Here is a 57,671-nt window from a genome sequence, read left to right on the forward strand (position 1 = left end):
GGACCGCCTGTGTCTCCGCCGACAGCACCGTCCGCGCGCTGTACGCGTCGTACGACGGCCCGCTCTACCAGGTCACCCGGGTCTCCGACGGGACCACGAAGGACATCGGCGTGCTCGCGGCCGGGGGCTACGCCGACGCGGCGGCGCAGGACGCCTTCTGCGCCGGCACCGACTGCACCATCACCCGCATCTACGACCAGTCGCCGCGCCACAACGACCTCACCGTCGAGCCGGCCGGGACCCAGGGCGCGGCCGACCACGGTGCCGACGCCGACGCGCTGCCGGTGACCGTCTCCGGCCACCGCGCCTACGGCGTGCTGGTGTCCCCGGGCGTCGGCTACCGCCACACCGACGCCGCCGGCGTCGCCGTGGGCGGCCAGGCCGAGTCGATGTACATGGTGGCCAGCGGCACCCACGTCAACAACGGCTGCTGCTTCGACTACGGCAACGCCGAGCACACCGTCACCGACACCGGCAACGGCCACATGGACGCGGTCTACCTGGGCCAGCGCTGCCACAACCCGCCGTGCACCGGGGCCGGGCCGTGGGTGGCCGGCGACCTGGAGAACGGCCTCTACCAGGGCAGCGGCAACAATCCGGCCGACCTCGGCAACGCCAGCCCGTTCGTGACCGCCCTGCTGAAGAACAACGGCCAGACCGCGTTCGCCCTCAAAGGCGGCAACTCCCAGACAGGGCCGCTGTCGACGTGGTGGAACGGGCCGCTGCCCGCCGGCGGCTACACCCCGATGCAGCTTGAGGGCTCCATCGTGCTCGGCACCGGCGGCGACAACAGCAACGCCGCCGCGGGGTCCTTCTTCGAGGGCGTGATGACCTCCGGCTTCGCCACGGACGCCGCCGACAACGCCGTCCAGGCCAACATCGTCGCGGCCGGCTACGCCGGCAACAGCAGCGGCATCTACGGCGGCACCGTCACCGGACCGGGCAGCACCTGCGTGGACGTCGCCGGCGACGACGTCGGTGCCGACCACACCGCGGTCCAGCTGTGGCAGTGCCAGTCGTACGCCGTGGACCAGCACTGGACCCACAACGCCGACAACTCCCTGGAGACACTGGGGCGGTGCCTGGACATCATGGGCAACGGCACGGCGAACAACACGAAGGTGCAGTTGTGGGACTGCGACGGCGCCGGCGGCCAGAAGTGGGTGCAGCAGGCCGACGGGTCGCTGCTCAACCCGCAGTCCGGCCGCTGCCTGGACTCGCCCAGCGGCGCCACCGCCAACGGCACCCGGCTCCAGATCTGGGACTGCGACGGCGCCGCGGCCCAGCACTTCACCCTGAACCAACCCGAGTACACCTCCAGCCCCGCGGTGCGCCGGCCCGCGCACCATCCGTCCCACCGTCCCTCGCACCGCTCGGCCCACCAGCCGGCGCACCGGCCGGACTCCTCGCGGCCGGGACACGCCGCCCGGCACGAGCCGCGTCCCGCGACCGGACGGGGCCGGCAGGACCAGGGCGCCCGCGCGTAACCGCGCGGGGGCCAGGAGCCGAACGCGCCCGACCCGCGCCTCGCAAGGCCGGGTCGGGCACGCCTCCGCCGAACAGTCCCCCGTCCCCGTCCCCGTCCCCGTCCCCGTCCCGTCCCCCGCGCGTCCCGCGCCCGCGCGCGTCCCCGTCCCCGCGCTCGCGGCGACGCGGCACCGCTCAGCCGACCCGCGCGTGTGAGGACGGGCCCCGGGCGGCCTCGCGCGGTCCGCGGCCGATCCCCCGCGGCGCCGGCAGTTCGCCGGAGCCGCGGGGGATCAGGCGGGTGGGCACCGTGACGGTACGGGCCCGGGAGCGGTCGCCCGCCAGCCGCTCCACCGCCGTGCGACCCGCCGCCTCGCCCATCGCGACCGGGTCCTGGGCGACCACGGTGAGCCCGGGGTCGAGGGCCGCGGCCATCGGCACGTCGTCGAAGGCGACCACCGCCACGTCCCTGCGGCCGGTCCGGGCCAGCTCCGCCACCACGCCCGTCGTCATCACGTTGTTCCCGGACAGCAGCGCGGTGGGCGGATCGGGCAGCGCCAGCAGGCGCGCCACGGCCCGTGCCGCCCCCGCCGGATCGTGCGCGTTGGCGGTCAGCGCCCGGTCGTACGGCAGCCCCGCGGCGGCCAGTGCCTCCCGGTGGCCGGCCAGCCGCTCCCGGCGGGTGTAGAGCCGGGTCGGCAGGTCGCCGACGAAGCCGATCCTGCGGTGGCCGCGCGCGACCAGGTGGGCGACGCCCTCCCGGGTGCCGGACCGGTTGCTGCTGACCACGGTGTCGGCGGCCAGGCCGCTGCCCGGGCGGTCCAGGAAGACCACCGGCAGGCCCGCCGCCCGGTGCGCCTTGAGGTGCGCGTGGTCCGCCCCGACCGACGGCACCACCATGAGCACGCTGACCCGGCGGGCCAGGAACGTGCGGGTCAGCGCCTGCTCCCGTTCCGGGTCCTCGTCGGAGGAGCCCATGAGCAGGGTCAGGCCGCGGTCGTTGACCACGTCCTCGATGCCGCCCGCCACCGCTCCGAAGAACGGGTTGCCGAGGTCGGGCACCACCAGCCCGACCGTGGTGTCCGGGCCGCCGACGCGGATGCTGCGGGCCATCAGGTTGGGTTGGAAGCCGAGCCGGGCCACCGCGGCCAGCACCCGCTTCCTGGTCTCCGGGGAACTCGGCCCGTCCTCGTTGAGCACCCGGGACACGGTCTTGGCACTGACCCCCACTTCGCGGGCCACGTCGGCGAGGGTCGGGCGGCGGCTGGGCGCCATGGACCACCTCTTCTGTGTGTGCGTCCGCGAGGCCCGGAGCGTGCCTCGTGCCGGGAGCCGCGGGCTGTGTCGGATGCCTGGCGGCCGGCTGAGGCCGCCCCCGCCTGCCGGGGCCGCCCGTCGCCGTCCGGCACGACCGTACCCCCGTAGACCGGGCGCGGAGAGTGCCCGCCGGGTCGGCCGCCGGCCTGTCGGGGTCGCGAACCCCGTACGGCACAGGGCCGTTGGAGGCTTCCCGGGCGGGTGATCGTTCCGTCCAAGCTGTTGACGTGTGCACGCACAATGGCCATCATCTCGCTTTGTCGCGTGCTGTCAGCGATGACATGTGTCAACGATGACAGTTCCGTTGGCCGCCTCCGGTCGCCGCCCGGCGGGTGGCTCCGCCGCGTCCGCCCGAGGACCTCCCAGAGAGTGGGTGCACATGCGCCGCATAGCCTGGATGCTGCTCGCCGCCCTGACCGCGAGCCTGGCCGTCTTCCTGCCGGGCACCCCGGCGACCGCCGGAACCGCCTGGGACTACCCGGAGTTCCCCTACCAGCCGACCACCTACAGCGAGCCGTTCCGCGGCCAGTTCCACTTCAGCTCGCAGTCGGGGTGGATGAACGACCCCAACGGACTGGTGTACGCCAACGGGGAGTACCACTTCTTCTACCAGAACAACCCGCACGGCCTCGCCTGGGACACCATGCACTGGGGCCACGCGACCAGCCCCGACCTGGTGCACTGGACGCAGAAGCCGATCGCCATGGAGCCCGGCGTGCAGCCGGGCGACCTCTGGTCCGGGGGCGGCGTGGTGGACACGCACGACACCTCGGGGCTGAAGACCGGTGTGTACGACCCGATCGTGGTCTTCTCCAACACCGACGGTGTCAGCGTCTACTACAGCAACGACAACGGCCAGACCTTCCAGGCATACGACCACGGCGCCAAGCAGATCACCGTCCCCGCCGCCGACAGCCGCGACCCGAAGGTGTTCTGGGACACGGACCGGAAGCGCTGGACGATGGTGGTCTGGTCCGACCAGGACGGCAACGGCGTCAGCTTCTACACCTCGCCGGACCTGCTGCACTGGACGTTCGCCAGCCGCTACCAGGGGTCCTGGCTCTTCGAGTGCCCCGACATGTACCCGCTGCCGCTCGACGGTGACGCGAGGAAGCAGGAGTGGGTGCTCACCTCGGCCTCCGGCGAGTACGTCGTGGGGTCCTTCGACGGTACGACCTTCCACACCGACTGGACTCAGCCGCAGGCGATGAACCTCGGCACCACCTACGCCGGGGGCACGTTCTACGCCCCCGAGACCTTCACCAACACCCCCGACGGCAAGATCGTCCAGATGGCCTGGCAGGGCGGCAACCAGGGCAGCACGTGGACCGGCGACGCCACCTTCCCCGTCGACCTCGGCCTGGTCAGCACCCCCGACGGCCCGCGCGTCACCCGCACCCCGATCCCGGCGCTGTCCTCGCTGGCGTCCGAGACGGAGAGCTGGAAGGACCGGACGATCGGCGCGGGCTCAGGGAACCTCCTGAGCTCCATCAAGGCCGACACCTACGAGATCACCGCGCGGTTCGACGTCTCGCACTCCACCGCCGCGCGGTTCGGCTTCGACCTGCACGCCCGCTCCGACGGATCGGCCGACAGCAGCGTCGTCTACGACACCGCCGCCCAGACCCTGCGCGGCAAGCCGCTCGCCCCCGATCACGGCGAGATCACCCTGCAGATCCTCGTCGACCGGGGGCAGTTGGAGATCTACGCCGACGGCGGGCTCTACTCCCTCTCCGACAACGTCGACTTCGACTCCGCCGCCGACAGCCAGGGCATCCGGCTCTTCGCCACCGGCGGCAACGTGAAGCTGGACAGCGCCACCTTCACCCGCCTCAACACCAGTTGGGGGACCGGCGAGTCCACCCTGGCCAGCGACGTCGCCGGCCCCTGGCACGCGGCCGGCGGCCAGTGGACCGACACCGGCGGCGGCAAGCAGGGCACCGCGACCGGCAACGGCTTCTACCTGAGTGCGGGCAGCGGCGCCGACGCCGTCTACCAGGGCGACATCACCCTGGACACCGCGCAGGCCGGCGGGCTGACCTTCCGGGCGGGCGCCGACGGCACCGGGTACACCGCGAACATCGACGCCGACGGCGTGGTCAAGCTGTGGCGGCCCGGCAAGGACATCGCTGTGTACTCCACCCCCATCAGCAAGGGCCGCGCCTACCACCTCAAGGTCCGGACCGACGGCCCGCGCATCCGGGTGTGGCTGGACAACGGCGCCGACCCGGTGATCGACGCGACCGACAGCGCCTACACCAGCGGCCGCTACGGGGTGAACGTCTTCAACGGCCAGGCCACCGTGCAGAACCTGAACACCGGAACAGCCGGCCTCACCGCCTTCCCGGCCGGCCGGTGGACCCCGCACAGCGGCACCTGGACGGTCACTCCGCAGGGACTGCACGGCAGTTCGTCGCAGGACGGCTTCTACCTCAGCGACCGCACCGGGACCGACTTCACCTACCAGGGCGACCTCTCCGTCACCAACGGCACCGCCACGGGGCTGACCTTCCGGGCCGGCGCGGACGGCGTCGGCTACACCGCGACCATCGACACCAACGGTGTGGTCAAGCTGTGGCGGCCCGGCAAGGACATCGCCGTGCACGACGCGTCCATCGTGGAGGGCCGCACCTACCACCTCAAGGTCCAGGCCGACGGCCCGCGCATCCGGGTGTGGCTGGACAACGGAGCCGACCCGGTGATCGACGCCACCGACGACGCGTACGGCAGCGGCTTCTTCGGGGTCAACGCGTACGCGGGCAACACGGTCGCGCAGAACCTGGCGATCTCCTGACCGCCGCGGCCCCCGCCTGACCTCCCGTCCGTCCCGCCAACCCGATCCCGCCATCCCGGTCCCGCCATCCCGTCCCGCCGCCCCGCCGCCCCGCTGGTCCGTGCCCGCCGGTCCGCCCGTGTCCGACGGCCGCACCGGCGGGACGGGGCGGCTCGGGGCCGGGTGCCGCGCGCGCCGGCGTCCGGTCGGCCGGGCCGCGTCGGCGTCCGTGCCGGTGACACCGGGGACGGCCGCACCGGCCCTCCGTACGGCAGGTGGACGGCACGTGAAATCCCGCCGCCAGCACGGCCGTTCGGTGGACAGCCGGTGAAACGGAGGCGCACCGGCATGGCCAGTGCCGGTCGTCCGGAGGCCGTACACTGTGCGGCCGCAGCCGCGCCGACGGGGTGTGGAGCGGCGGATGCCCGGGGGGGATCGCGATGAGTCTTCCACTGCGCGCGCTGCGCGCTCTTGTCCTACTGGCCGGCTTCTATCTGATGGGGGTCGTGCTGCTGGCCGTGCTCGGCACCGTCGACTGGCTCCTGCTGGCCGGGCTGTTCAGCGGGCGCCACTCCGACCGGTACGGCTACTGCACCGGCATCGTGCTGATCGCGTCGCTGACCCTCGCGGTTCCGGTGGTGAGGGGCATGGCGGTCTCCCTGACCGCTGGTCGGCGCGCCACGACGCCGCCGGGGCTGGTCGTCACCGAGCACGAGCAGCCCGAACTGTGGTTGCTGGTGCGGCAGTCGGCGCTGGACGCCGGCACCGAAGGGCCTCGGCAGCTGGTGCTGACCGGGGAGGTCAACGCCTCGGTGAGCGAACACAGCCGACTGCTGGGCCTGTTGCCCGGCCCGCGGACACTGGGGATCGGCGTCCCGCTGCTGGCCGGGCTCACCGAGCCGCGACTGCGTGCCGTACTGGCCCACGAGTTCGGGCACTTCAGCCACCACGACACCCGGCTGACGGCGGTCACCGTACGCGCGTACACCGTCATGCGCACCACGGTGGAGGCGTTCCGCGCCGGTGCCGCCGACCTCGCGCTGACCAGGCTCGGCCGGATTCAGGCCGTTGTCGGCAACCTGTACGCGGGCTACGGCCGGTACGTCCTGCGGGCCTCGGAGTCCGTGGCACGGCAGCAGGAGTTCGCGGCCGACCGGGTGGCGGCGGAGCGGGTCGGCCGGGACGTCACGGCCGGCGCGCTGCGTCGGCTTCCGCTGCTCGACGCCGCCCACACCTGGTACACGGACACGTGGGCGGGCCTGGGAGCGCCGGTCGGGGCCCTGCCGCCGGCCGGCGAGGTCGTCGGCGGCTTCCGCCGGATGCTCGACGCCCGGGGCGAGCAGGGGCTCGTCGCCCTCGCGGCGGGCGTGCGGCCGCCCAGGCCGCACCCGTACGACTCGCACCCGCCGATTCCCGAGCGGGTCGCGGCGGTCGAGGCGCTCGCGGAGGCCGGTCCGGTCGACAGCCCGGGGGCACCCGCCGCGCTGTCGCTGCTGCGCGGGGAGGCGGCCGTCATGGTGGCACTGGAGCCCCACGTGCTGAGCCAGGGGAGTCCGGGGCTGCCCCGCATGCCCTGGCCCGAGCTGGTGCTGGCGCGGGCGGTGGCCGACGCGGAGACGGAGTCCGCACCGCTGCGCGGGGCCATGGAACGGCTGCGCCGCTCGGCCGCCCGGGACACCCGTCGTGACGCGGCCGGCACCCCGGCAGCGGCAGCGGCCGCCGAGGGGCCCCGGTCGTCCGAGGCCGAACCGACGCCGCCGGAGGCGGTGGGCGACGAACTCCTCGCCGTGCTCGCCGCGATCGACGGCGGACTGCTCTGGACGGCCGTGGCCGACCGGATGCCCCGGCCGCCGCAGGCCAGCCGGCTCACCGGCGCCTCGGCCCGCAACGTCCTCCGCCCCGCGCTCTGGAACGCGTTGGCCGGCCTCATCCTGCTCCGCCTGGTCGACGCCGGCCTGGCCCGGCCCGACACGGACTGGACCGGCACCCCGGGCGTCACCCTGCCCGAAGCCTGGGAGAAGGGGATGGACGAGGCGGTCGACGCGGCGCTGGCGGACGAGCCGGACACGTCGGCGCTGCGCGCGCTGCTCTGACCGCCGCCGCTCACCGGCGGGGGCGGATCGACCAGGGCCGAGGGAGGGCCGAGGGGGAGCCGAGGCAGGTCGAGAGAGGGCTTGGAAGGGACGGGCGACAGGAACGGCGGACCCGCCGGTGGTGCCCGCCGCAGCGGAGCGGCCCGGATTCGGGCGGTGAAACCGGGAACGGCCGGGCGGCGCGGGCGGGTTGCGGGGGTACCGTTCTACTGGTCGGTAACTCCACGACCGCACCCCCTGCGCGCGGGCCGGGAGGACGACTGCCGCACGCGCGCGGGACCGAGCGTCCTCCCCCCTTCCGCAAGGAGCCGCACCCGTGAGACTGACCCGAACCGGCGGGAGCAGTGCCGCCGTCCGCACCGAGGCGGCCGGCGCGCCGCGCGCGCGTGTCCCCGGACGCCTGAGGACCGCAGCCGTGGCAGCGGTGCTCGCCCTCACCGCCCTCGGCGCCGCGCCGTCGACGGCCTCCGCCGCCACCTCCGCCGTGGCGGACCGGCAGACCTACCCCGTGGGAGACCTGGGCACGGCCGTGTCCAACTTCCTCTTCAGCCCCGACCAGGTGGCCGGCGCCAACAACTGGAGCTGCGAGCCCAGTGCCGCCCACCCCACCCCGGTGGTGCTCGTGCACGCCACCTTCGTCGACCTCGGCGCCAACTGGGCCGTGCTGTCACCCATGCTGGCCAACGCCGGGTACTGCGTCTACGCCTTCAACTACGGCATGACGGCGCTGTCGGCGGGCCGGGTCGGCGGGTTGGGCGAGATCTCCCAGTCCGCTCAGGCGCTCAGCGCGTTCGTCGACCAGGTGCGCCAGCGCACCGGGGCCGCGCAGGTGGACCTGGTCGGCCACTCCCAGGGCGGCATGATGCCGAACTACTACCTCAAGCGGCTGGGCGGCGCCGCGAAGGTCCGCCGGTTCGTCGCGCTGGCGCCCAGCAACCACGGCACCACGCTGGACGGCCTGGTCGACCTCGGCAACGAGCTCGACGTGCTCGGGTTCGTCAACGACACGTTCGTCTGGCTCCAGACACCCGGCCTCAAGGAGCAGGAGAACGGGTCGGACTTCCAGCAGTCGCTGTTCGCCGACGGCGACACGGTGGCGGGCCCGCGGTACACCGTCGTCGAGACCGACAAGGACGAGGTCGTCACCCCCTACACCCACGCGTTCCTCAACGGGCCGGACGTGCGCGACGTCCTCATCCAGGACCAGTGCCCGAACGACCCGGTCGGACACGTCGGCATGTTCGAGGACGGCCCCGCACTCCAGGACGTGCTGAACGCCCTGGGCCCGGACGACCCGGGCTTCCAGCCCACCTGCACCGGCTACGGGCTGGCGCTGTGACCGCCCGGCGGTGACCCGGCCCGGCCCCTCGGCCCTCGGGCGCGTCGAGCGCCCGCCGCCCTCCCCGGGCGTCACGGACGGGGAGAGCGGCGGGCCGCCACGGCGGCGCGGGCGGGGGCCGCGGACGCGTGCGGCGGCGCTGCGCGGGCCCGGCCGCGGGCCGTCCCGCCGTACCGCGGGAGGGGACCTGCCGGGCCGCCCCCGGCGGCTCGGCGGCGGGTCGCGGGGGGACCTGCCGGTCGGCGGCCGGATCGGGGTTGGGATGATGGAGGGATGAACGGACTCCTGGCGGGCCGCCGAGCGCCGTACGCCGTCGCCGGCTGCGCGCTGCTCCTCGGTGCCGCGGCCTGCGGCCACTCCTCCTCGCAGCACGCGGCCACCGCGGCCACCGCGACCACGACGGCCTCGGCGGACACGCCCGGGCGCGTGGAGGTGCACGGGCGGGACATCGAGCTGGACGTCACCTCGGCCGTCGCGCACCTGGACGCGGCCGGCAACGGCACGCTGACGATGACGGTGCACAACGGGGAGACCACCCCCGAGCACCTGGACTTCGTGGCGACCCCGAACGCCGGCCGGGGAGTGCTGACCGGCGTGGCGAGCGGCGACAACGGCTCCATGCAGGACGCGGGCATCCTGCTGCCGGCCGGCACCACCGTCGCCTTCGGCGGCTCCGGCCCCACCGTCCGCCTGACCGGGGTCCAGGGTGTCACCGCCGCGCACACCCTGCCGGTGACCCTCCAGTTCGGCGTGGCCGGCCTGGTCCACCTCGACGCCGTCGTCGCCGGCAGCTGACGGGCGGCCCGCACGCCAGCAGGTGGTGCCGCGCGTCCCGGGTGCCGCCGCCCCGGCGCCGCGTACCCGGGCGGGCGCGTCCCGGCCGCCGTACCGCTGCCCGCCGCCCGGGCCGGTCCGCTACCGCGATCCGCTACCGTGAGGCTCTGCGAGCGCCGCGCCGGACCCGCACCGGGCGGGCCCGGCTGCCCGCCGGGCGTGGCGCGGACCCGGGGGAGCGGCATGGCCACACCGACACCGCCGACGCCGTCCAGCCCGCGAGCGCCCCTGCCGCCGGCGCCCGCACCCCACGGTGAGCACGCCGACGCCCCCCGGTACGCCCTGGCCCTGGCCGACGAGGTGCACGGCTGGTACCAGCGGGCGGCGACCCGCTCGAAACGGCTGCTGCGGACGGCCGAGACGCTGCACCTGCTGGTCGCCGCCGCGATCCCGGTGACCGCCGTCGTCCGGCCCGGGGACGCGCGCGGGCCGGCGGTGCTCGGCGGGGTCGTCGTCGTCCTGGCCGGGCTGCGCCCGCTCTTCCACTGGCAGGACGACTACGCCCGCTTCGGCCGGGCCCGCTCGGCGGTGGAGGCCGAACGCCGGATGTACCGGATCGGGGCCGAGCCGTACGACGACCCCGCCACCCGCGACCGGCTGCTGGTCACCGCCGTCACCCGCGTCCAGCAGCAGGAGACGGCGACGTGGGCCCGGCTGGTGGCGGACTCCCGGCAGGAGGCCCGACGGCCCGCTGACGCCCCTGGAGAGGCGCCGCTGCCCCGCAACCTCCCACCGGGGCAGCGAAACTGACGGGGCGCCATGACCGGAGGCCGTCCGACAACCCTCTTCCGCGCCCTGGTCAGGGGACGAGGACCACGCGCTGCCCCGGCGTGGTCGGCAGCGACCAGGCGCGTGAGACGTCCGGCAGCGGGACCGGGACCGGGTCGACCGCCAGGGTTCCGGAGCTGATCTCCGCGGCCAGTGCGGGCAGTTCGGCGACGATGTCCTTGGTGGCGACCGATCCCTGACCGCTGCCCATGAGCGTCACCGCCGCCTTCCGCAGCAGGGCGGAAGGCAGCGTGATCTCCGCTCCGGCCATGGAGCCGATCTCCACCCACGCCAGCGGCGCGGCCCGGTCGGAGCGGGCCGTGAGGAGCGCCGGCAGCGCCAGCTCGGCGACGGCGCCCCACAGGTAGTCCAGGACGACGTCGACGTCCGCCGCCGCCCGGCCGAGGCGCTCGGCCACCTCCTCGGGGGAGCCGTCGAGCCCGACCGTCTCGTCCGCGCCGAGCGCGGGCAGCAGGGCCAGCCGCTCCGGGTTCCGGCCCGCCGCCACGACCCGGCCGGCGCCCAGCCGCCTGGCGATCTGGACGGCGAGCCGCCCGGCGCCGCCGGTGGCGCCCAGCACCAGCACCGACGCGCCGGGCGCAGGCCGGCGCGGCGGCGCAGCGCCACCCACGAGGACATCCCCGGGTTCATCGCCGCCGCGACGGCGACCGGGTCCGTGCCCGGCGGCAGCGCGACGCCGCGGCGCGGGTCGACGACGGCCTGCGCGGCCATCGTGCCCGGGCCGTGGTCCCGGGCCACGAAGTAGACGAGGCCGCCCTCGGCGGTGCGGCCCACGGCGTCGACGCCGGGCACCAGCGGCAGCGTGCCCGCGGACGTGTAGTGCGAGCCGTCGGCCTGCGACCGCACCCGGGGGTGCAGCCCGGCCGCGAGCACGTCCACCAGTACCTCGTGCCCGCCGCGGGGCTCGGGGCGCTCCACGGCGCCGTAGCGGGGCGGGGCGTCGAAGGAGCGGACGACGGCTGCGGGCATGGTGGGCATGGCGGCCTCCGAATATGGTTTGTGCTGCGTACTACCCGAAAGTAGTTTGTGGCACGTACTACGTCAACCACGAGAGGTGGCACCCATGGCCCCGACGGACCCCGCCGGCGACCCGGACCCCGCCGGCGACCCGGACCCCGTCCGCGGCCCGGACGCGGTCGGCGACCCGGGCCGTGCCGGTGACTCCGCCTCCGCCCCCGGCTCGGGGGAGCCCAGGACCACCGCTGACGCGCTGGTCCAGCTCTCCTTCCTGGTCCAGGGCGTGCTGGCCGGGGTGGCGGCCGAGTACGACGTCTCCCTGATCCAGATGCGCCTGCTCGGCATCCTGCGCGACCGCCGCCCCGGCATGCTGGAGCTGGCCCGCCACCTGGGGCTGGACAAGTCGTCCATGACCGGGCTGGTCTCCCGGGCCGAGAAGCGCGGCCTGCTGCGGCGGGAGCGCTCGCCGCACGACGGGCGCGGGGTGCTGGTGGCCCTCACGCCCGAGGGCCGCGACCTCACCGCGCGGGCCTCCGCCGCCCTGGACGCCGAGGCGGCCGCGCTCACCGCCGGCCTCGACCCCGCCGAAGGCGAGATCCTGCGCACACTCGCCGCCAAGGTCCTGGCGGCCGCCCCGGCCGGCGGACTGCTGCCGACGTGAGGACGGCCGGGTCCCGGAACCGGCGGCCGGGCGGTCCCGGGGTGTCGGCAACTCTCAACCCCGTTGCGTGGCAGCATGGTTGGTCCGCAGAGGTGCCGCACGCCCGGCGCGGGCGGAAGGATTGGGCGCTGACCGGAGTACCTCAGGCGGATGTTGTGTGTATGGTGCGCGAATCTATCGGGTAAACATGGAAGTTGCGGGCGGGCGAGCGTCAGAGTTTGATCATTTCAGCAGTCCAGACGGCCCAGAAGGGGCAGAGTCTGGCGTCGACACTCACGCTCTTCACGAGGACCCGGAAAACCCACCATGGACAGCAGCGCCCTCATCCACCCCACCGGCACGGGCAGGGAATTCGACGAATCCCAAGTACCGCTGTACTACAGCCGTAAGACTGCCGACATCATCCACAAGTACGGACCCGGACCGCGCGTCCACTTCCACGTCGGGCTCTTCGAGCCCGCTGCCCGACTGAACACCACCGTCAGCCAGACCGTCATCAAGCGGCGGATCGCGGCCTCGCAGGAGGCGATCATCGACCACGCCGCCCGTACCTGGGGCGCCGCCGACATGCCGCCCGGGCGGCTGCTGGACGTCGGCTGCGGGGTCGGCGGCGGTTCCCTGTACTGGGCCCAGGAGCACGGCGCCCACGTCACCGGCCTCACCGTCGCCCCCGAACACGTCTCCGTCATCGAGGAGTTCGCCCAGCAGGGTGGAGTTTCCCACCTGGTCACCCCGCGGCACGCCGACGTTCACGAGTTCGACGAGCGGCGCGCCTACGATGCCGCGTACGCCAACGAGAGTTCCGGCTACATGGACCGGGAGCGGCTCTTCGAGGTGGTGGGCCGCGCACTGCGGCCGGGCGGCTGGTTCGGCATCCAGGAGCACTTCGTGTGCCGCCCCGAGTGGACCGAGTTCATCGACGGCTACTACAAGACCCGGCTGGGCACCCTCACCGAGTACATCACCGCCGCGCGTGCCGCGGGGTTCGAGCTGGAGCAGGACGAGGACGTCACCGACCGGGTGACGGAGTTCTGGGTGCAGTCGATGGCCTGGAACACCGCCGAGCTGGACCGGGTGGAGCGCGCCGCCGCGGCCGGCGGCGACCCAGCGCAGCCGCCCTCGGCCTGGTCCCGGGACCGGCTGCGGGAGTCGACCATCGCGCACGGCAAGCTCTTCCGGATCTGGCGCGACCACGCGATGGAGACCCGGCTGCTGCTCTTCCGCCTGAAGAGGAGCTGACGCGATGTCCGCCGAACCCCTCACCCGCCCCGCGGCCGGCCCCGACGGCCCCGCCGGTCCGGACGTGTCGCAGACCGCCGCCCGGCCCTCCCGGATCGGGCAGCTTCCCCCCTTCTACAGCCCGTTCAACGAGTACCTCGTCCACCCGCGGGCCGCGGAGGTCGCCGAGCGGGCCGTGGCGTGGACCGACCGGTTCGGGATCTACCCCGACGCCGCCGAGCGCGCCTGGGGCCTGGCCACGCACAGCGCCGACTTCTCCTGCCGGATCATCCCCGGCGGCGACGTCGAGCCGCTGGTGCTGTTCGCGCAGTGGAACTACTGGGCCAACGCCGTCGACGACTGGCAGGACTCCGCCGACACGCCGGTGAGCACCGCCGCCATCACCGACCACAGCGTGCGGCTGGCCCGCGCGCTGGAGGCCCCCGGCTCGGCCATGCTGCCGCCCGGTCCGCTGACCACCGCCCTCGACGACCTGGTGGCACGCACCCGCGCCGCACTCACCCCGTTCCAGCTGCGCCGGTTCACCGAGGGCGCGCGCGACTGGCTGCTCGGCGCCGGCTGGCAGACCGCCAACTCCGAACGCGGGGTGATGCCCTCGCTGGCCGACTTCACCTCCGCCTGCGCCCTCGCCAACGGCACCCGGTTCTCCCTCACCTGGTCCGACGCCGCCCACGGCATCCACCTGCCGCCGGACACGCTGTACTCCGCGCCGGTCCAGGTCCTCACCGACGCCGCCGGGTTCGTCGTCTCGGCCGACAACGACCTCTTCTCGTACGACAAGGACGACGACCAGGAGCCCTGGGAGCAGAACCTCGTCAACGTCGTCGCCGCCGAGTACGGCTGCACCCCGGCGGAGGCGGTGCCGTACGCCGTGGCGCTGCGGGACCGGGTCCAGGCGTTCATGGTGCGGCTGCGGGAGCAGGTCGCCCGCACGGCCGACGAGCCGTTGCGCCGCTACCTCGACACGCTCGGCTACTACGTGTCCGGGAGCATCGAATGGCAGTCACGGGCCCCGCGTTACGCCAGCCCGCGCAACCGCAACCCCTGGCCGGTGGAGGGCTCCCGTATCCCCGTCACCTACCGCGACACCCCGAGCGACCCCGACCCGGGGCCGCCGCCCCTGCCGGTGTTCGCCTGGTGGTGGCACCAGCTGACGAACTGACCTCCGAACCCGGCGGCCTCACGGAGCCGGGGCAGGACGGCGAAGGGGCCGCGCACCCACCGGTGCGCGGCCCCTTCGCCGTCCTGCCCGCCGTATCCGCCGCTCAGCGCGCGCCGAACATCCGGCGCCACCACGGACGGTCCGGGGTCGGCGCGGGGACCCCGGCCACCGGCGCCGACTCGACCCGCGGCGCGGGGACACGGGCCGCCGGCGGCAGCGGGGCCGAAGCGGGCTGCTCCGGCTCGGCCGAGTCCTCCTCCTGCGGCCGCGGCGAGCGCGGGCTGAACGTCACCGGCAGCGCCTCCAGCTGCTGGAACATCAGCGAGCCCTGGCGCACCAGCTCGTCCTCCGGCACCGCCAGCTCCAGGTCCGGCAGCCGGGTCAGCAGCACCTCGATGCCCGTGTCGGCGATGGCCCGGCCGATGTCCTGGCCCGGGCACTCGTGCGGCCCGGCGCTGAAGGCCAGGTGCGCCCGGTTGCCGTGCACCGGCGCCGCGAGGTCCGGGCGGATCTCCGGGTCCGGGTCCACGTTGCCCGCCGCCAGGCCGAGCAGCAGCATGTCGCCGGCCCTGATCTGCTGGCCGCCCAGCACCGTGTCGCCGGTCGCCCAGCGGCCCAGCACCGTGTTGATCGGCGGCCGGTCCCACAGCACCTGCTCCAGCGCGTCCGGCAGCGTCATGTGGCCGCCGGAGAGGTTGGCGCGGAAGCGCTGGTCGGTGAGGACCATCCGCAGCGTGTTGGCGATCAGGTTCGCGGTGGTCTGCACCGCCGCGATCAGGATCACCCGGACGTGGGCGAGCACCTCCTCGTGCGCCAGCCCGGCCTGGTGGGCCAGCAGCCAGGACGTGATGTCCCGGCCGGGCCGCTCGGCCTTCGCCGCCACCAGCTGCTGGAGCGCCGAGGTGACGTACTGGTCGCTCTCCAGCGCCGTCTCGGTGCCGTTGACCATGTCCAGCGCGGCCCGCGCCATCCGCGGCCCGGCCTCCTCCGGCGCGCCGATCAGCTGCGTCATCACCAGCGTCGGGAGCAGGGACGAGAACTCCGCCACCAGGTCGGCGTGGCCGGCGCCCGCGAAGGAGTCGACCAGCTGGTGGGTGAAGCGGGTCACGTAACGGCGGATGCCGCGCCGGTCGAAGCCCTGGAGGGAGTCCATGACGGCCTCGCGCAGCCGTTCGTGGACCGGACCGTCGGTGAAGTTCACCACCGGCCACCAGACGACCATCGGCCCCAGCGGGTGGTCCGGCGGCACCTTGCCCTGCGCCATGTCCCGCCAGGTACGCGGGTCCCGGGCGAACCGGGACGGCGTACGGGCCACCTCCAGGTTCTCCCGGTAGCCCAGCACCAGCCAGGCCGGCAGGTCGCCGTGGACCAGCACCGGCGCCACCGGACCGTGCTCGGCCCGCAGCTTCTCGTACAGCGCCTTGGGATCGGCGTCCGCCTCCGGACCGTACAGCCGGCGGATGCCGCCGGGCCCGGCGGCATCGGGGCCGGCGTGGTGCGCCGGGCAGCCCGGCGGCGGAACGGGGGACGTGCTCACGATGCCTCCGGGGTCGCGGCGAGGGAGTGCAGGTAGTGCATGAGGGCGATCAGGATGTCCCGGCAGTCCTCCCGCCGGCGGGCGTCGAAGAAGTGGATCGGGACGTGCTCCGGCAGGTCCAGCGCCGCCCGCAGCTCCGCCGCCTCGTGCTGCGGCGAACGCGGGAAGGCGTTGACCGCGACGACGAACGGGATGCCCTGCTCCTCCAGCAGGCCCATCGCGTCGAAGCTGACCTCCAGCCGGGAGGTGTCCACCAGGACCACCGCGCCGAGCGCCCCCTCGAACAGGCCGCGCCACAGGAACCAGAACCGCTCCTGGCCGGGGGTGCCGAACAGGTAGAGGATCAGCTCGCTGTTGATGCTGATCCGCCCGAAGTCCAGGGCGACCGTGGTCTGCGTCTTGCCCTCGACCCCCGCGGTGTCGTCGACCCCGATCCCGGCCTGGGTCATCGTCTCCTCGGTCTTCAGCGGCCGGATCTCACTCACCGCGCCGACCAGGGTCGTCTTGCCCACACCGAATCCGCCGACGACCAGCACCTTGACCGCCGTGGCCGCCGTGGCCGGCAGCACGTCCTCGGGCCGCGGCCCCGCGAGCACCGGCTCAGAGCTTCTGAAGTCCATCGATCACTGCCTTAATCAATGCCTGTTCCGGGATTTGGGCGGGGGGTATCGGCGGGCGCACCATCACCTGGTCCTTGGCGAGGAGGTCGCTGACCAGCACGGTGACCACGCTGGCCGGGAGCGTCGTGTACGCCGAGACCTCGGCCACCGACAGGGGCGCCTGGCACAGCCGGAGGATCGCCGCCAGCTCGGGCTGCATCCCCGGGGCGGGCGCGGACCTGGCCACGACCAGCGTGACCAGGTCCAGGGGAGTGGGCGTGGAAGGCCCGCTGCGCCCGCCGGTGATGACGTAGAGCCGCTCCGGGCTGTCCTCCTGCCAACCACGGCTCCCGTCGCTCACGCGGTGGGCTGCTGGTGTCGCGGCGGACTGTTGAGGTGCTCGCCGATCCTCAGCACCAGGTCGCGCATCCGCTGCCCCATCAGGCCGGCGTCGACGCCCTCGTCGGCGAGGACCGCGAGGTAGGCGCCGGCGCCGGCGGCCATCAGGTAGAAGAACCCGCCGTCGAGTTCGATCACCAGCATCCGCATCCGCCCGCTGCCGTGCGGGAGCTCGGCCGCCACCGCGGCGGCCAGGCTCTGCAGCCCGGCGCAGGCGGCGGCGAGCCGGTCGGCGGTGTCGGTCTCGGTGCTGTACTGGGCCATCTTCAGACCGTCCGCGGACAGCACGATCACGTGCCGGGTCTGCGGGACGCTGTCCGCCAGGTCCTTGAGCATCCAGTCCATGTTGGCGTGCTGAATCACTGCTGCTCCCCCTTGCCGGCGTCTCCGGACGAGGTGTCGTGCGCACTGCGGTCGGCCGCCGGGTCGCCGGCACCGCCGGACCCGTGCCGGCCGCCGGCGCTGCTGCCGTTGCCGTTACCCGTTGACGTGTCTGCCGCGCTACCCGCGGGCGTGGCCGCCGTGCCGCCGGCCGTTCCGGTGAACGCCGCCAGCCACTCGCCCGGCTGCGGCGCGGCCGCTGCGGGCGCGGCCTCCTGCCGGGGCTGCCGCGCCGGGGCCGGAGCCTGGGCCGGGATCGGCGCCGTCTGGGCGGCGGCCGACTCGGCCGCGTGCCGCCCGGACTGCTCACGGGGGACGCGGCGGCGGCGCTGCGGCAGACCGCTGGCCAGCCGCTCGGCGGCGGCGGCCGTGGACTCCTCGTCCTCGCCGCCCTCGACGCCCTCGACGATCGGGCCGGTCACCGGGCGGTGCGCCGGGGCGTCCGCGGTGACGATGTCGCGCGGCCCGGAGAACGATCCGATGCCGTGCGCGAGCGCCATCCCGCCGACCGCCGTGGTGCTGGTGATCAGCTTCTGCGGCACCACCAGGACGGCCCGCACCCCGCCGTACGCGGAGGCGCGCAGGCTGACGGAGAAGTCGTTGGCGCGGGCGAGCTTGCCGACCGCGGACAGGCCGAGGCGCGGGGTCTCGCCGAGGTCGGCGACGTCGATGCCCTGCTGGGCCTGGTGGAGCATCTTCTCGGCCCGCTTGCGGGCCTCCTCGCTCATGCTGACCCCGCCGTCCTCGATCTCGATGGCGATGCCCGACTGGACCTCCACCGTGGTCAGGTGGACACGGGTGTGCGGCGGGGAGTAGCTGGTGGCGTTGTCCAGCAGCTCGGCGAGCGCGTGGATGAGCGGTCCGACGGCCGGGCCGACGACGGCGACCTCGGAGACCGAGTGCAGGTCCACCCGCTGGTAGGGGATGATCTGGCCCATCGCGCCGCGCAGCACGCTGTACAGCGGTACCGGCTTGCGCCACTGGTGGCCGGGCCGGGCGCCGCCGAGGACGGCGATGGTGGCCGCCAGACGGCCGATGAGCGCGTTTCCGTGGTCGATGCGCAGCAGGTCGCCGAAGACCTGCGGGGCCTGGCCGTGCCGGTCCTCCATCTCGCGCAGTTCCTGCGCCTGCTGGTGGACGAACGCCTGGATACGGCGGGCGATGTTGACGAACGCCCGCTGCGCCGACTCGCGCAGGTCCTCCTCGGCGCTGACCGCGTCGAGCACCGAGGTCAGCACCGCGCGGTGGGCGGCCTGGAACTCGGCCGTCAGGCCCGGCCCCTCGCCGCCCACGGCGAGGGAGCTGAGGACGTCCTCCTGGAAGTCGCCCTTGCGCATCCGCTCCATGGCCTCGGGCAGCAGCTCGTCGGCCAGCCGGACGGTGGCCGCCTCCTGCTGGATCAAGGCCGCGTCCCGCAGGGCCAGAGCCTCCTCCAGCCGGGCGATGCGGCGTCCTCTGCTCACCGAGATGCCACAGGCGACAACAGCCACCACAGCCGCCACGCCCACCAGGCCGACGGGCGCGCGGGCCGAGGTCGGGACGAGGCAGACCAGGACGAGTGTGGCGACAGCGACGACAACGGCGGGCAGGAGCCACACACGCGAGGTCGCGAAACGTACGATTCCGGGCGGCGATTGCTCGCGGACCATCAGCACCCTCAAGCCATCTGAAGAGACGATCTTATGACGATGGGCGGAGCATAACGGCCCGCAGACGTGGGAGTTGACCACGGGGCTCCTTCAATCACCCGCTCGTGGGAACCGGTTGCGAGCCGCTCGACGCTCCGAGACCTCTTGCGGTACAGGCGCCCCGGCCCCTCCGATGCCTTCCGCGGGGCCGACTAGGCGGTCTGCATATGCTTCTGCCACGGCCCGCACATGCACACCACGATGCTCAACCGCACCGACCGCAATTCGGTCATGGCGGGCAGGACGGGCACACCTGTGCGTCCCGTACGGCCCGGGGCGACCCGGAGCGACCCGGACGCCGGCGTGACCCTGCCGGCCGGCCTCCATGGGGTCCAGGGGGTCGATGTTTGCGCGAACCGTTGCGTTCACCCGGGGGCAGTGCCACACTTCCGGACGCCAATCGACCGATTCACACAGATACCAACAAGCGGAGCCGCGAGTCCTGTTGACGGCACCGGGCCGCGTGCGGCCGGGAGCCGCGCGCTCCCGTGGCCGACGTGGAGGCAAGGCATGGCAGACCCCCGATCCCATCGAAGACTCGCGCACCGGCTGACCGCGACCTGCGCGGCCGCCGCCCTCGCCGTCGGCCTCGGCCTCGGCGCGGGCGCCGCGGCCGGCGCCACGCCGCCTCGGCGCGCCCCGGAGGCGGCGACCCAGCAGGCCGCCGGCTCCGAGCCCACGCAGGCCCCCGCCCAGGACGCCATCCCCACCGGCAGCCCGCACAAGGTGACCTACGACGGCTACTCGTACATGGTCGACGGCAAGCGCCTCTACGTCTGGTCGGGGGAGTTCCACTACTTCCGGCTGCCGAGCCAGGACCTGTGGTACGACACCCTGCAGAAGATGAAGGCGGCCGGCTTCAACGCCGTCTCCCTGTACTTCGACTGGGGCTACCACTCGCCCGCGCCCGGCGTCTACGACTTCACCGGCGTCCGCGACGTCGACAAGCTGCTGGACATGGCCGACCAGCTCGGCATCTACGTCATAGCCCGCCCCGGCCCCTACATCAACGCCGAGGTGGACGGCGGCGGCTTCCCCGACTGGCTGGACACCACCGCGGGCAGCACCCGCACCAGCGACCCCGAGTACCTGAAGTACAGCGACCAGTGGCAGACCCAGATCGACCGGATCATCGCCCGCCACCAACTGACCAACGGTACCGGCTCGGTGCTCGACTACCAGGTCGAGAACGAGTACTACAACGGGACCGCCGCGGGCCGCACCTACATGAAGCACCTTGAGGACAAGGCGACCGCCGACGGCATCACCGTACCGCTGGTCGGCAACAACAACGGTACCTTCAACTCCGGCGACGCCGCGCTGGACGTGGACGGCGCCGACTCCTACCCGCAGGGCTTCAACTGCTCCAACCCCACCAAGTGGAACGGCGTTCCCGACCTCAGTTATGATCATGTGGCCGGAAAGCCCCTGGAGACGGCCGAGTACCAGGGCGGCGCCTTCGACCCATGGGGCGGCCCCGGTTACGACAAGTGCGCGCAGCTGATCAACGACCAGTTCGCGGACGTCTTCTACAAGCAGAACATCGCCGTCGGCGCCACCTCGCAGAGCTTCTACATGACCTACGGCGGCACCAACTGGGGCTGGCTGGGCGAGCCGGAGAACTACACCTCGTACGACTACGGCGCCGCGATCCGCGAGACCCGGCAGCTGGACCCGAAGTACGACGAGGACAAGCTCATCGGCTACTTCACCCAGTCCACGGCACCTCTGACGAAGACCGACGCGCTGCCCAGCACCCCCACGGACAACGCGAAGGTCACCGACACCGCCCGCCGCAACCCCGACACCGGCACCCAGTTCCACGTCGTGCGGCACACCGACTCCACCGCCACCAGCGACGACACCGCCCACGTCACCATCGACCTGGGCGCGCACAGCGGCTACACCTACGACGACGCCGACGCGGCCGTCGCCTACAGCGGCTCCTGGTCGCACGTCGGCGCCGAGCAGAGCTACACCGGCGGCGACTACCAGCACACCGAGTCGTTCAGCTCCACCGCCGGCGACAGCGCCACCGTCGACTTCACCGGCACCGGCGTGACCTGGATCAGCAACCTCGACAGCAACCACGGCACCGCCGACGTCTACCTCGACGGCACGAAGACCGCCACCGTCGACCTGTACGCGGCCACCAAGCAGAGCCAGTACGCGGCCTACCGCGCCAGCGGCCTCAGCGACGGCCCGCACACCCTGAAGATCGTCCCGACCGGCCAGAAGGACTCCGCCGCACAGGGCACCTTCGTGACCATCGACGCGATCGACGTGGCCACCGGCAGCCCCGCCTCCGCGCCCGTCTACACCGTGCCGCAGCAGCCGGGCACCTCGCTCGACCTCAACGGCCGCGAGTCGAAGATCATCACCGCCGACTACCAGCTCGGCGGCGGCAACCTCATGCGCTACAGCACCTCCGAGGTCATGACCGACGCCGCCATCGGCGGCCGGCAGACCGCCGTCCTCTACGGCGACCACGGCACCGACGGCGAGACCGTCCTGCACTACGCCGCCGAGCCGAAGGTCACCGCCACCGGCGGCACCGTCACCACCCACTGGGACCCGGCCACCGGCGACCTGCGCCTCGACTACCAGCACAACGGCCTGATCCGGGTGACGATCAACGGCGGAGGCAGCCCGCTGCTGCTCCTGCTGGCCGACACCGACACCGCCAAGACCTTCTGGGAGCAGGACACCTCCGCCGGACCCGTCCTGGTCCGCGGCACCCACCTGCTGCGCGGCGCCGCCGTCCACGGCAGCCGGCTCGACCTGACCGGCGACATCGGCACCGACGGCTCCTTCGAGGTGTTCACCGCCGCGTCCTCCGTCACCTGGAACGGCAAGGCGGTCACCACCCGGGCCACCGCCGACGGCAGCCGCACCGGCACCGCGCCCAACGCGGCGAAGATCACCCTGCCGGCGCTCACCGGCTGGAAGCAGGAGCAGGAGTCCCCGGAGGCGCAGCCCGGCTTCGACGACTCCAGCTGGCCGGTCGCCGACAAGACGACCTCCAACAGCACCACCACGCCCGGCTCCCTGCCCGTCCTCTTCGCCGACGACTACGGCTTCCACACCGGCAGCACCTGGTACCGGGGCCGCTTCACCGGCACCGGCAAGGAGACCGGCATCACCCTGAGCGCGCAGAGCGGCGGCGGCGCCGCGGCCTCCTCCGTGTGGCTCAACGGCACCTTCCTCGGCAGCGCCACCAAGGACGGCCAGAAGACCTACACCTTCCCCGCGGGATCGGTGAAGACCGGCGCCGACAACGTCATCTCCGTCCTCACCGTCAATATGGGCCACGAAGAGGACTACAACGAGTCCAACGGCAGCAAGGCCGCCCGCGGCCTGACCGGCGCGAACCTCGTCGGGAACCCGCTGGGCACCGTCACCTGGCGCCTCCAGGGCGCCCGCGACGGCGCCAACCTGGCCGACCCGGTGCGCGGTGAGCTCAGCAGCGGCGGCCTGTACGGCGAGCGCGCCGGCTGGATGCTGCCCGGCTACGACACCTCGAAGTGGAAGCCGGTCACCCTGCCCGCCACCAGCACCACCCCGGGCGTGTCCTGGTACACCACCACGGCGAACCTGGACCTGCCGCAGGGACAGGACACCTCGATCGGCGTCAACATCGCCGACGACCCGTCCCGCCAGTACCGCGCCGAGATCTACGTCAACGGCTGGGACATGGGCAACTACGTCAACTACCTCGGCCCGCAGCACAGCTTCCCCGTGCCCAACGGTGTACTGAACCCGCACGGCCGCAACACCATCTCCATCGCGGTGTGGAACCTCGACGGCTCCACCGGCGGCCTCGGCACGGTGAGCCTCGTCGACTACGGTTCCTACGCCTCGTCGCTGACCGTCCACCAGAACACCAGCCCCGGCTACGACCCGGTCCGCTACGCCATGCCGGCGCCGGCCACCTCCACGGTCAGGCTCGACACCCCCGGCTCCACCGAGGGCTCGGCCACCTTCACGGCCACCGCCACGGTCAGCGTCCCGGCCGGGAAGCCCGCCGCCGCCCTGGTCACCGCCCACCTGGCCGCGCCCGACGGCTGGACCGTCAGCGCCAAGTCCACCCCGCCGGCCACCCTGCTGGTCCTGCCCGGGCACTCGACGGCCTTCACATGGACCGTCACCGCCCCGGCCAAGCCCGCCAAGGCCAGCGCCCTCACGGCCACCGCGACCCTGTACCAGCTGGGCCGCGCCGTCCACCCGTCCGACGAGCGGATCACCACCGCCGTCCCGTCCCCGCCGCCCGCCGGCACCGACCAGGTCAGCGACCTCGACTGGCTCTCGTCCACCAACGGCTGGGGCCCGGTCGAACGCGACCAGAGCGTCGGGAACACCGCGGCCGACGACGGCACCCCGCTCACCCTCGACGGCACCGTCTACGCCAAGGGCCTGGGCACCAACTCGCCCAGCGACGTGCAGATCTACCTCGACGCCAAGTGCAGCCGGTTCACCGCCACGGTCGGCATCGACCACGGCGACCCCGGCAGCTCCACGTTCAGCGTCCTGCTCGACGGCAAGACGCTGGTCACCACGCCGGTGCTGCGCGGCAGTTCCCACTCCGTCACCATCGACGTCCCCGTCACCGGCGGCCAGGTCCTCGACCTGAACGTCGGCGACGGCGGCGACGGCAACGGCAACGACCACGCGGACTGGGTCAACCCCACCCTCACCTGCGCCTGACCCCTCACCCCCGTCCGGCGGCCGGCGCCCCCTCCCACGAGGGGACGCCGGCCGCCGGCGCCAGCAGGCCCTGGACACAGGTGGACACGTGAGCGACATCGATCAGGCCAAGCAGGCTCTGCGGGACCGGGTGTGGCGCGGGCTCATCGACGCCGGCGGGGCGCCGGCCGACTCGTACGGGAAGATTCCCGGCTTCCACGGCGCCCAGCGGACAGCGGAGCGGCTGGAGGAGGTGGACGGGTGGCGTAGGGCGGCCACCGTCAAGGCGAATCCTGACCGGGCCCAACTGCCGGTTCGGCGAGCGGCGTTGGAGAAGGGGAAACTCCTCTACACGGCTGTGCCCCGGATGGCGGGCCCGCAGCCGTTCTTCGTGCTCGACCCGCACACGCTGACCATCCCCTTGGCCGAGGCGGCGGACAAGAGGGGCGCCGCTCGCGTGGGTCGCCGTGTCGGGGTGGAGGAGATGCGCCCCGTCGACGTGGTGGTCTGCGGAAGCGTCGCCGTGAACCGCTCCGGGGCTCGCATCGGCAAGGGGGCGGGCTACTCCGACCTGGAGGTCGCCCTCCTCACCGAGGCCGGACTCGTGACGGAGGACACGGTGATCGTCGCGCCCGTCCATCCGCTACAGGTGATCGAGGACGACATCCCCGAGACAGGGCACGACTTCAGCGTGGACTACATCGTCACGCCGGACGAGGTGATCGCCTGCGGCAACCGGCGGCGGCCGACCGGCCTGGTGTGGGACGACCTCACGCCGGAGAAGATCGCGGCCATCCCGGTGCTGGCCGCGCGTGACCCGCGCCGTACGGTCTGACCGCCCGGAACGCGCTGCCGGTATCGGCCTCGCCGTGCTCCTCCCGGGTACACGGGGCCGAGTGGTGTCCGGGGCCGCGACCGGCCCGTCCAGGTGTCAGGAGCCTTCCGCGTCGGTCAGACGCTTGAACATGTGCACGTAGTCGTGCCCTCCTGGTATCCCCAGGGTCCGACCGGTCTCGACGTAACCGTGGCGCTGGTAGAAGGCCGGGGCCTGGAAGGTGGTGGACGAGACCGTGGCGCGGTCGCAACCGCGTCGAACCGCCTCCGCCTCGGCTGCTTCGAGGATCCGGCTTCCCCACCCGTGCCCGCGGCTGTCCTCGCGGACCCACAGCATGTCGACACCGCAGAGACCGCCCCACGTCCAAGCGGTGAGCCCGCCGATCAGTCCACCCGTGGCGTCGGTGACCCTGATCGAGATCGTGCCGCGGTCGGAGGCCCCCGTGGCGGCCGAGTTGAAGGCGGTCAGCTCCTTGGCCAGCCGGTCGCTGAGCTCCGCGTCACGCTCTCCGGTGGTGGTCACGGCCAGGCCGGCGGGGTGTTCAGTCGTCATTGCGCGGATATACCACCCTGGCGCAGCTCCGGACAACGTGACTGCCCGCCCCCGGCCGGGCTCACCCGGTGCGCACCGCGCGGCAGCCGGTGCCGGTTCCGGTGCCGAGGGTGCCTTCACGGACCGCCAGGTGGTGCGGGGCCCACAGCTCGGCGGAGGCGGCGTCGGCCTCGTCGCCGAGGCGGGCCATCAGGCGGTGGACTACCGGTTCGGCGATCATCGCCTTGTCCGGGGCGATCGTGGTGAGCGGCGGGGTCTGTGGCGGCCGACCTCGATGTCGTCGAACCCGGCCACCGCGATGTCCTGGGGGACGCGCACCCCGCGGGTCAGCAGGGTCCGGATGACGCCGAGGTCCAGCCGGTGGCCGGTGGCCGGTGGCGGTGGCGGCCGCGTCGTCGATGGCGGCGTGGGGCCGCAGGGGCTCTCGGCGACGCGCTCGCCGAGCAGTACCAGCGGGCTGGTGGCGTCCCGCCGGGCGAGGTCGGCGGGGGCCAGGGAGAGCGGGCTGAGGAGCACCCCGTCGAAGAGGGCCCCTGGCCCCGCGCATGATGAGCTCGCCCTCCCGCACGGGTTCGCCGTCGGTCTGGTCCACCTCCGGATTCCTGCCTCATGCGTCGGCCGCGAGGCCCTCCTCGGCCTTCACGGACGGAGGCGGAGGCTGCCTACAGCACGCGCAAGGCGTGGTCGACGTCACGCTCACGCCTGGTCAGAGCGTGCAACACGGCCTGATCGCCGTGCCGTTCGCGGGCGGCCGCGACGAGCACGTCGATCGCGACGGCGAGCGCTGCTTCGGGGACGGGGGTGCGGGCGCCCACGCTCAGCGCCAGGTCCTCAAGATGGACCGCCAGCTCCACGCAGCGTGTCCGGAGGTATCCGTCGAGGAGCATTTCCTCCCCCGGACGGTGGAGGACGGCCACCCGTCGGTCGGCCGGCTCCCACGTGAGCCGCTCGGACAGCCGCTGCCATGCGCCCCGCGCCTGCTCGGCCACGGCGGCGGGACCGGCCGCGGCGGTCTCCTCGCTGCGCGCACGTACGCCGACGTTGAGTGCGGAGTCGGGTGTGCACGTGCCCTTGAGCCGGGCGTAGTAGTGCACGGGTGTCACGGGTTCCGCGCCGACCACCCGGCCGTCGAGGAACCATTCGACCTGCAGGATGCTGCGCGCGAGGTGGCCGGCCAGTCCGCCCACCGACATCCCCGGCAGCACCGACTCCTTCTGCCAGTGGAGCGCCACCTCCCCTTCCGCCAGGAGTCGTACGGCCTGCTCGGCGGCCAGCACGTAGGAGTTCCGTATCTCGGTCGTCGTCATGCCCGGCATTGTGGCCACAGGACGTCCGCAACGACGGAGGCGTCCACATGGTGATCCATGTGTCCAATATGTGGAATGCCGATGTTCGCCCCGGGTGGCCCGGTCGCTGAGCCCGAGCCCCGTCCTTCGCCCGGCCGACCGGTCCGCGGACGACCCCACGGGCGACCTCGCGGACGACCCCACGGGCGACCTCAAGGGAGAGGCTCAGGCAGGACCCCCCGGCGTCCGCCCTCGGGCGGGGCCGGTGCGACGGGGCGGGGGTCTGGCGGCCCGGCAGGCGATGCGGGGGGGGAAACAGCGAGGTCAGCCCGCTGAGGGCTCCGACGGTGCGGGATCCCAGGTGCGGGCGGCTGCGCCGAGGGCGCCGAGGACAGGGCGGATCAGCGGGTGGTCCTCCGCGCCGCGGCGGACGGCCGCGAAGACCCGGCGGGTGGGGGCCACCGCGTGCAGCGGGCGGACGGCGACGCCCGCCAGGTCCATGCCGCGCAGCGCCGAGCGGGGGACCAGGGCCACGCCCGCGCCCGCCGCGGCGAGCGCGACGACCGCGCGGAAGTCGTCCGAGGAGTGGGCGTAGCGGGGCTGGAAGCCGGCCGCCTCGCAGGCGATCACCACCACGTCGTGGCACGGGTTGCCCGGGAAGGGGCCCACCCACGTGTCGCGGGCCAGCTCCGCGAGCGGCACCGACTCCGCCCCGGCCAGCCGGTGCGAGGCGGGCACCACCGCGTCGAAGGGCTCGGCGTAGAGCGACACGTGCGTCAGCCGGGGGTCGTCGGCCGGGGCGCCCCGGTACTCGACGGCCACCGCGACGTCCACCTGCCGGGACAGCACCATGGGCAGGCTGGCGTCCCCCTCGGAGTCCCGCACCTGGATGGTGATGCCCGGCGCGGTCCGCCCGCAGTGCGCCACCGCCGGGGCGACGACCAGGGCTATCCCCGTGGCGAACGACGCGACGGTGACCGTGCCGGTGGCCCCCGAGCCGTACGCGGCGAGATCCGCCTCCGCCCGCTCCAGCTGCGCCAGCACCGCGTTGGTGTGGCCCAGCAGGATCTCGCCGGCCGGGGTCAGCCGCACCCCCCGGGCGCCGCGCTCCACCAGCCGGTGGCCGGTCTCCTGCTCCAGCGAGTTGAGCTGCTGGGAGACCGCCGACGGGGTCACGAAGAGCGCCGCCGCCGCCGCGGTCACCGTCCCGTGGTCGGCGACCGCGCGCAGCGTGTGCAGGCGCCTCGTGTCAATCATCGCACCCGCTATCGTAAACCAGCAGGTCAGCGACTCAGACCGGCCCTCGCCGCGACGAAGGCGGCGACCGCCTTGTCGACGTCCTCGATCGTGTGCGCGGCCGAGATCTGCACCCGGATACGGGCCTGGCCGCGCGGGACCACGGGGAAGGAGAAGCCCACCGCGTACACGCCCTCCTCCAGCAGCAGGTCGGCCATCCGCCCGGCCTCGGCGGCGTCGCCGATCATCACCGGGACGATCGGGTGGTCGCCCGGCAGCACCTCGAAGCCCTCCTCCGCCATGCGCCCGCGGAACCGCGCGGTGTTCTCCGCCAGCCGCTCGCGCGGTCCGGCCGCAGACTCCAGCAGGTCCAGCACGGTCAGCGACGCGGAGGCGATCACCGGCGCGAGGGAGTTGGAGAACAGGTACGGCCGCGAGCGCTGCCGCAGCAGCTCCACGATCTCCGTCCGCGCGGCCACGTACCCGCCGGACGCGCCGCCCAGCGCCTTGCCGAGGGTGCCGGTGAGAATGTCCACCCGGTCCGTCACCCCGTGCAGCTCCGGCGTGCCGCGCCCGCCCGCGCCGACGAAGCCCACCGCGTGCGAGTCGTCGACCATGACCATCGCGCCGTACCGGTCCGCCAGGTCGCAGATCTCCCGCAGCGGCGCCACGTAGCCGTCCATCGAGAAGACGCCGTCGGTGACGATCAGGGTGCGCCGGGCGCCCGCGGCCTCCTTCAGCCGCTGCTCCAGGTCGGCCATGTCACGGTTGGCGTACCGCAGCCGGCGGGCCTTCGACAGGCGGATGCCGTCGATGATCGAGGCGTGGTTGAGGGCGTCGGAGATCACCGCGTCCTCCTCGCCGAGCAGCGTCTCGAACACGCCGCCGTTGGCGTCGAAGCAGGACGAGTAGAGGATCGTGTCCTCCTGCCCGAGGAACGCCGACAGCCGGTCCTCCAGCTCCTTGTGCACCGACTGCGTGCCGCAGATGAAGCGCACCGACGCCATGCCGTAGCCCCACCGGTCCAGCGCGTCCTTCGCCGCCGCCACCACGCGCGGGTCGTCGGCGAGCCCGAGGTAGTTGTTGGCGCAGAAGTTCAGGACGTCCGCCTCGCCGCCCGCGACCCGGACGGACGCGGACTGCGGGGTGTCGATGACGCGCTCGGGCTTGTGCAGACCCGCGGCGCTGATCTCGTCGAGGGTCGCGCGCAGGTCGGATCGGACGGCGTCGAACATGGCGGGGCTCCGGATTCTGTTCGTGGGGCGGTGCGGGGCGAGGCGGGGCGGTCGGCGGGGTACGGGAGCGCGGGCTCCCCGGCCGGAACGGACGCCGCTACGCGGAGGCGGAGAGGGGGGAGGGGTCAGGCGGTCCAGTCGAGGACGACCTTGCCGCCGCGGCCGGACGCGGCCTCGGCGAACGCCGCCTCGTGCTCCTGGTAGCCGTAGCGGCCGGTGATCACGGGGGAGAGGTCCAGGCCGCCTTCGAGCAGCACCGACATCGAGTACCAGGTCTCGAACATCTCCCGCCCGTACACGCCCTTGAGGGTGAGCATGGAGGTGACGACGCGGCTCCAGTCGACGGCGAACTCCTCCGCCGCCAGGCCCAGCATCGCGATGCGGCCGCCGTGCGTCATGTTCGCGATCATGTCGCGCAGCGCGGCCGGCTGCCCGGACATCTCCAGGCCCACGTCGAAGCCCTCGCGCAGCCCCAGCATCCGCTGCCCGTCCGCGATGCCGGCCTCGGACACGTTCAGCGCCAGGCTCACCCCGAGGCCGCGGGCCAGCTCCAGGCGCTCCTCGCTGACGTCGGTCACCACCACGTTGCGGGCGCCGGCGTGCCGGGCCACCGCCGCGGCCATCAGGCCGATCGGGCCGGCGCCGGTGATCAGCACGTCCTCACCCACCAGCGGGAAGGACAGCGCGGTGTGCACGGCGTTGCCGAACGGGTCGAAGATCGCCGCCACGTCGAGGTCGACGGGCGTGCGGTGCACCCACACGTTCCCGGCCGGCATGGCCACGTACTGCGCGAACGCGCCGTTGATCCCGATGCCCAGGCCCACCGTCGAACGGCACAGGTGGCGGCGGCCGGCCAGGCAGTTGCGGCAGCGCCCGCACACCAGGTGGCCCTCGCCGCTCACCAGGTCGCCGACCGCGATGGTGGTGACGTCGCGCCCGATCTCGACGACCTCGCCGGCGAACTCGTGCCCCACCACGACGGGGGTGCGCACCGCGCCCCGCGCCCACGCGTCCCAGGAGCGGATGTGCAGGTCGGTGCCGCAGATACCGGTCCGGAGCACCTTCACCAGCACGTCCCCGGGGCCTACGGCCGGCTCCGGCACGTCCGTGAGCCACAGACCCGGTTCGGCTCGCTCCTTGACCAGCGCCTGCATGACCGAAGCTCCTGACGGTAGGGGGTGCCGACGGCACGGCGCGACGCACCGCCCGAGGGAAAGGGGGACTTGTCCCTGCAATCTGCCCCAGGAGGGGCCGCCTCGTCCATCGACGTTTTCTTAACCCCGCCCGCAGTTCTCCTTCAGGCCGCCGCCGCTCCGACCGGCTCCGGGCCGCCTCCGGCTGCTGGCGCGGCCCGGGGGCTGTCGCGGCCGTGCGCAGGTCCGAGGGGGTGGCACCCTCCGGAACCGCCGTACTCCTGCCTGCTCCGGCGGGGGCGGACCCGGGTCAGGCGTGGTCGCGGCGGCGGGTGAGGCGGGCGAGGCGTGATCCGGCGGTGTTGCGGACCCGGCGGGTGCGGCCGGTCTCGGCCAGGGCGGCGAGGGCGGCGCGGACGTCCGAGCGCTCGGCGATCCTGCGTTGCAGCCAGTCGGACGCCTCGCCCACCTCGTCCGGCGTCCACGGCAGCGCAAGGGTCACCGCCCTGAACAGGGCCTATTCAGCAAGCCGTTGGGCCAGAAAGGGCCGCGCGCCGACCACCTCGGCCAGGGCCGCCGCCCACGCCGTCCACTCCGGACCTTCGAGCAGGCTCGCGGCCCGCCGGTCGAGATGCCGGACGATCGCGGACGTCGCCACGGCCGGGTCGGGGTCGGTGAGGACCGAGGCGACCAGGTCGAACTCCTCCTCGTCGCGGACCACGTCCAGCGCCCGGAGACGGGCGGCGAACCGCCGGTGCTCGGGCGGCTCGTCCTCTTCGTCCTCCTGGTACGGGAGCCGGGGGTTCACGACCGCTGCCCCTGAGATCGCGCCGGTGCGCCTGCCCGGTCTCCGGTCCGACGGGCGGGTGTGCCGCGCCGCGGGTGCGACCGGGTCGTGGCGTGTCGGTACCCGGCGGGTTCGGGTGTCGGTAGGGCGGGTGCCGGCAGGGCGGGCTGGGCCGTCGAGGTGCCGGTGGTGATGGGCATGGCGGCATTCTGGCCCGGCCGTCGGCGCCGCACGCGGGAAGCGGCGTCCGGAGCGGGTAGGGGAAGCCGGCCCTGCCCCTGGCTGCGGGCGGTCAACTCAATCGGCCAGGAGCCGCGTTACCGTTGCTCCCCGACAGTCGCGTGATCAGACCCTTGGAGGATTCGTGTCCCATGGTGGGCTTCCCCGGCCGGTGCCTGGCGAGGTGCTGCTGCTCTGTGCGTGCTACGCGGACGGCGGGGCCGTATGGGGCGGGGTGCTGCACGAGATCGGGGCTCGCCAGGAGGGCGACGTCCTCGTCCTCGGGGACGGCGTGGCGCGGGTACGGCCGGTGGAGGACGCCGAGTGGGACGGCCTGTCCGGTGGGAACGTTCCGGCGCTCGTCCCCGACGGCGGGGTGCCGCCGGTAGCGGTCCTCGCCGACATCATGGCGGTGTACGGCGCGGGCGGCCCGCTGCTGGTCGATCTGGTGACAGTGCCCGGGCGCGGCGTCCGCGTGCTGTCGGACCGGCTCGGGGAGGTCCTGGCCGACCTGTCGGCGGGCCGGCTCGTCTTCGACGACCTGGTGCGGGAGATGGACCGGTGCGGTGTGTACCAGGGGGACGGCGGCCGGCCGGCCCTGCCCGCACCGCCGGCGCCGCGGCGGCGCTCCTTCCCCGCCCTGCCCGCCGTCCCCGGGGTTCTGCTGGTCCGCACCTCCTTCGAGGACGACCCGGGGTGGAGCGCCCTCCTCGACGAACTGGGCGGGACCGACGCGAAGGGCAGGATCGGCGCGGACCTGGACCTGGACCCGGACGAGTTCGACGACGAGGACTTCCCGCTGGAGGCGCTGGTCGTCGACGACCGGGCCTTCGAGGGCCTCCACCCCGGCCAGGTCCCGGCACTGGTCCCGCCCGGGGACCACGTGACGCTGGTGGTGCTCGCGGACAACCGAACCTTCACCGACCCGGGCCGACCGCTCACCGCCGTCGACCTGCACGCCACCCCGGGGCAGGCGGCGGTCCTGCCGAGCCGCCACGTCGGTTCACTGGTGTGCAACCTGGACATCGGCAACATGGACTTCTACGAGTTCGTCGCCGAGGAGGGCGTCGAGCCGTGGTGGGAGCAGACCTGACGTGCCGTCATGACAAGCGGCCGTCCGCCGTCCGCCCTACGTCGAACGGCGGTGACTTGCCGGCGAGTTCGCCTCCGGCCGGGCGTATCCGTGTGGGGGACCCTCGTCTCTCCGTGACGCCCGGTCCGCCGGGCTCACACCTCCACCGTGTGGCTGTCCGGGAAGCGGAGGCGGACCGTGGACCTGGCAGCCGGCGTGGCCGTCGCGTCGACGGGATCGCAGCTGACGGCCGACCGGAGGGCGACCGGGTCGCAGGTGTCGCGGGTCAGTACGACCAGGGTGACGTAGCAGGAGGACGGCGCCGTGGAGGGCGGGGCGGTCAGGTACGGGGTGGCCGAGTGCGGGCCGAAGGCGTTCGCGTGGACCTCGCGGGCCACGGCTGAGCCGGTGGCGGCTCGGACCTCCGGGGCGGGCTCCGAGCCGCCAGCCCCCTCAGCCGCACCCGGGCCCCGCCCCGGGGCGGAGGTCCCCTCCGGCGCCGGCTGCCAGCCGTACAGCGCGGCGACCACGCTGGTCAGGCCGGTCTCCGTACGGCACAGGGACCGGCCCGGACCGTGCTCGGCATGCGGCGGCTCCGCGCCGGCCACCGCGTATCCGCCCTCGCGCACGCCCAGGTGGGGGCCGTCGACGCGGTGCACGCGTATCTCCCACGGGCCGTGCAGGACGCTGGTCGTCTCCACGGTGGCAGGCCGGCCGTCCCCAGCCGCCGGCACCTCGTAGCGGGAGGCCGCCGAGGTCGGCGTGCAGGTGCCCAGCGGCTCGACGCGCAGCCGGCGCGAGGGCGTGCCGTCGGGCCCGAGAAGCGCGAAGTGGCCGTCGACGGTGCGGCGCCAGGCGGGTTCGGCGCTCTCGGGCGCGGTGGCCGTGGAGTAGCCGAACTTGGCGTAGTGCGGGTCGTCCTGGCCCGGGCCGGACGGAGGGTTGTGGTCGCTGCCGTGGTTGACCAGGCGGACGATCCCGTCGTGCCGGGTGCCGTGCAGCAGCCAGTTGGGGGCGCGCAGCGCTACGGCCGTGTCGCCCGACTCCACCGGCAGCGGCTCCTCGCGGGCCGTCCACACCGGGTGGTCCGGCGGCAGCAGCAGCCCGAGGAACCCCTTGCTCGCCCAGTACGGCGAGGCCGGCCCGGAGTACGGCTGGGTGGCGGGCAGGTGGGTGCCGTACCAGCCCAGCGGCAGCAGCCCCCGCTCGTCCGGCACCCCGCGCTCGACGAAGTGCCGCAGCGTGCCGGAGGCGAGGCGCCGGGTCAGGCCCGGGGCCAGCGGGGAGCAGCCGGCGAGCGCGCCCAGCCACACCGGGGCGAGCGCCGCGAACCGGTAGGCCAGCGACCGCCCCTGGTGGACGGGCGCCCCGTCGGCGCCGAAGAAGTGCGGGTAGTCGGCCAGGAACGCCGCGAGCCGGCGCCGGTACACCGCCGCCCGCTCCTCCCCGGCCGGTCCGGCGATCCGCGCCCACAGCAGCGGGTACAGGTGCAGCGCCCAGCCTCCGTAGTAGTCGAAGTTGCGGCCGTCGCCGTCGGTGTACCAGCCGTCGCCGACGTACCAGTCCTCCAGGCGGTCCAGGCCCGCGTCGATGTCCGCCTGCCGGAACGGCGCCCCCACCGAGGCGAGGAACTGCTCCGAAACCACCTGGAACAGACGCCAGTTGTTGTCCCATGTGCGGCCGCCGACGAAGCCGGAGAGCCATCCGGCCACCCGTTCGCGCACCGGCTGCTCCAGCCGGTCCCAGATCCACGGGCGGGTCTCGTGCAGCGCGACGGCGATCGACGCCGCCTCCACCATCTGCTGCGAGCAGTCGGTCAGCGCGGGCCACGCCTCCGGCGAGGCCGGATCGGTGCCGGCGGCCAGGCCCCGGGCGTACCGCTCGGCCAGCCGCTCGGCCTCCTCCCCGGTGCCGCCCGCGCCCGCGATACGGAAGGCTGCGAGCAGGAAGGTGCGCGCGTAGCCCTCCAGGCCGTCGAGGACGACGCCCGACCACGAGCCGCGGCCGGGCAGCCGGTACTGCGCGCCGCCCGGCGTGGCGTAGGGCGCGACTCCGTCGAGCATCCGGTCGGCCACCGCCTCCCAGTGCGCCCGCGTCCAGCCGGTGCGGGACGAGGTGACGCGGTCGGTGGGCGGGAGCCGGAGGAACGGCGGGACCATGGTGAACCTCCCAGAGGACGACGGGCGGGGGAGCGGTGCTGGACCGCGGAACGGCAAGGTGGCGGGGAAGGGATGGTGCGGGGGCGCGTTCGCGAGGACGCTTTCGCGTCCCGGGACGGACGGGGACGGACGGGGACGGTAAGCGGTGACTGCGGAGACAGCCCTGGAGGGGGCAGCCGGGGCCGGACCAGGCACTGGCAGGACGGCGAGCACGGCGACAGTGACGGCAGCAGGCCGGCAGGAAGGGTAAGCGCGTACTGCGCGCGGCGCGTGGAGACCGTCCCGCCGGCCCCAGCGGAGCCCGTCGAGCCCGTCCCCGCTCTCCCCGCCGTGCCCGTCGAACCCGCCGCCGCCCCTCGCCCGCCCCGCCGGGGTCAGCTCCTCCCGGCGGCCCTGCGCGGCGGCGCCACCGAGTCGCGGACGACGATGTGCGTGCCGAGCCGGACCGCCCTGCCGACCGTCTCGCGCCAGTCGTCCTTGTCGTCCTGGCCGACCGCGATCCGGACGGCGGCTCGCCCCATCTCCTCCAGCGGCACGTGGACGGTGGTGAGCCGCGGCCGCATCTCGTGCGCCACGGGCACGTCGTCGTACCCGACCAGGGAGATGTCGCGCGGCACCCGCACGCCGGCCTCCTCCAGCGCCTGGGCGGCACCGGCGGCCACGATGTCGTTGGCGGCGAACACGGCGGTGAAGTCCAGGTCCGTGCCGAGCAGTTCGGCCATCCGGCGGTAGCCGAAGGCCCGGGCGAAGGCACCCGTCTGCTCCAGCCGCGGATCGTGCGGCACCCCCCGCAGCTCCAGCGCCCGCCGGTGCCCGGCCAGCCGGTCGCGGGTGGTGGACAGCCGGGGCGGCCCGCCCAGGTAGAGGATGCGGCGGTGCCCCTGGGTGATGAGGTGGTCGGTGATCGCGAACGCGCCACCCTCGTTGTCGTACTCGACGGACGCGGTCGGCACGTCGGCGCCCAGGCCCGGCCGTCCGCACAGCACCAGCCGGCTGCCGTCGGAGGCCAGGTCGTAGGCGCGCCGGGCCAGTTCGGCGTTGTAGTCGCGGTCCGGGACGCTGCCGCCGACCACCACCACGGCCTCGGCGCGTCGCTCGTGCAGCAGTTCCACGAAGGCCAGTTCGCGGCGCGGGTCGCCCTGTGCCGAGCACACCAGGCACAGCCGGCCGCCCTCGGTCGCCTCGCGTTCCATGCCGCGCGCGATGTAGGCGTAGAACGGGTCCACGAGATCGCCCACCACGATGCCGACCGTTCGGGTGGAGACCCCCGCCAGCGCCCGGGCCTGGGCGTTCACCACGTAGCCGAGCGAGCGGACGGCGTCCTCGACCCGCCGCCGGGTGGCCGCGGCCACCGGGTAGTTGCCGTTCATCACCCGGGAGACGGTCGCCGTGGAGACCTCGGCCACCCGCGCGACGTCGGCGACGGTGGCGCGGCGCGGAACAGCGGGGGCGCCCGGCGTGTTCGGAGTGCCCGGCGGGCTCGGAGTTCCCGACGCGCCCGGTGTCGTGTTCCGGCGCGGCGTGGTCTGGCGTGCCATGAGGCGGGAGGCCCTTCCCTGGTCGGATTGCGGTCGGCGCTGACCGGCATGCTGCCGGGGCAGCCTATGGCCCTCCGGCGCCGCCGCGGCGTGGATCACGCCGTGCGGTCCCAGTCGGGCCACAGCACCGGGTGGCGCAGCGGCTCACCGGCCGCGAACCGCTCCAACTCGTCCACGACCAGGGCCCCCAGCCGGGCGCTCTCGTTGCCGAGGGCACCGGCCAGGTGGGGGGTGAGCCACACGTTCGGCAGGTCCCAGAGCGGGTGGTCCGGGGGCAGCGGTTCCGGGTCGGTGACGTCCAGTACCGCGTCCAGCCGGCCGGAGACCAGGTGCGCGGTGAGGGCCTCGGTGTCCACCAGGGAGCCGCGGGCGGTGTTGACCACGAGGGTGCCCGGCCGCATCAGCTCCAACCGGTGCGCGTCGATCAGGTGCCGGGTCTCGGCGGTGGCGGGGGCGTGCACGCTCACCACGTCCGAGGTGGCGACGAGCGTGTCGAGGTCGACCTGCCGGGCGCCCAGGGCCTGGATGTCGGCTTCGGCGGTGTAGGGGTCGTAGAACAGGACCTCCACGTCGAGCGTGCGCAGCAGTTCGGCCACCCGGCGGCCGGTCCGGGAGGCGCCCACCAGGCCGACGGTCAGGCCGTGCGCGCCCATCCAGGCCGGCCGCGCCAGGTCGGCGGCGGTGCGCTGGGTGCGGCGCCGGCCGTAGAGGCGGGCCAGCGGCAGCGCGCGCTTGGCGCCCAGCACGATCGCGGCGAGGGTGAACTCCGCGACCGGCACGGCGTTCGCCTCCGCCGCCGAGGACACGGCGATGCCGCGCTCGAAGACACCGGGGGACAGGAACGTCTTCACCGTCCCCGCCGCGTGCAGCACCGCCCGCAGCCGGGGCGCCCGGCCGAGCACGGCCGCGTCCAGGGGCGGGCAGCCCCAGCCGGTGACCAGCACCTCCGCGGTGCGCAGGGCGTCCACTGCGTCGGGGGAGTCGAAGTCCTCCAGCACCCCGGCCGGCCACACCTCGGCCGTCTGCTCCATCCGGGCCCGGACCTGGGGCGGGAAGACCTCCTCGACGAGCGAGGCGTCCATCGCGACCGCCGTGCGGGGCCGCCGCGCGGGCGCCGCGACGGCGCCTTCGTCCGGGGCGGGCGCCTCGTCGGTGATGTGCACCGTACCTCCGTGATGGTAAGCGCGTACTGTCTGATGCCGGGAGGCTAGGAGCTTCGTGATGCCGCGTCAACTGCCCGATGCGTTGTCGAAGTTCCTTACGGTTGCGGCAAACTGGCGCTGACCTGGGGGGAGTCCGTTCCACGGGGCCCCCGATGTCCGGATGGGAAACATGGACGTTGCTTGCGATGTATTGACGTTGAAGGTAAGCGATTACTAGCCTGCCGCGGCAGAAGACGTCCTTTCCCGGGGATCGCTCCCACGGCGGACGCCTCCCGGCGCCCGCCGTTGCCCACGGACGCCTGCCGACACCCGTAGCCGCACCCGTTGCCACACCCGTAGACAACCGTCGATGCCCGCTGACCCCCGCTGACCCCAGCTGACACCTGCCGAACAGGACCGCCCATGGCTGAATCCGCTTCCGCGCCGGCCCCACCGGCGGCCCGTGCCGAGCACGGCCCGCCGTCCCGCCCCCTGCCGGCGGTGCACCGCCTCACGCTGCGGCAGCGGCTCCGACGGGACAAGGTGATGCTGCTGCTCACCCTGCCCGGCCTGCTGTACTTCGTCGTCTTCCACTACGTGCCGCTGCTCGGCTACGTGGTGGCCTTCCAGGACTACCAGCCCTACCTCGGCTACACCCACAGCGCCTGGGTCGGCCTGCACAACTTCAGCGCGGCCTTCGCGCAGCCGGCCTTCTGGTCGGCGACCCGCAACACGGTCGAGATCGCCCTCGTCCAGATGGTGTTCTACTTCCCCGTGCCCATCGCGCTGGCGCTGCTGCTGCACAGCGTCACCGGCGACCGGGTCCGGCGGTTCGTGCAGAGCGTCGTCTACCTGCCGCACTTCATCGGCTGGGTCATCATCGTCTCGATCTTCCAGCAGGTGCTGGGCGGCGCGGGGCTGGTGCCCAAGGCGCTGGCCGGGATGGGGCTGCCGCGCTACGACATGACCACCGACCCGCACGCCTTCCCGTGGCTGCTGACCCTGGAGCTCATCTGGAAGGACTCCGGGTGGGGCACGATCATCGTCCTCGCCGCCCTGCTGTCCATCGACCGCCAGCTCTTCGAGTCCGCCGCGATGGACGGGGCCGGCCGCTGGCGGCGGCTGTGGCACGTGACGCTGCCGGGGATCTCCCCGGTGATCGTGCTGCTGCTCATCCTCAACCTCGGCAACTTCCTGTCCGTCGGCTTCGAACAGGTGCTGCTCCAGCGCGACGCGGTCGGGCCGGACGCGGGCGAGGTGCTCGACACGTACGTCTACTTCCACGGCATCCGCGACAACGACTGGGGCGCGGCGGCCGCCGTCGGACTGGTGAAGGCCGCCGTCGGCACGGCCCTGGTCCTCGGCGCCAACAAGTTCGCCCACCGGCTGGGCCATGAGGGGGTGTACCGCGGTGCTGACCGCTGAGCACACGACACACGACGGCACGGCGGCGGTGCGGGGACGCGGGCGGGTGCTGCCGCGGCGGACCCGGCCGGCTCGCTCCCGGGACACCCGGCCGCCCTGGATGGAGCGGCCGACCCGGTTCGGCCAGGGGGCGAAGGCCCTGGTGCTGGTCCTGGTGGTAGCCGCCGTGGCCTACCCGCTGCTGGGCGTGATCGGCACCAGCCTCGCCTCGCAGACCGACATCATCCACGCCGACGGCCTCGTCCTGTGGCCGCACCACCCGACGCTGGAGGCGTACCGGACGGTCTTCACCGGGGGCGTGGTGACCCGCGCGCTGCTGGTCAGCGTCGGTGTCACCGTGATCGGCACGGCCGGCAGCCTCCTGGTCACCGTCTGCATGGCGTACGGGCTGTCCCGTCCGGAGGTCACCGGCTCGCGGGCCATCCTCATGACGGCGCTGTTCACCATGCTCTTCAACGCCGGCATCATCCCCAACTTCCTGCTCGTCAAGAACCTGGGGATGTACGACACCTACGCCTCCCTCGTGCTGCCCACCCTGGTCAGCGCCTTCAACCTGGTCGTCCTGCGCGCCTTCTTCATGAACCTCCCCGGTGAGCTGTACGACGCGGCCCGCGTCGACGGCGCCGGCGACCTGCGCATCCTCGTCCGCGTGGTGCTCCCGCTGTCGAAGGCCGTCATCGCCGTCGTCAGCCTCTTCTACGCCGTCACCTACTGGAACGCCTTCTTCAACGCCCTGCTGTACCTCGGCGACCCGGACAAGTGGCCGCTGCCGATGGTGCTGCGCACCTACGTCCTCCAGGGGCAGGGGCTGGGCAGCGCCGCCTCCGGCGAGGCCGTCGCACCGCAGGAGGCGGTGCAGATGGCGGTGCTGGTCGTCGCCGTGGTGCCGATCCTCCTCGTCTACCCCTTCCTCCAGCGCTTCTTCACCAAGGGCGTCCTCACCGGCGCCGTCAAGGGCTGACGTCCGGCCGCTCCACCACCCCGCTCCCCGTCCTCACCCGCACCCCGCAACGGCGGTGTCCGCGACCGCCGTTCCTCCGCCGTGCCCGCAACGCCCCGCCCCGCCAACCCCTCCCGGACCGAAGGAGCAGAAGACCCCGTGTCCTCCTCGAACCCGATCGACAGACGATCCGTCCTGCGGATCGGCGCCGGCGCGTCACTCGGCCTAACCGCCGCCCCGTTCCTGGCCGCCTGCGGCGACGGCGCGCCCCCCGCCAAGGCCGAGGCGCACGACTCGCGGCTGCTGCCGACGACGACGCTGCGCAGCGACGGTCCCCGGCCGGATCTGCCCGGTACCGCCGCCGGCGTGCCGCAGGGCTTCTACCGCTACCCGGCCCAGACGGTCCGCGCCACCACGGGCCGGCCGCTGGCCGGCGCGGACCCGGTCAAGGTGGTGATGGAGACCTACTCGCCGCCCGCCGCGGCCCGCTCCAGGAACGCCGCCTACCAGGCGATCGAGAAGCTGCTCGGCGGCACCGTCGACGTCACCGGCGTGCCCGCCGACGACTACCCGACGAAGTTCTCCACCTTCGTGGCCGGCGGCGACCTGCCGGACGTCTTCATGTACCCCGAGAGCGGCGGAGTCGACAACCGGGCCGCCTTCCTCGACGCCACCTGCGCCGACCTCACCCCGTTCCTGGCGGGGGAGAAGGTGAAGGAGTACCCGAACCTGGCCGCGATCCCGCAGTCCGCCTGGCAGACGGTGATCTTCGGCGGCAAGCTCTACGGCGTCCCCATCGCCCGCTACGGCACCGGCGGCGCGGGCGTCTACCGCCACGACCTCTTCGCGCGGGCCGGGGTCACCGACCTGGACCAGATCACCGACCTCGACCGGTTCGTCGAGCTCTGCAAGGCGCTGACCCGGCCGGACAAGGACGAGTACGCCATCTCCGCGACCGTCGGCAACCTCGTGGCGATGTCCGCCGGCGCCCCGCAGTCCTGGCGGGTCGACCCCAAGACGGGCAAGTGGCAGCACCAGCTGGAGACACCCGAGTTCGAGCAGGCCGTCGAGGTGCAGCGCACCCTGTACAAGGCCGGCTGCTACTACCCGGGCACGCTCGGCATGACGGGCACCCAGAAGGCCAAGTACACCGACCTGTTCAAGAACGGCAAGGCCGCCTACGTCTACGACGGCATGCCCGGCTACATGACGGCCAGCACCGGCTACTACGACGCCATGCGCGCCGTCGACCCCTCCTACGACCCGCGCCCCATCCGGCCGTTCGGCCCGAAGGCGGTGGTGTGGACGGACAACGTCGCGCTGTCGGTGACCCACTTCCGCAAGTCCTCGCCCGAGCGCGTACGCCAACTGCTGCGGCTGGCCGACTTCGCCGCCTCGCCCTTCGGCAGCACCGAGTACACCCTCATCAACTACGGTGTCGAGGGGACCGACTTCACCCGCGACAAGAGCGGAAACCCCGCCCTCACCGGCAAGGGCACCCTCGACGCCGCCGTGCCCTGGAAGTTCATCGCCTCCGGCACCCCCGCGGTCTTCATGGCCGCCGGGAAGAACCCGGTCGACTACGTCCACGAGGCGTACGCCGAGATGGTGCCGATGATGATCGCCGACCCCACCCTCGGCTACTCCTCGCCCACCTGGGACTCCAAGGCGACCGGCAGCCTGGCCACGCTGGCCGGCGACGGGATCAAGGACATCATCAGCGGACGCAAACCCGTCTCCTCCTACAAGCAGTTGACCCGCGACTACCTCGCGGCCGGCGGTGAGCAGGCGCGGAACGAGTTCGAGGAGGCCGCGCAGCAGGGCAAGAAGGCCACATCTTCGAAGGGGGCCGCCAAGTGACGCCGCCGGAGGTCGGGTTGCGGACCGCGCAGCCATCCCGGCCCGAAGCCCCGGGGCCGCGCCGGCCGCCCCGCCCGCCGCGGGCCCAGCCGCCGCGCCGCCCTGGCACTGGGCGCCGCCGCCGCGGCCGGCGCCGTCCCCGCGCTCGCCGGACCCGCCACCGCGGCGCCCGCCCCGCCGCCTCCGCCGGCCCCCAGCCGGGCGCCCCCGGCGCCGGCGACCCGCTCTTCCCCGACCTGGGCAACGGCGGATACCAAGTGATCCACTACGACCTGGAGTTCGACTTCACCCCGGCCGTCTACGACTACACCGGCGTGATCACCCTCCAGGCCGAGGCCACCCAGGACCTGTCCTCGTTCAACCTCGACAGCGACGGCCACACCGTCGACGCCCTCACCGTCGACGGCCGCCCGGCCGCCTGGACGCTGTCGGCCGGACTCAGCGGCCAGGAGCTGACGGTCACCCCCGGCCACCCGCTGCGTGAGGGCCGCCCCTTCACCGTCGAGGTCCGCTACCACGGCAACGGCAAGGGCCATCACAGCGGCCTGTCCGGCTGGGTGTTCGGTGCCGACGGCGGCTTCGCCTGCGCCGCGCAGGCGTCCCGCGCCGACACCTTCTTCCCCTGCAACGACACCCCGTCGGACAAGGCCACCTGGACGTTCCACATCAGCGCGCCGCCCGGCTACGTGGCCGCCGCCAACGGCGTCCTGACCCACCGCACCCCCCGCGCCGACGGCTCCACCGTGTGGCACTTCGCGCTGCGCGAGCGGATGCCCACCGAACTGTGCGGCATCGCCGTCGTCAAGGGCACCTACCTGTACGGCGCCGCCCACAACGGCCTGCCGCTGCGGCACATCGTCCCGCAGGGCCAGGAGGACACCTACGCCCCCGTGGTCGCCCGCACCGCCGACCATCTCGCCTGGACCGAGGCCCTGTTCGGCCGCTTCCCGTTCTCCGTCTACGGGGTCCACATCTACGGCGGCTACGGAGACGCGCTGGAGAACCAGACCCTCACCCTCATGGGCACCAACTGGTTCAAGCCGGACGCCAACGGCAACCCCACGTGGGAGGACACCATGGTGCACGAGCTGACGCACCAGTGGTTCGGCGACAGCGTCACCCCCTCCGACTGGCAGCAGGCGTGGTTGAACGAGGGCCCGGCCACCTACTACGCCGCCCGCTACGCCGACGAGCACGGCTGGTCCGACCTCACCGCGAAGATGCGGAGCGTCTACGGGACGCTGGACGCCGTCCGCGCCGCCGACGGCCCGCCCGGCCTGCCCGACGCGCTCGGCGGCACCAACATCTACGACGGCGGCGCTCTCGTCCTCTTCGCCCTGGACCAGCGGATCGGCCGCGCCGCCTTCGACCACGTCATGCGCCTGTGGCCGAGCCTGCACCGGGACTCCAACGCCGGCAGCGAGGACTTCATCTCCCACGTCGTGCGCACCACCGGTGACCGCTCCCTCGACGCGTTCCTGCGCGACTGGCTCTTCGGGGCCGTCAACCCGCCCATGCCCGGCCACCCCGACTGGAAGGCCACGCCATGACCCGTCGCCTGACCCGGGCGAACGCCGCCACCGTCACCCTGGGGGCGCTGGCCGCCCTCGCCGCCCCCTGGACGCTGCCCGCCGCCCCCGCCGCGGCAGCCCCCTCGTCGCCCCTGCCCCCCTGGTCGTCCACGCCGCGCCCGGCGGCAGCGGCGGCGCCTGCACCACCGCCCGCCCCTGCTCCCTGGACGGCGCCCGCGCCGCCGTCCGCGCCGCCACCGCCGACGGTATGACCAGGGACGTGCGGGTCGAACTGGCCGGCGGCACCTACCGGATGGCCGCGCCCCTGGCGCTGGGCCCCCAGGACTCCGGCCGCGACGGCCACACCGTCACCTGGGCCGCCGCGCCCGGCGCCCGTCCGGTCCTCTCCGGCGGCGCCGCCCTGAACGGCTGGACGCCGGGCGCGAACGGCACCTGGAGCACCACCGTCCCCGAGGGCGTGGACGCCCAGCAGCTCTTCGTCGACGGGCAGCGCGCCGTACCCGCCCGCGGCGGCGCGTGCGCGGCGAGCGTCTGCGACGCCACCGCCGCCGGCATGAGCGGCGCCCGGGCCACCGGCATCGCCGGCTGGAGCGACCCCACCGACGTGACAGCCGTGATCAAGGTCCGCTGGCGCGACTACCACTGCCGCGTCTCCGGGGTCTCCGGCGACACCATCAGCTTCGTCCAGCCCTGCTGGGCGAACTCCTCCAGCGGCACCGGCCGCACCGGCCCCGCATGGGACACCACCACCGTCGACTCCAGCCGCTACAGCGGCGTCTCCTGGTTCGAGAACGCACCCGAACTCCTCGACACGCCAGGAGAGTTCGCCTTCAACTCCGGCACCCGCGCCCTCACCTACCTGCCGCGCGCGGGCCAGGACATGCGGCACGCCGACGCCGTCACCCCCGCCACCGAGCAGCTCGTCACCCTCGACCACGCCCAGGACCTGCGGCTGACCGGCATCGCCCTGGAGTACGCCGCCTACCGGCAGCCCGGCACCGGAGAGGGGTACGCCGGCACCCAGGCCGGGCTGACCCTCACCGGCACCACCGGGCCCGCCGACCAGTCCGGCAGCTACTACACCAAGCCCGCCGCCGCGCTCACCATCAGCCACGGGCGGCACGTCACCGTGGACCACGCGGCCTTCAGCCACCTCGGCGGCGCCGGCGCCGTCCTGGAGTCCGGCACCCAGGACACCTCCGTGCTCCACTCCGCCTTCACCGACCTGTCCTCCGGCGCCCTCTACGTCGGCGACACCGACCCGGACCCGGCCCCCGACCTCGCCGGCCGGGACAACACGGTCGCCTACGACACCATCGACCACGCCGGCACCGAGTACACCGACGCCGTCGGCGTCTGGGCCGGCTACGAGGCCGGCCTGACGGTCGACCACAACACCCTGGAGCACCTGCCCTACTCGGCGGTCTCCGTCGGCTGGGGCTGGGACCAGCCGCAGGCCCAGAGCACCGCGCTGCACGACAACCGCGTCACCGCCAACCGGATCACCGACGTCATGCAGGCCGCGGCCGGCATGCACGACGGCGGCGCCATCTACACCCAGGGCGCCCAGCCCGGCACCGTCATCGCCGGCAACTACGTCGACCGCGTCGGCTACGGCAGCGCCCAGCACGACGGCAACGCCGTCTACCTCGACGAGCAGTCCTCGTACATCCACGTCACCGGCAACGTCCTCACCCGCTTCCCCGGCAAGTACGTCTCCAACTGGGCCGACTACGGCATCGACAACACCGCCTCCGGCAACTGGACCGACAGCGACGCGCCCGCGCCCGCCGGCGTCGGCTCCACCCTGGACGACCACACCCGGCTGACGGTCCTGCCGCCCGCCGCCGTCGCCACCGCCGCCCGCGCCGGAGCCGACGGCGGTCCCGTCGAACAGCTCGGCACCGACTGGGCCCGCACCGGCACCGCCACCCAGTCCGCCACGTCCGGCACCGCCACCGCCGACCTCGCGCTGGACGGCGACAACAACACGCAGAGCTCGACGACCTCCGCCCCCGGGGCGTGGTGGCAGGTGGACCTCGGTGCCGTCCGCCCGATCGGCTCCGTCGAGTTGTGGAACGACTCCGCCGCCGGCACGCACGACGTCACCGTCACCTTCGCCACCACCCCCGACCTGAGCGGCGCGCGGACGGTGCGCATCTCCGGCACGGTGCTGGAGCCGAGCCTGCTCACGCACCTGGGCGTCCGTGCCCGCTACGTGCGCGTCACCGCCGACAGCGGCGCCGTCGGCCTGTCCACCGTGCGGGTCATGCCGTGACGCTCCCGCCCGCCGCCCCCAGCGCCGGCGAACCAGCCCCGGCATCGCCGAACCAGCCCCCGAAAGGCCCACCGTGACCCCGCCCGACCTGCGCCTCGGCGTCCTCGGCTACGGGCTGCGCGCCTCACTCGCGCGCACCGCCCACCGGCCGGGAGCCGGCGCCGCCGTCACCGTCGTCGCCGACCCCGACCCGGCCGCCCGGCTGAAGGCGGAGAAGGACCTCGACGGGGTGCGTACCGTCCACGACGCCTCGGCGGTCCTGGACGACCCGGCCGTCGACGCCGTCCTCGTCCTCACCCCGGACGACACCCACGCCGACCTCGCCTGCCGGGCCCTGACCGCGGGCAAGCCGGTGCTGGTGGAGAAGCCCCTGGACGTCAGCGTCGAGAAGTGCGACCGCATCCTGCGCACCGCGTACGAGACCGGCACCCGGCTCTACGTCGGCCACAACATGCGGCACATGCCCGTGGTCCGGCTGATGCGCGAGGCCGTCGAGCGGGGCGAGATCGGCACCGTCAAGACGGTGTGGGTGCGGCACTTCGTCGGGTACGGCGGCGACTGGTACTTCAAGGACTGGCACGCCGAACGCGCCCGCGCGAACGGCCTGCTGCTGCAGAAGGCCGCGCACGACATCGACGTCGTCCACTGGCTGGCCGGCGGCTACACCAGCGGCGTCCAGGCCATGGGCGACCTCATGGTCTACGGCGCCAACCCGCACCGCCGCGCGCCCGGCGAACCCAAGACCGACGACTGGTACACCAGGGACGGCCACTGGCCGCCGCACACCCAGCGCGACCTCAACCCCGTCATCGACGTCGAGGACGTCTCCCTGGTCAACCTGCGCCTGGACAACGGGGTCCTGGCCGCCTACCAGCAGTGCCACTTCACCCCCGACTACTGGCGCAACTACACCGTCATCGGTGACGCCGGCCGGCTGGAGAACGTCGGGGACGGCCCCGGCGCCGTCGTCCGGGTGTGGAACAGCCGCCGCTCCACCCACCGCGCGGACGCCGACGCCGAGTACCGCGTGCCGGACCAGGAGGACGGCGGCCACGGCGGCGCCGACCCGCTGCTGGTCGACGAGTTCCTGCGCTTCGCCCGCGAGGGCGGCCCGACCCGGACCTCCCCGGTCGCGGCCCGGATGGCCGTGGCGGCCGGAGCCGGGGCGACCGCCTCCCTCCGGGACGGCGGCACCCCCCGTGACGTGCCCCCGCTCGACGGCGCGCTGCGCGCGTACTTCGACCGCCACCAGGTCCGCTGACCGGTTTCCACCACCCCACCCGCGGCTTCGCGGCCCCGGCGCGCAGGCACCCCCGCGCGCCGGGGCCGCGGGGACGGCCGGGCGCACAAGGGGTTGCCCGCGCGCCCGGCTCAGCGCCACTCCCGCACCCACGCCCCAACCCCCTCCCGTGAGGAGCAGACATGCGCTTCCCGCTCACCTCCACCCGCCGCCGCACCGCCGTACGGGCCGCAGTGGTCGCCACCGCCGCCGCCGCGTTCGGGCTGGCCATGACCGGACAGTCCTTCGCCTCCACCCCCACCACCGGCTGGAGCACCGGGGCGCCCACGCCCGTCAGCCAACTCACTCTGCCGCTGACCGTCGACGCCGCGCCCGACGCCGCAGGGATCTACTTCGCCTACTACACCACCCTCGAATCCGGCACCCGCCCCTACGCCGGCCTCCAGCCGAAGCCGCAGACGGACGGACAGCCGCGCCTTCAGGCCGTCTTCAGCTCCTTCAACGCCGCCGCCACGACCGACGACGACCACTGCTCCTACGGCGCCGACGGCGGAGCCGGGGTGAGCTGCGCGGTCCAGTTCGACTACACCCCGGGCACCGAGTACGACCTCGTACTGAAGCTGGCGAGCACCACCGGGGACACGCAGCTCATGACCGGGGACGTGGTGGAGGGCGGCACCGGCGCCGCCGTCGCCCACATCGGCTCGTTCAGCCTCCCGTCGACCTCCGGCCGCTTCCGCGCCTCCGACGGCGGCTTCATCGAGCCCTACCTCACCGCCGGCTGCTCCCAGCAGGTCACCGTCACCTACGGGCGGCCCTCGGGCACGGAGGCCGGCCAGACCTACACCGGCGGCCTGCCCACCGTCACCGACCCCGCCTCCGGGTCCTGCCTCAGCACCACCGCGCAGGACACGCCCCAGGGACGCCAGGTGACGGTGACAGGGGACTCCTTCACCGGGTAGGCGGTTCCACCGGGTGAGCCGGGGCACCGCTGTCCCGGCTCACCCGCCCGGCCGCACCGCTGTGTCGCACCTCGCGAATACGTCTACGTAGCTGTAGACGGCAAGGGGTAGGCTGCCCCCAGACCCGACACCCCAGGGCCCGGCCCGCCTCACGCATCCCGGAACCACAGCCGCGAGCGGTGCGGACCGGACCCGGCGGGGTACGACGTCGGGGTCCGTCCAGAGCCGCCCGGTGCGGGGGAGGAGGTGGTGCGGGTGACGGTGCTGTTCCTGCTGGCCTCCGTCTTCCTCGCCTGCGCCGTCGAGGCCGTCGAGGCCCTGACGATCGTGCTGGCCATGGGGGTGTCGCGGGGGTGGCGGTCGGCGCTGCGCGGTGCGGCGGCGGCCCTGGTGGTCCTCGCGGCCGTGGTCGCCGCGCTCGGGCCGGCCCTCACCCGCGTCCCGCTGGACGCGCTGCGGCTGGTCGTCGGGGGACTCCTGCTGGTCTTCGGCCTGCAGTGGCTGCGCAAGGCGGTGCTGCGGGCCGCCGGCTTCAAGGCCGTCCACGACGAGGCGGAGATCTACGACCGCCACCTCGCCGAGGCCCGCGCGGCGGGCGGCCGGGCCTCGGGCGGCACGGACTGGTACGCCTTCACGCTCTGCTTCAAGGGGGTGCTGCTCGAAGGGTTCGAGGTGGTCTTCATCGTGCTCACCTTCGGCGCGAACCAGGGCGACGTGCCGCTCGCCGCCCTGGCCGCCGCCGTCGCGGTGATCACCGTGGCCCTGGTCGGCGTCGCCGTACGGGCGCCGCTGGCCAGGGTGCCGGAGAACACGATGAAGTTCGCCGTCGCCGTCATGCTCACGTCGTTCGGCAGCTTCTGGGGCGCGGAGGGCGCCGGCGCGCACTGGCCCGGGCAGGACGTGTCCCTGCTCGTCGTGCTGGGCTTCACCGCCGCGTTCTCACTGGCGGCGGTGGCGGTTCTGCGGCGCGTCCGCGCCCGGCGCGGGGAAGGGGCGGTGGCCGGCTGATGCGTGCCCTGAGAGTGTTCGGAGCCTTCTGGCGCGACCTCCTCATCGGCGACGACTGGCGGCTCTTCGCCGGCGTCGTCGCGGCGCTGGCGGTCACCGCCGCACTGGCCCACGCGGGCGTACCGGCCTGGTGGTTCGTCCCGGTCGCGGCCGCGGCACTGCTCACCTGGAGCCTGGCGCGGGCGGTCGGCCGGCACGGCAAGGCGAAGTGAGCGCCGGGGCGGGGGCCACGGCCGAGCCGGCCCTGAGCGGGACCTGTCCAAGGCCGGCTCGCTGATCCGCTGATCCGCTGATCCGCGCGAGGCTGTCGCCCTGGCTGCCCGACGGGGCGACGTACGACGTGCCGTTCCGGGCCGGGCATCTGAACGGGGAGGCGGCCGTCCGAAACCCGGGTGCGGGTGACATCGGGTCAGCTCTAGGGTGCCTCCGTCGGGTAGGCAGGGCGCCCTCCCGAGGACGGTCAGCCAGTGGATCGGAGATGTACCAGGTAATGAGTTGCCAACTGTTCGCGGTCTGCCTCGACGCGGCTGAGCCGTCGCGTCTCGCCCGGTTCTGGTCCGGGCTTCTGGGCTGGGAGACGGCCGACGATCCGGACGGCACCGTCGAGTTGCTGCCGAGCGGCGACACCGGGTTCCGTATCCGCTTCCTCCCCAGCCGGGAACCGAAGGCCGGGCAGAACCGGTCGCACTTCGACCTGACGAGTACCTCGCCGGATGACCAGCGGCAGACTGTGGCCAGGGCACTGGCACTCGGCGGGCACCACACCGATGTCGGGCAACGCCCCGAAGAGGGCCACGTGGTGCTCGCCGACCCTGAGGGCAACGAGTTCTGCGTCATCGAGCCGGGCAACGCCTTCCTCGCCGGATGCGGCCTCGTCGGCGCGCTGGCCTGTGACGGCTCCCAGGCGGTCGGGTACTTCTGGAGCAAAGCCCTTGGCTGGCCGCTGGTCTGGGACCAGGACGAGGAGACCGCGATCCGTTCCCCGCACGGCGGCTCGAAGATCACCTGGGGCGGTCCGCCGCTGATGCCGAGGGCGGGCAGGGACCGGCTGCGTCTCGACCTCGTTCCGTCCGCGCCCGGCGGCCTGCGGGCAGCAGCCGACCGCCTGCTCTCCCTCGGGGCCACGCTGATCGGCACCGTCCGGGACGAGGACGACCGGGTGACGATGACCGACCCCGACGGCAACGAGTTCCGCCTGTTGACGCCCCGGCGGTAGCCCGGGGGACCCGGCTTGCCGCCCGTTCTGGATCTGTTGCGAAGTGCTGGTCGACGTCCGAAGGCGCGATGAGCCGACCGGGGTAAGTGCCTGAGCCGATGAGCCATGACTGGTGCTGGAAGCGATCGGCTGGGAGAGGAGTGTGGTTGAGCAGGACTGTGCCCGTGATCGCCGGTGAAGCGATGTTCTGGGCCTATGACGTGGCGCTCGGGGTCCTCTTCATCGAGGCGGCGCGAGTTGCCGCGGAGATGCCGACGGATCTGCGGCCCCCGGGTTGGCCGGAGTTGGAGCAGGAACTCCGCACTCAGGCACTGACGGGCAGCAGCTCCGCTGTCCTGCTCGACGCCTTCGCCGTCGAGCAACGACAGGTACTCCTGAGCTGCGTTGTGGAGGCGGCTCGCCGGATCGAGGCCCGCGGCGGCGTGAGCCGGGACGAAGTCTCGACCTGGCCCGAGCTGGAGGAGAGCGCGACAGGCTTCCTGCGCGGTGCAGAACACATCGCCGCTGCTCCGCTTGTTGAGCTGGCACAAGCTCTGGTCGATCTGGCTGCCGGCACGCTCTCCCCGGCTCCAGCCGAGCGCTATTGGTACTACGGAACTCCAGAGGGGCGGATCGTGCAGGGCGGACAGGGCGGACAGGGCGGACAGGGCGGACAGGGCGGACAGGGCGGACAGGGCGGACAGGGCGTGGTGCGACCGCGTGTATAGCCACTCGTTGATCGCTGGGACCAGCACGGTCACTCCGTAGCGGACCGCCGGCTTGTCGTACCTCGTGGCATGTCGCGCCGGGAGGGCGTCCGGGAGGGGCCGTCCTGGCCGGGACCTCACGGCGGGGCTTCAGGCGCTCAGCGGCCCACCTCCGGGCTGGTGCTTCGCGACCTCGCGGCTGTTGTGACACGCGTGGAAGTCCTTCCGGACCTCCGGGAGGCGCTGCGTTCGATCCATGCCAGACGAGAGGACGGTCGACAGGACAGCCCCGCGTTCGGACCGGGCTGCGGCGGACCTGGCTGCGGCGGACGGTCGGGTGGTTCCTCGCGGCACACCGGGGTGCGGTCCGCGCCGTGGGCCTCGTGCTGGTTGGGAGTGTGTTGGGGGCGGGTGTGAGGGGGCGTGGTTCGGCCGTCCGGTTGGCGGGTGTGCGCGTCCCGCGTGGTGGCGGTGATATTTCCTGATAGATCGTCCCCTGTGCTTTTACGTGCAGCGACTGACGCCTTGTCGCGTGACGAGTCGTACGGCGACCCGTCAGGAGGCTCGGGCGTGTTCAGCCGGAAAGGCTCGGACTCGCGGGTGGGGGGCGGCTTCCGGCCGTGTGCCGTTCCGCTCGGCGTCCTCCGGCGTCCCTCCCGGCCACCCACCATCCACCGGGACGCGACGGGGCCGGCCCCCGGCCACGCCGAACCCGGCCCGCACTCCCCGAGGGCAGAGGAGTTTCGCGCGTGACCGACGTGACCGACGTGACCGGTACGGGCAGCACGTCAGACCCGTACTCCGGCATCCCCCGTCCCGCCGTCCGGCTGGCCCGGCGGCGCTTCCTCACCGTGACCGCCGCGGCCACCGCGCTCGCCTTCGCCACCAACCTGCCCGGCCGTGCGTCCGCCGCCGACATCTCCGGCAGCGGACTGGCCGGCGACCCGTTCACCCTCGGCGTCGCCTCCGGCGACCCGCTGCCCGACGCCGTGGTCATCTGGACCCGCCTGGCGCCGCTGCCCTACGAGCCGCTCGGCGGTATGCCGTACAAGGCCGTCACCGTGGAGTGGCAGCTCGCCGAGGACGAGGGCTTCGGGCGGGTGGTCCGCTCCGGGCAGGCCGCCGCCCAGCCGGAGTTCAGCCACAGCGTGCACGTGGACGTCCGCGGGCTGAGCCCGTCGCGGTACTACTGGTACCGGTTCCGGGTCGGCGGGTACCTCAGCCCGGTCGGCCGCACCCGCACCGCGCCCGCACCCGACGCCCGGGTGGACCACCTCAGGCTCGCCGTCGCCTCGTGCCAGTCCTGGCCCGACGGCTACTACACCGCCCACGCCCACCTGGCCGCCGAGAACGCCGACGCCGTGCTCTTCGTCGGCGACTACATCTACGAGTACGGCATCTCCGCCTCCGGAGGGCTGCGCGCCACCGCCGACCCGGTGCCCGACCAGTTCCGCACCGAGGCCGACACCCTGGACCGGTACCGGCTCCAGTACGCCCTCTACAAGTCCGACCCCGACCTGCGGGCCGCCCACCAGAACACGCCGTGGATCTGCACCTGGGACGACCACGAGGTGCAGGACAACTACGCCGGCCTGGTCTCCCGCACGAACGCGCCCGTGGAGGACTTCACCGTCCGGCGGGCCGGCGCCTACCGCGCCTACTGGGAGCACATGCCGCTGCGCACCCCCGCCCCGCAGGGCCCCTCGTACATGCTCTACCGGCGCTTCACCTTCGGCCGGCTCGCCGAGGTCAACGTGCTCGACACCCGGCAGTACCGGGCCGACCAGGCGGACGGCGACATGTGGAAGCCCGACAACCCGGAGCGCGACGCCGCCTCCCGCGCCTTCGCCGGCGCCCAGCAGCAGCGCTGGCTGCTGGACGGCGTGCGCGGCTCGCAGGCGACCTGGAACCTGCTGGCCAACCAGGTCGTGATGAGCCGGATGGACCTGGACGCGAGCGGCACCCCCACGTACAACATGGACGCCTGGGACGGCTACACCGCCGAGCAGCGGCAGGTACTCGACGGGTTGGCCGGCCTGCGGGCCCGCAACCCCGTCGTGGTCACCGGCGACGTCCACGCCTCGTACGCGCTGGACATGAAGCGGGACTTCGCCGACCCGGACTCGCAGACGATCGGCGTGGAGCTCGTCGCGACCTCGATCAGCAGCGGCGGCAACGGGATGGACGTCTCCGCCAACGGCCGGAACTTCCTCGACCACAACCCGCACCTGAAGCTCGTCAACGAGCGGCGCGGCTACGTCCTCGTCGACCTCACCCCCGGACAGCTGACCGCCCACTACCGGACGGTGCCCTACATCGACCGGCCCGGCGCGCCCGTCAGCACCCTGACGTCCTTCACCGTCGAAGCCGGAAACCCCGGGCTGAACCCGGCCTGATCCCGGGCCGAACCCGGCCAGATCCCGGGCTGATCCCGGGCCGAACCCGGCCAGATCGGGGCCCGGCCCGCACCCGTTCTGACGTCCGGACCGTCCGCATCCGCCCCGGGGCCCCAGGGTCCCGGGCGCACCGGTACGAGGAGGAGCCGCCCATGCCACCCGTCAGCACCGCGCCCCCCAGCCCGTCCGAGACGGCGTCCGCGCCCGCCGTACCGCCGGGGAGACGCCGGCCGCACGGCCGCGTCCTCGCCCTGCTCGCCGCCCTCGCCGCCGCGCTGCTGCTGGCGGCCGGCCTCGGGACCGGTACCGCCTCGGCGGCACCGAAGCAAAGCATCACCCTCGGCACCGACACCGGCCTGGTCACCGTCACCCCGGTGCCCTGCGCGGTGCAGGGCTTCCAGCTCAGGTTCGGCAACACCGGCGGCAGCGCCGTCTACGCCGACGCCTTCGTGGCCGCGCCCGCGCCGCTGACCGTCTCCCGCCCGCTGGTCTCCAGCTACCTGCCCCCGGGCTACACCCTGAAGGTGCGGGTCCAGGTCTCCGCCCCGCGCGGCACACCGCCCGGGGACTACACCGTCACCGTCCACTCCGGCAGTGCCTCGCTGGCGGTACCCGTGCACGTCACCGCGCCGCCGGTGGACAGCAGCGGCGACCTGCTGCGCTACACCCGGGTCTCGGCGTCCTCGGAGAAGCTGCCCGCCTACCCGGCCTGCGGGGCCTTCGACGGCGACCGCGACTCCGCGCACTGGGGAGCCTCCACCGGGTGGAACGACGCCACCAAGGGCGCCTTCCCGGACTGGCTCCAGTCCACCTTCGACCAGCCCGAGCGGGTCGGCCGGGTCGACCTCTACACCCTGGACTCGGCCACGTACCCGGCCGCGAAGTACGGGCTGAGCGACTGGGACGTGCAGCTGCTGGCGGACGGCGGCTGGCAGACCGTGGCCCGGGTCCGGGGCAACACCGCCGGGGAGGCCGGCTCGTCCTTCACGCCGGTGACCGCCACCGCCCTGCGCGTGGTCACCCTCGCCGGCAACGAGGGCCCGACCTACTCCCGGGTGGTCGAGCTGGAGGCGTACGGGTCCTGAGCCCGGAGGACACCGGTCGAGGACGCGTCCCGTTCGGGCTCAGACCGGCCCGATGCGCGATACTCCCGCCTGCCTGCGCCGGACGGGTGAGAGGCGGGGCCAGGCGGGTGGCGGGTGCGGCCGCCGTGCCGCCGTCGCGTGTCCACGGGCTACGGAACGTGGGCTGTGTTCGCCGAGTGAGAGCTGGCCCGACCATGTTCAAGACCGTGCTGCGGACCCTTTCCGCCGCCACCCTCGTCGCCGCCTCGTTGACGTTCGCCTCCTCGGCGAGCGCCACCACGGAGCCCTTCCCGGGGACGCCGGAGCAGATCCGTGACACCGGGCCCTGCGGTCCGACGGGCGGCTACCAGTCGTCGGAGTGGTCCCTGACGACGACGAACCGCGCGCTCAAGCCGCAGGTCGACCTGGCGGCGGTGCGCGAGGGCTGGTACTGGCGGCACGACGTCAACACGCTGTGGCGGGGCGACACCCGCCCCGACCCGCAGGCGATCTTCCAGAGCGGCTTCACCCCGCTGGGGACCGACCTGACGCCGCTGTCGAAGTGGATCATCGGCGGCGGCGGCCAGAACTCCGCGCACGTGAGCACGAGTTGCGACCGCTGGGTGGCGCAGGGCTTCGCCACGGGGGGCGGGAAGGACGGTTGGGTGTACGCCATCCAGGCGCCGGGCGGGATCGACGTGAACGCCACCGCGCGGATGACCGGCATCCAGTCGCAGTACCTGTGGAACAAGGAGATCGACTTCCCCGGCGGGGTCCAGGGCCGGTTCATCGAAGGAGCCTGCCAGTACCACTGGGCCGGTCAGGACCCGCAGACGAACGTGGACATCTACCAGAACCTGGGCTGCGTCGTGAACAGCGCCTTCCGTCCGGTCAAGACCGGCCCGGGCGCCCCGGCGAGCCGGCCGGGCGCCCCGGCGCAGAGCGCGGAAGCCCCGGCGGGCAGCGCGGGAGCCCCGCGAGCGCCATGGAAGCCCCGGCGGGCAGCGCGGGAGCCCCGGCGAGCAGCACGGAAGCCCAGCCCGTACCGGTCGGCTGACCGCTCGGCGCGGCCGCTCGACCACCGTCCTCGCCCCGGAGGCGGGCGGCGGGGCGGCGGCGCCAGCCCGTGGGAGCACCTGCGCCGAGAGGGCCGTACGGAAGATCCGTACGGCCCTCCGGCGTGGGTCCGGTCCGGGCAGGGCCGGAGCCCCCGGTCAGTCCCTGGCGCGGGCCGGCAGCCGCCAGTTCGGGCGCGGGAAGTGGCAGGTGTAGCCGTCGGGGTAGCGCTCCAGGTAGTCCTGGTGCTCCGGCTCGGCCTCCCAGAACGGGCCGACCGGCGCCACCTCCGTCACCACCGTGCCGGGCCACAGGCGGGACGCCTCGACGTCGGCGATGGTGTCCTCGGCGATCCGCTTCTGCTCGTCGTCCACGTAGTAGATCGCCGAGCGGTAGCTGGTGCCGATGTCGTTCCCCTGGCGGTCCTTGGTCGTCGGGTCGTGGATCTGGAAGAAGAACTCCAGCACCGCCCGGTAGTCCGTGACCTCGGGGTCGTAGAGGATCTCGATCGACTCGGCGTGCGTGCCGTGGTTGCGGTAGGTGGCGTTGGGCACGTCCCCGCCGCTGTAACCGACGCGCGTCGCGGTCACGCCCGGCTGCCGGCGGATCAGGTCCTGCATCCCCCAGAAGCATCCGCCCGCCAGGACGGCCCTCTGTGTCTGCGCGGCCATCTCGTCCTCCAGTCCTCGTGTGAGCGTGTTGCGTCGTGGACAACGCAGCGGGCGGCCTCCTGATTCCGCGTGGCGGTCGCGCTCACGGCCGAAGCCGTCCCACGGTGCGTGCCGCAGCCTTCCGTTCCCTTCCGTGCCTGGTCAGCGGGCCGGGAGGATACGGCCGGAGACCTCGCCCAGCGCGATCCGGGCACCGTCCGGGCCGGGCGCCGTGGCGGAGATCGCCACCTCGTCGCCGTCCAGCAGGTACGAGCGGGTGGTGCCGTCGGGCAGCTCCAACGGCTCCGCGCCGTTCCAGGCCAGCTCGATCAGCGCCCCCCGGGTGCCGCGCGCGGGTCCGGAGACGGTACCGGAGCCGAAGAGGTCGCCGGTGCGCAGGCCGGCGCCGTTCGCCGTGAGGTGGGCCGTCATCTGCGCGTACGTCCAGTACATCGTGGAGAACGGCGGGCGGGAGACCAGGTGCCCGTTGATCCGCACCTCCAGCGCGATGTCGAGGCCGGCGGGCGGCTCGGCGCCGGTGTCGTCGAGGTACGGCAGCGGGCGCGGGTCGCGCGGCGGCGGCGCGGTACGGGCGTGCGCGAGCGCGTCCAGCGGCACCACCCAGGGGGAGAGGGACGTCGCGAAGGACTTGCCGAGGAACGGCCCCAGCGGCACGTACTCCCACGCCTGGACGTCCCTCGCCGACCAGTCGTTGAGCAGGCACACCCCGAAGACGTGCGCGTCCGCCTCGGCCAGCGGCACCCGGCTGCCGCGTTCCGACGGCACCCCGACCACGAAGCCCAGCTCGGCCTCGAAGTCCAGCCGCCGCGAGGGGCCGAAGGAGGGCGCGTCCGCGCCCTGCTCCCGGCGCTGCCCGCACGGCCGTACCACCGGCGTGCCGGAGACGACGACGGTGCCGGCCCGGCCGTGGTAGCCGACCGGCAGGTGCCGCCAGTTCGCCGGCAGCGGGTCCGCGCCCGGCCGGAAGATCCGCCCGACGTTCGCCGCGTGGGCCTCCGAGGCGTAGAAGTCGGCGTAGTCCGCGACCTCGAACGGCAGGTGCAGCTCCAGGTCGGCCCGCGGCAGCAGCAGCGGCTCGACGGCGGCGCGGTGACGGGCCCCGGTCAGCCACTCCGTGAGCGCCTCCCGCACCCGGCTCCACGCGGGGCGGCCGGCCGCCAGCAGCGGGTTGAGCGAGGGCGCCGCCAGCAGCGCCGCGAGGTCGGCGGGCGCGCCCGCGGCCAGGGCGGCGGCCCCGGCGTCCAGGACGTGCTCACCGTAGGCGACCCCGATCCGCCGCCTCGGGTCGCCTGGCGTGGTGAAGACCCCGTACGGCAGGTTCGCGGCGCCGAAGGGCGCGTCGGGCGGGACGGCGAGCGGGCTCACGGCACGCAAGCGGACCTCCACAAGATCACCGGCGGTCTCGGGACGCCCCGAGACTACCGCCGAGCCCCCCTTCCGGGCGCGATGCCGGTTGCGGTGCCGGTTGCGGTGCCGGTTGCGATGCTGTCTCTGTCTCTGTCTCTGTCTCCGTCTCCGATGACGTCTCCGTCTCCGGTGCGGGCCGTCTCCGGTGCGGGCCGTCTCCGACGGTCGGCCGCGATGCCGCAGCCGAACCGAGGCCGTCCGAGGAGAGGCCGCCGCAGCCGTGGTTTGGAGGTGCCCGCCGGACCTCCCGTAGAATCCGCCCCTGGGGGCGAGGCCGCGACGCCGCACCGCCCGCCCGGATCGGGCCGCACAGGACCGGTGGACGGGCCGACGCGCAGGGGGCCACCCGGGCCGCCGCCACCGGCCCGCACGGGGATCACACGGAAAGCACGGAGAACACCGCGATGACGGCGACCACTCAGGACCTGCACGGCCCCGGGGCCGATCCGGCACCCGGCGGCGGGAGCGGGACCGCCCCGGCCGCCGCCCCGGCCACCCCCGCACGGGACCCGGAGGACATCGCCGGGTACGCGGAGCACGCCGACGGCGCCGTCGACGCGGTGGGTGCGGAGGGTGAGGCGGCAGCGGGGGACGCCGATCACGCCGACGACGTCGATCCCGCCCACGGGCCCGGGATCGACCCGGCGCGACTGGAGATGTGCCTGGCCGTCCTCGCCGAGCTGGACGAGCTGCCCGTCGACCACCCCGACGCCATCGCGGTGCGCCGTGCCACCGCCGGCATCTACCGCACCGTGAAGCAGCGCCGCCGCCAGGAGCGGCGGGCCGCCAAGACCGAGCACGACAAGGCGGTCACCGAG

At 73.7% G+C, this 57,671-nt stretch carries 48 protein-coding genes and 1 pseudogene (2 of these 49 running past the window's edge); 28 read left to right on the top strand and 21 right to left on the bottom strand.

Going from position 1 to position 57,671, the window contains the following annotated elements; genetic code table 11:
• A protein-coding gene (locus BS72_RS09910) for an arabinofuranosidase catalytic domain-containing protein (protein WP_063836015.1) crosses the window boundary here: on the top strand, nt 1-1,487 show its 3' portion. The gene continues 211 nt to the left of window position 1, outside the view; the window shows 1,487 of its 1,698 coding nt (coding positions 212-1,698); its start codon lies beyond the left edge, outside the window; its stop codon occupies nt 1,485-1,487.
• A 175-nt stretch (nt 1,488-1,662) separates the two neighbouring features.
• On the opposite strand, the gene BS72_RS09915 is transcribed toward BS72_RS09910, so the two are convergent.
• Nucleotides 1,663-2,742: a LacI family DNA-binding transcriptional regulator gene (locus BS72_RS09915; protein WP_051950887.1), complete on the bottom strand. Its 1,080-nt coding sequence runs from the start codon at nt 2,740-2,742 to the stop codon at nt 1,663-1,665.
• Nucleotides 2,743-3,163: 421 nt separating this feature from the next.
• On the opposite strand from BS72_RS09915, the gene BS72_RS09920 reads away from it, so the two are divergent.
• From BS72_RS09920 to BS72_RS09940, 5 genes are all read left to right on the top strand, one after another.
• Nucleotides 3,164-5,578 carry a glycoside hydrolase family 32 protein gene (locus BS72_RS09920; RefSeq protein WP_037908754.1) on the top strand — a complete coding sequence of 805 codons (2,415 nt, stop codon included), beginning with the start codon at nt 3,164-3,166 and terminating at the stop codon, nt 5,576-5,578.
• Between the two features lie 419 nt (nt 5,579-5,997).
• On the top strand, nt 5,998-7,650 hold the full coding sequence (locus BS72_RS09925; protein ID WP_037908756.1) for a M48 family metallopeptidase: 1,653 nt from the start codon (nt 5,998-6,000) through the stop codon (nt 7,648-7,650).
• A 322-nt stretch (nt 7,651-7,972) separates the two neighbouring features.
• Nucleotides 7,973-8,989, top strand: coding sequence for an alpha/beta hydrolase family protein (locus tag BS72_RS09930; protein ID WP_063836047.1), 1,017 nt, complete (start codon nt 7,973-7,975; stop codon nt 8,987-8,989).
• A 273-nt stretch (nt 8,990-9,262) separates the two neighbouring features.
• Nucleotides 9,263-9,784 (top strand): copper chaperone PCu(A)C, encoded by a 522-nt coding sequence (locus tag BS72_RS09935; RefSeq protein ID WP_051950888.1) that lies wholly within the window; start codon nt 9,263-9,265, stop codon nt 9,782-9,784.
• 222 nt (nt 9,785-10,006) lie between these two features.
• On the top strand, nt 10,007-10,573 hold the full coding sequence (locus BS72_RS09940; protein ID WP_078901197.1) for a DUF4231 domain-containing protein: 567 nt from the start codon (nt 10,007-10,009) through the stop codon (nt 10,571-10,573).
• Between the two features lie 49 nt (nt 10,574-10,622).
• Here BS72_RS09940 and BS72_RS38000 read toward each other — a convergent pair whose 3' ends face one another.
• Entirely contained in the window at nt 10,623-11,222 is a 600-nt protein-coding gene (locus tag BS72_RS38000) for a zinc-binding dehydrogenase (protein ID WP_232792301.1), read from the bottom strand.
• 453 nt (nt 11,223-11,675) lie between these two features.
• On the opposite strand from BS72_RS38000, the gene BS72_RS09950 reads away from it, so the two are divergent.
• The 3 genes from BS72_RS09950 to BS72_RS09960 all read left to right on the top strand — a co-directional run bounded on the left by BS72_RS09950 (nt 11,676) and on the right by BS72_RS09960 (nt 14,631).
• On the top strand, nt 11,676-12,230 hold the full coding sequence (locus BS72_RS09950) for a MarR family winged helix-turn-helix transcriptional regulator (RefSeq protein WP_107498721.1): 555 nt from the start codon (nt 11,676-11,678) through the stop codon (nt 12,228-12,230).
• A gap of 306 nt (nt 12,231-12,536) precedes the next feature.
• Nucleotides 12,537-13,469, top strand: coding sequence for an SAM-dependent methyltransferase (locus tag BS72_RS09955; RefSeq protein WP_051950889.1), 933 nt, complete (start codon nt 12,537-12,539; stop codon nt 13,467-13,469).
• A 4-nt stretch (nt 13,470-13,473) separates the two neighbouring features.
• Complete coding sequence (locus BS72_RS09960) at nt 13,474-14,631, top strand: terpene synthase family protein (RefSeq protein ID WP_232792302.1); 1,158 nt, start codon at nt 13,474-13,476, stop codon at nt 14,629-14,631.
• Between the two features lie 103 nt (nt 14,632-14,734).
• Here the strand turns inward: BS72_RS09960 and BS72_RS09965 are convergent, their stop codons facing one another.
• The 5 genes from BS72_RS09965 to BS72_RS09985 are packed head-to-tail and all read right to left on the bottom strand — an operon-like array spanning nt 14,735 to nt 19,196.
• Nucleotides 14,735-16,168 (bottom strand): cytochrome P450, encoded by a 1,434-nt coding sequence (locus BS72_RS09965; protein ID WP_232792303.1) that lies wholly within the window; start codon nt 16,166-16,168, stop codon nt 14,735-14,737.
• On the bottom strand, nt 16,165-16,788 hold the full coding sequence (locus tag BS72_RS09970) for a GTP-binding protein (protein WP_037908758.1): 624 nt from the start codon (nt 16,786-16,788) through the stop codon (nt 16,165-16,167). Before BS72_RS09970 ends, BS72_RS09965 begins: the two co-directional genes overlap by 4 nt.
• Entirely contained in the window at nt 16,769-17,128 is a 360-nt protein-coding gene (locus BS72_RS09975) for a DUF742 domain-containing protein (protein ID WP_037908761.1), read from the bottom strand. The genes BS72_RS09970 and BS72_RS09975 overlap by 20 nt, the downstream gene beginning before the upstream one ends.
• Nucleotides 17,125-17,511: a roadblock/LC7 domain-containing protein gene (locus BS72_RS09980; protein WP_037909872.1), complete on the bottom strand. Its 387-nt coding sequence runs from the start codon at nt 17,509-17,511 to the stop codon at nt 17,125-17,127. Before BS72_RS09980 ends, BS72_RS09975 begins: the two co-directional genes overlap by 4 nt.
• A gap of 14 nt (nt 17,512-17,525) precedes the next feature.
• Complete coding sequence (locus tag BS72_RS09985; RefSeq protein WP_037908763.1) at nt 17,526-19,196, bottom strand: ATP-binding protein; 1,671 nt, start codon at nt 19,194-19,196, stop codon at nt 17,526-17,528.
• 549 nt (nt 19,197-19,745) lie between these two features.
• Here BS72_RS09985 and BS72_RS09990 point away from each other — a divergent pair.
• Together BS72_RS09990 and BS72_RS09995 are read left to right on the top strand one after the other, a co-directional pair.
• A complete protein-coding gene (locus BS72_RS09990; protein ID WP_037908765.1) occupies nt 19,746-23,939 on the top strand; it encodes a beta-galactosidase in 4,194 nt (1,397 codons plus the stop codon).
• An 88-nt stretch (nt 23,940-24,027) separates the two neighbouring features.
• Nucleotides 24,028-24,753 carry a 5-formyltetrahydrofolate cyclo-ligase gene (locus BS72_RS09995; RefSeq protein WP_037908767.1) on the top strand — a complete coding sequence of 242 codons (726 nt, stop codon included), beginning with the start codon at nt 24,028-24,030 and terminating at the stop codon, nt 24,751-24,753.
• A gap of 96 nt (nt 24,754-24,849) precedes the next feature.
• On the opposite strand, the gene BS72_RS10000 is transcribed toward BS72_RS09995, so the two are convergent.
• The 9 genes from BS72_RS10000 to BS72_RS33855 all read right to left on the bottom strand — a co-directional run bounded on the left by BS72_RS10000 (nt 24,850) and on the right by BS72_RS33855 (nt 31,003).
• The gene (locus BS72_RS10000) at nt 24,850-25,305 is read right to left on the bottom strand and encodes a GNAT family N-acetyltransferase (protein ID WP_037908769.1); all 456 of its coding nucleotides are present in this window, start codon (nt 25,303-25,305) and stop codon (nt 24,850-24,852) included.
• 61 nt (nt 25,306-25,366) lie between these two features.
• Nucleotides 25,367-25,525: a hypothetical protein gene (locus tag BS72_RS38005; protein ID WP_232792304.1), complete on the bottom strand. Its 159-nt coding sequence runs from the start codon at nt 25,523-25,525 to the stop codon at nt 25,367-25,369.
• Nucleotides 25,522-25,821, bottom strand: a complete 300-nt coding sequence (locus tag BS72_RS38010) for a substrate-binding domain-containing protein (protein ID WP_037908771.1) — start codon at nt 25,819-25,821, stop codon at nt 25,522-25,524. Before BS72_RS38010 ends, BS72_RS38005 begins: the two co-directional genes overlap by 4 nt.
• A 146-nt stretch (nt 25,822-25,967) precedes the next feature.
• Nucleotides 25,968-26,612: a maleylpyruvate isomerase N-terminal domain-containing protein gene (locus BS72_RS10010; protein WP_037909873.1), complete on the bottom strand. Its 645-nt coding sequence runs from the start codon at nt 26,610-26,612 to the stop codon at nt 25,968-25,970.
• Nucleotides 26,613-26,915: 303 nt separating this feature from the next.
• Nucleotides 26,916-27,848 (bottom strand): LysR family transcriptional regulator, encoded by a 933-nt coding sequence (locus BS72_RS10015; protein WP_051950890.1) that lies wholly within the window; start codon nt 27,846-27,848, stop codon nt 26,916-26,918.
• A gap of 26 nt (nt 27,849-27,874) precedes the next feature.
• A complete protein-coding gene (locus BS72_RS10020) occupies nt 27,875-29,062 on the bottom strand; it encodes a glycine C-acetyltransferase (RefSeq protein WP_037908774.1) in 1,188 nt (395 codons plus the stop codon).
• A gap of 125 nt (nt 29,063-29,187) precedes the next feature.
• Nucleotides 29,188-30,216, bottom strand: coding sequence for an L-threonine 3-dehydrogenase (gene tdh / locus BS72_RS10025; RefSeq protein WP_037908776.1), 1,029 nt, complete (start codon nt 30,214-30,216; stop codon nt 29,188-29,190).
• Nucleotides 30,217-30,505: 289 nt separating this feature from the next.
• Nucleotides 30,506-30,697: a hypothetical protein gene (locus BS72_RS33850; RefSeq protein WP_051950891.1), complete on the bottom strand. Its 192-nt coding sequence runs from the start codon at nt 30,695-30,697 to the stop codon at nt 30,506-30,508.
• A gap of 15 nt (nt 30,698-30,712) precedes the next feature.
• On the bottom strand, nt 30,713-31,003 hold the full coding sequence (locus tag BS72_RS33855; protein WP_051950892.1) for a hypothetical protein: 291 nt from the start codon (nt 31,001-31,003) through the stop codon (nt 30,713-30,715).
• 382 nt (nt 31,004-31,385) lie between these two features.
• Here BS72_RS33855 and BS72_RS10035 point away from each other — a divergent pair, with 382 nt between their 5' ends.
• Nucleotides 31,386-32,294, top strand: a complete 909-nt coding sequence (locus BS72_RS10035; protein WP_232792305.1) for a DUF6924 domain-containing protein — start codon at nt 31,386-31,388, stop codon at nt 32,292-32,294.
• Nucleotides 32,295-32,428: 134 nt separating this feature from the next.
• Here the strand turns inward: BS72_RS10035 and BS72_RS10040 are convergent, their stop codons facing one another.
• The 3 genes from BS72_RS10040 to BS72_RS10050 form a co-directional block, all read right to left on the bottom strand.
• On the bottom strand, nt 32,429-34,432 hold the full coding sequence (locus tag BS72_RS10040; protein WP_037908781.1) for a DUF2264 domain-containing protein: 2,004 nt from the start codon (nt 34,430-34,432) through the stop codon (nt 32,429-32,431).
• A 374-nt stretch (nt 34,433-34,806) separates the two neighbouring features.
• A complete protein-coding gene (locus tag BS72_RS10045) occupies nt 34,807-35,970 on the bottom strand; it encodes a LacI family DNA-binding transcriptional regulator (protein ID WP_078901198.1) in 1,164 nt (387 codons plus the stop codon).
• Between the two features lie 95 nt (nt 35,971-36,065).
• Nucleotides 36,066-37,052: a hydroxyacid dehydrogenase gene (locus BS72_RS10050; protein ID WP_051951012.1), complete on the bottom strand. Its 987-nt coding sequence runs from the start codon at nt 37,050-37,052 to the stop codon at nt 36,066-36,068.
• A 483-nt stretch (nt 37,053-37,535) separates the two neighbouring features.
• Between BS72_RS10050 and BS72_RS10055 the strand changes: the two genes are divergently transcribed.
• From BS72_RS10055 to BS72_RS39825, 15 genes and pseudogenes are all read left to right on the top strand, one after another.
• Nucleotides 37,536-38,537, top strand: coding sequence for an ABC transporter permease (locus BS72_RS10055; protein WP_232792306.1), 1,002 nt, complete (start codon nt 37,536-37,538; stop codon nt 38,535-38,537).
• Nucleotides 38,538-38,637: 100 nt separating this feature from the next.
• A complete protein-coding gene (locus BS72_RS10060) occupies nt 38,638-39,498 on the top strand; it encodes a carbohydrate ABC transporter permease (protein WP_037909882.1) in 861 nt (286 codons plus the stop codon).
• Between the two features lie 138 nt (nt 39,499-39,636).
• The gene (locus BS72_RS10065) at nt 39,637-41,337 is read left to right on the top strand and encodes an extracellular solute-binding protein (protein WP_037908786.1); all 1,701 of its coding nucleotides are present in this window, start codon (nt 39,637-39,639) and stop codon (nt 41,335-41,337) included.
• A 257-nt stretch (nt 41,338-41,594) separates the two neighbouring features.
• Entirely contained in the window at nt 41,595-42,887 is a 1,293-nt protein-coding gene (locus tag BS72_RS10070) for a M1 family metallopeptidase (RefSeq protein WP_232792307.1), read from the top strand.
• Complete coding sequence (locus BS72_RS38015; RefSeq protein ID WP_232792308.1) at nt 42,884-43,120, top strand: hypothetical protein; 237 nt, start codon at nt 42,884-42,886, stop codon at nt 43,118-43,120. Before BS72_RS10070 ends, BS72_RS38015 begins: the two co-directional genes overlap by 4 nt.
• Nucleotides 43,117-45,147 carry a galactose-binding domain-containing protein gene (locus BS72_RS10075; RefSeq protein ID WP_232792309.1) on the top strand — a complete coding sequence of 677 codons (2,031 nt, stop codon included), beginning with the start codon at nt 43,117-43,119 and terminating at the stop codon, nt 45,145-45,147. Before BS72_RS38015 ends, BS72_RS10075 begins: the two co-directional genes overlap by 4 nt.
• A gap of 73 nt (nt 45,148-45,220) precedes the next feature.
• Complete coding sequence (locus BS72_RS10080; protein WP_037908788.1) at nt 45,221-46,408, top strand: Gfo/Idh/MocA family protein; 1,188 nt, start codon at nt 45,221-45,223, stop codon at nt 46,406-46,408.
• A gap of 161 nt (nt 46,409-46,569) precedes the next feature.
• On the top strand, nt 46,570-47,349 hold the full coding sequence (locus tag BS72_RS10085) for a hypothetical protein (protein ID WP_051950894.1): 780 nt from the start codon (nt 46,570-46,572) through the stop codon (nt 47,347-47,349).
• Nucleotides 47,350-47,604: 255 nt separating this feature from the next.
• Complete coding sequence (locus BS72_RS10090; protein ID WP_051951013.1) at nt 47,605-48,357, top strand: COG4280 domain-containing protein; 753 nt, start codon at nt 47,605-47,607, stop codon at nt 48,355-48,357.
• The gene (locus BS72_RS10095) at nt 48,357-48,569 is read left to right on the top strand and encodes a hypothetical protein (protein ID WP_107498722.1); all 213 of its coding nucleotides are present in this window, start codon (nt 48,357-48,359) and stop codon (nt 48,567-48,569) included. Before BS72_RS10090 ends, BS72_RS10095 begins: the two co-directional genes overlap by 1 nt.
• Before the next feature lie 278 nt (nt 48,570-48,847).
• Nucleotides 48,848-49,573 carry a VOC family protein gene (locus tag BS72_RS10100; protein WP_037908793.1) on the top strand — a complete coding sequence of 242 codons (726 nt, stop codon included), beginning with the start codon at nt 48,848-48,850 and terminating at the stop codon, nt 49,571-49,573.
• A 146-nt stretch (nt 49,574-49,719) separates the two neighbouring features.
• Nucleotides 49,720-50,280: a hypothetical protein gene (locus BS72_RS37130; RefSeq protein WP_198545839.1), complete on the top strand. Its 561-nt coding sequence runs from the start codon at nt 49,720-49,722 to the stop codon at nt 50,278-50,280.
• Nucleotides 50,281-51,008: 728 nt separating this feature from the next.
• Entirely contained in the window at nt 51,009-52,655 is a 1,647-nt protein-coding gene (locus BS72_RS10110; protein WP_232792310.1) for an alkaline phosphatase D family protein, read from the top strand.
• A 152-nt stretch (nt 52,656-52,807) separates the two neighbouring features.
• On the top strand, nt 52,808-53,740 hold the full coding sequence (locus BS72_RS10115; protein ID WP_051950897.1) for a discoidin domain-containing protein: 933 nt from the start codon (nt 52,808-52,810) through the stop codon (nt 53,738-53,740).
• 194 nt (nt 53,741-53,934) lie between these two features.
• A pseudogene (locus tag BS72_RS39825) lies at nt 53,935-54,477 on the top strand (scabin-related ADP-ribosyltransferase); the annotation flags it as partial.
• A 456-nt stretch (nt 54,478-54,933) separates the two neighbouring features.
• On the opposite strand, the gene msrA reads toward BS72_RS39825, so the two are convergent.
• Complete coding sequence (gene msrA / locus BS72_RS10125) at nt 54,934-55,446, bottom strand: peptide-methionine (S)-S-oxide reductase MsrA (RefSeq protein WP_037908797.1); 513 nt, start codon at nt 55,444-55,446, stop codon at nt 54,934-54,936.
• 141 nt (nt 55,447-55,587) lie between these two features.
• Nucleotides 55,588-56,811, bottom strand: a complete 1,224-nt coding sequence (fahA, locus tag BS72_RS10130) for a fumarylacetoacetase (RefSeq protein WP_037908798.1) — start codon at nt 56,809-56,811, stop codon at nt 55,588-55,590.
• Between the two features lie 698 nt (nt 56,812-57,509).
• Here fahA and BS72_RS10135 point away from each other — a divergent pair.
• Nucleotides 57,510-57,671, top strand: the 5' portion of a protein-coding gene (locus BS72_RS10135) for an SDR family oxidoreductase (protein ID WP_051951014.1). The gene runs 1,239 nt beyond the window's last position; 162 of the gene's 1,401 nt are visible here — the first part of the coding sequence; it begins with the start codon at nt 57,510-57,512; its stop codon lies beyond the right edge, outside the window.

It is taken from the genome of Actinacidiphila yeochonensis CN732 (assembly GCF_000745345.1).
Taxonomy (GTDB): Bacteria; Actinomycetota; Actinomycetes; order Streptomycetales; family Streptomycetaceae; genus Actinacidiphila; species Actinacidiphila yeochonensis.

Bases quoted from the DNA above. Each gene is read 5' to 3' on its own strand.
- BS72_RS09915 (WP_051950887.1), bottom strand. From the start codon at position 2,742: ATGGCGCCCAGCCGCCGCCCGACCCTCGCCGACGTGGCCCGCGAAGTG.
- BS72_RS09920 (WP_037908754.1), top strand. From the start codon at position 3,164: ATGCGCCGCATAGCCTGGATGCTGCTCGCCGCCCTGACCGCGAGCCTG.
- BS72_RS09925 (WP_037908756.1), top strand. From the start codon at position 5,998: ATGAGTCTTCCACTGCGCGCGCTGCGCGCTCTTGTCCTACTGGCCGGC.
- BS72_RS09935 (WP_051950888.1), top strand. From the start codon at position 9,263: ATGAACGGACTCCTGGCGGGCCGCCGAGCGCCGTACGCCGTCGCCGGC.
- BS72_RS09940 (WP_078901197.1), top strand. From the start codon at position 10,007: ATGGCCACACCGACACCGCCGACGCCGTCCAGCCCGCGAGCGCCCCTG.
- BS72_RS09950 (WP_107498721.1), top strand. From the start codon at position 11,676: ATGGCCCCGACGGACCCCGCCGGCGACCCGGACCCCGCCGGCGACCCG.
- BS72_RS09955 (WP_051950889.1), top strand. From the start codon at position 12,537: ATGGACAGCAGCGCCCTCATCCACCCCACCGGCACGGGCAGGGAATTC.
- BS72_RS09960 (WP_232792302.1), top strand. From the start codon at position 13,474: ATGTCCGCCGAACCCCTCACCCGCCCCGCGGCCGGCCCCGACGGCCCC.
- BS72_RS09970 (WP_037908758.1), bottom strand. From the start codon at position 16,788: ATGGACTTCAGAAGCTCTGAGCCGGTGCTCGCGGGGCCGCGGCCCGAG.
- BS72_RS09980 (WP_037909872.1), bottom strand. From the start codon at position 17,511: ATGGACTGGATGCTCAAGGACCTGGCGGACAGCGTCCCGCAGACCCGG.
- BS72_RS09985 (WP_037908763.1), bottom strand. From the start codon at position 19,196: ATGGTCCGCGAGCAATCGCCGCCCGGAATCGTACGTTTCGCGACCTCG.
- BS72_RS09990 (WP_037908765.1), top strand. From the start codon at position 19,746: ATGGCAGACCCCCGATCCCATCGAAGACTCGCGCACCGGCTGACCGCG.
- BS72_RS10000 (WP_037908769.1), bottom strand. From the start codon at position 25,305: ATGACGACTGAACACCCCGCCGGCCTGGCCGTGACCACCACCGGAGAG.
- BS72_RS38005 (WP_232792304.1), bottom strand. From the start codon at position 25,525: ATGATCGCCGAACCGGTAGTCCACCGCCTGATGGCCCGCCTCGGCGAC.
- BS72_RS10010 (WP_037909873.1), bottom strand. From the start codon at position 26,612: ATGACGACGACCGAGATACGGAACTCCTACGTGCTGGCCGCCGAGCAG.
- BS72_RS10015 (WP_051950890.1), bottom strand. From the start codon at position 27,848: ATGATTGACACGAGGCGCCTGCACACGCTGCGCGCGGTCGCCGACCAC.
- BS72_RS10020 (WP_037908774.1), bottom strand. From the start codon at position 29,062: ATGTTCGACGCCGTCCGATCCGACCTGCGCGCGACCCTCGACGAGATC.
- tdh (WP_037908776.1), bottom strand. From the start codon at position 30,216: ATGCAGGCGCTGGTCAAGGAGCGAGCCGAACCGGGTCTGTGGCTCACG.
- BS72_RS10040 (WP_037908781.1), bottom strand. From the start codon at position 34,432: ATGGTCCCGCCGTTCCTCCGGCTCCCGCCCACCGACCGCGTCACCTCG.
- BS72_RS10045 (WP_078901198.1), bottom strand. From the start codon at position 35,970: ATGGCACGCCAGACCACGCCGCGCCGGAACACGACACCGGGCGCGTCG.
- BS72_RS10050 (WP_051951012.1), bottom strand. From the start codon at position 37,052: ATGGACGCCTCGCTCGTCGAGGAGGTCTTCCCGCCCCAGGTCCGGGCC.
- BS72_RS10055 (WP_232792306.1), top strand. From the start codon at position 37,536: ATGGCTGAATCCGCTTCCGCGCCGGCCCCACCGGCGGCCCGTGCCGAG.
- BS72_RS10060 (WP_037909882.1), top strand. From the start codon at position 38,638: ATGGAGCGGCCGACCCGGTTCGGCCAGGGGGCGAAGGCCCTGGTGCTG.
- BS72_RS38015 (WP_232792308.1), top strand. From the start codon at position 42,884: ATGACCCGTCGCCTGACCCGGGCGAACGCCGCCACCGTCACCCTGGGG.
- BS72_RS10075 (WP_232792309.1), top strand. From the start codon at position 43,117: ATGACCAGGGACGTGCGGGTCGAACTGGCCGGCGGCACCTACCGGATG.
- BS72_RS10085 (WP_051950894.1), top strand. From the start codon at position 46,570: ATGCGCTTCCCGCTCACCTCCACCCGCCGCCGCACCGCCGTACGGGCC.
- BS72_RS10095 (WP_107498722.1), top strand. From the start codon at position 48,357: ATGCGTGCCCTGAGAGTGTTCGGAGCCTTCTGGCGCGACCTCCTCATC.
- BS72_RS10100 (WP_037908793.1), top strand. From the start codon at position 48,848: ATGAGTTGCCAACTGTTCGCGGTCTGCCTCGACGCGGCTGAGCCGTCG.
- BS72_RS10115 (WP_051950897.1), top strand. From the start codon at position 52,808: ATGCCACCCGTCAGCACCGCGCCCCCCAGCCCGTCCGAGACGGCGTCC.
- msrA (WP_037908797.1), bottom strand. From the start codon at position 55,446: ATGGCCGCGCAGACACAGAGGGCCGTCCTGGCGGGCGGATGCTTCTGG.